This is a genomic window from Achromobacter spanius (genome assembly GCF_002812705.1).
Classification (GTDB): Bacteria; Pseudomonadota; Gammaproteobacteria; order Burkholderiales; family Burkholderiaceae_B; genus Achromobacter; species Achromobacter spanius.
The window spans coordinates 6,385,352-6,425,783 of the sequence record NZ_CP025030.1; the positions used below are offsets into that span (position 1 = coordinate 6,385,352).

At 63.9% G+C, this 40,432-nt stretch carries 36 protein-coding genes, 2 tRNA genes and 1 pseudogene (1 of these 39 only partly in view); 10 read left to right on the plus strand and 29 right to left on the minus strand.

The annotated features are described in order from the left end of the window. Positions 1 to 1,856: the 5' end (the start) of a DUF3320 domain-containing protein gene (locus CVS48_RS28945; RefSeq protein WP_100857427.1), read on the minus strand. It extends 4,234 nt beyond the left edge of the window; the window shows 1,856 of its 6,090 coding nt (coding positions 1–1,856); its start codon is at positions 1,854 to 1,856; the stop codon falls past the left edge of the window. 161 nt (positions 1,857 to 2,017) lie between these two features. After that, complete coding sequence (locus CVS48_RS28950; RefSeq protein ID WP_100857428.1) at positions 2,018 to 2,902, minus strand: lysozyme inhibitor LprI family protein; 885 nt, start codon at positions 2,900 to 2,902, stop codon at positions 2,018 to 2,020. Positions 2,903 to 3,087: 185 nt separating this feature from the next. Here CVS48_RS28950 and CVS48_RS28955 point away from each other — a divergent pair, with 185 nt between their 5' ends. Then, the gene (locus CVS48_RS28955) at positions 3,088 to 4,026 is read left to right on the plus strand and encodes a hypothetical protein (RefSeq protein ID WP_100857429.1); all 939 of its coding nucleotides are present in this window, start codon (positions 3,088 to 3,090) and stop codon (positions 4,024 to 4,026) included. 262 nt (positions 4,027 to 4,288) lie between these two features. Here the strand turns inward: CVS48_RS28955 and CVS48_RS28960 are convergent, their stop codons facing one another. From CVS48_RS28960 to CVS48_RS28980, 6 genes are all read right to left on the minus strand, one after another. After that, positions 4,289 to 5,344, minus strand: a complete 1,056-nt coding sequence (locus CVS48_RS28960) for a sensor domain-containing diguanylate cyclase (protein WP_100857430.1) — start codon at positions 5,342 to 5,344, stop codon at positions 4,289 to 4,291. A 212-nt stretch (positions 5,345 to 5,556) separates the two neighbouring features. Beyond that, positions 5,557 to 6,156, minus strand: coding sequence for a nitroreductase family protein (locus CVS48_RS28965; RefSeq protein WP_100857431.1), 600 nt, complete (start codon positions 6,154 to 6,156; stop codon positions 5,557 to 5,559). Positions 6,157 to 6,312: 156 nt separating this feature from the next. Further along, positions 6,313 to 6,444, minus strand: a complete 132-nt coding sequence (locus tag CVS48_RS29820) for a hypothetical protein (protein ID WP_272868268.1) — start codon at positions 6,442 to 6,444, stop codon at positions 6,313 to 6,315. A gap of 274 nt (positions 6,445 to 6,718) precedes the next feature. Next, a complete protein-coding gene (locus CVS48_RS28970) occupies positions 6,719 to 7,684 on the minus strand; it encodes a Bug family tripartite tricarboxylate transporter substrate binding protein (protein ID WP_100857432.1) in 966 nt (321 codons plus the stop codon). Between the two features lie 50 nt (positions 7,685 to 7,734). Beyond that, the gene (locus CVS48_RS28975; protein WP_100857433.1) at positions 7,735 to 8,220 is read right to left on the minus strand and encodes a DUF3237 domain-containing protein; all 486 of its coding nucleotides are present in this window, start codon (positions 8,218 to 8,220) and stop codon (positions 7,735 to 7,737) included. Then, the gene (locus CVS48_RS28980) at positions 8,217 to 9,482 is read right to left on the minus strand and encodes a flavin-dependent oxidoreductase (protein WP_100857434.1); all 1,266 of its coding nucleotides are present in this window, start codon (positions 9,480 to 9,482) and stop codon (positions 8,217 to 8,219) included. Before CVS48_RS28980 ends, CVS48_RS28975 begins: the two co-directional genes overlap by 4 nt. A 151-nt stretch (positions 9,483 to 9,633) precedes the next feature. Between CVS48_RS28980 and CVS48_RS28985 the strand changes: the two genes are divergently transcribed. The 3 genes from CVS48_RS28985 (at position 9,634) to CVS48_RS29000 (ending at position 11,676) form a co-directional block, all read left to right on the plus strand. Continuing rightward, positions 9,634 to 10,128, plus strand: a complete 495-nt coding sequence (locus CVS48_RS28985) for a MarR family winged helix-turn-helix transcriptional regulator (RefSeq protein ID WP_100857435.1) — start codon at positions 9,634 to 9,636, stop codon at positions 10,126 to 10,128. Between the two features lie 69 nt (positions 10,129 to 10,197). Next, a complete protein-coding gene (locus CVS48_RS28990) occupies positions 10,198 to 10,989 on the plus strand; it encodes a tyrosine-protein phosphatase (protein WP_100857436.1) in 792 nt (263 codons plus the stop codon). Positions 10,990 to 11,370: 381 nt separating this feature from the next. Further along, the gene (locus CVS48_RS29000) at positions 11,371 to 11,676 is read left to right on the plus strand and encodes a hypothetical protein (RefSeq protein WP_100857438.1); all 306 of its coding nucleotides are present in this window, start codon (positions 11,371 to 11,373) and stop codon (positions 11,674 to 11,676) included. A 108-nt stretch (positions 11,677 to 11,784) separates the two neighbouring features. Here the strand turns inward: CVS48_RS29000 and CVS48_RS29005 are convergent. From CVS48_RS29005 to CVS48_RS29035, 7 genes are all read right to left on the minus strand, one after another. Further along, positions 11,785 to 11,869, minus strand: a tRNA-Leu gene (locus CVS48_RS29005). 118 nt (positions 11,870 to 11,987) lie between these two features. Further along, on the minus strand, positions 11,988 to 14,414 hold the full coding sequence (locus CVS48_RS29010; protein WP_100857439.1) for a TonB-dependent siderophore receptor: 2,427 nt from the start codon (positions 14,412 to 14,414) through the stop codon (positions 11,988 to 11,990). 94 nt (positions 14,415 to 14,508) lie between these two features. Beyond that, positions 14,509 to 15,540 (minus strand): FecR family protein, encoded by a 1,032-nt coding sequence (locus CVS48_RS29015; protein WP_100857440.1) that lies wholly within the window; start codon positions 15,538 to 15,540, stop codon positions 14,509 to 14,511. Between the two features lie 12 nt (positions 15,541 to 15,552). Next, complete coding sequence (locus CVS48_RS29020) at positions 15,553 to 16,113, minus strand: sigma-70 family RNA polymerase sigma factor (RefSeq protein ID WP_318269775.1); 561 nt, start codon at positions 16,111 to 16,113, stop codon at positions 15,553 to 15,555. 211 nt (positions 16,114 to 16,324) lie between these two features. Continuing rightward, positions 16,325 to 16,804, minus strand: a complete 480-nt coding sequence (gene secG, locus CVS48_RS29025; RefSeq protein ID WP_100857442.1) for a preprotein translocase subunit SecG — start codon at positions 16,802 to 16,804, stop codon at positions 16,325 to 16,327. A 21-nt stretch (positions 16,805 to 16,825) separates the two neighbouring features. Next, on the minus strand, positions 16,826 to 17,572 hold the full coding sequence (gene tpiA, locus CVS48_RS29030) for a triose-phosphate isomerase (protein ID WP_100857443.1): 747 nt from the start codon (positions 17,570 to 17,572) through the stop codon (positions 16,826 to 16,828). Between the two features lie 130 nt (positions 17,573 to 17,702). Continuing rightward, positions 17,703 to 18,680 carry an NAD(P)H-quinone oxidoreductase gene (locus tag CVS48_RS29035; RefSeq protein ID WP_100857444.1) on the minus strand — a complete coding sequence of 326 codons (978 nt, stop codon included), beginning with the start codon at positions 18,678 to 18,680 and terminating at the stop codon, positions 17,703 to 17,705. Positions 18,681 to 18,822: 142 nt separating this feature from the next. On the opposite strand from CVS48_RS29035, the gene CVS48_RS29040 reads away from it, so the two are divergent. Then, positions 18,823 to 18,910 (plus strand) — tRNA-Ser (locus CVS48_RS29040). A gap of 52 nt (positions 18,911 to 18,962) precedes the next feature. Here the strand turns inward: CVS48_RS29040 and CVS48_RS29045 are convergent. The 4 genes from CVS48_RS29045 to CVS48_RS29060 all read right to left on the minus strand — a co-directional run bounded on the left by CVS48_RS29045 (position 18,963) and on the right by CVS48_RS29060 (position 23,209). Next, a complete protein-coding gene (locus CVS48_RS29045) occupies positions 18,963 to 19,889 on the minus strand; it encodes a hydroxymethylglutaryl-CoA lyase (protein ID WP_100857445.1) in 927 nt (308 codons plus the stop codon). A gap of 49 nt (positions 19,890 to 19,938) precedes the next feature. Next, on the minus strand, positions 19,939 to 20,898 hold the full coding sequence (locus CVS48_RS29050) for a Bug family tripartite tricarboxylate transporter substrate binding protein (RefSeq protein WP_100857446.1): 960 nt from the start codon (positions 20,896 to 20,898) through the stop codon (positions 19,939 to 19,941). A 72-nt stretch (positions 20,899 to 20,970) separates the two neighbouring features. After that, entirely contained in the window at positions 20,971 to 22,152 is a 1,182-nt protein-coding gene (locus CVS48_RS29055) for a CaiB/BaiF CoA transferase family protein (RefSeq protein WP_167401160.1), read from the minus strand. 196 nt (positions 22,153 to 22,348) lie between these two features. Beyond that, on the minus strand, positions 22,349 to 23,209 hold the full coding sequence (locus tag CVS48_RS29060; RefSeq protein WP_242001136.1) for a LysR family transcriptional regulator: 861 nt from the start codon (positions 23,207 to 23,209) through the stop codon (positions 22,349 to 22,351). 392 nt (positions 23,210 to 23,601) lie between these two features. Here CVS48_RS29060 and CVS48_RS29065 point away from each other — a divergent pair, with 392 nt between their 5' ends. The 3 genes from CVS48_RS29065 (at position 23,602) to CVS48_RS29075 (ending at position 27,214) form a co-directional block, all read left to right on the plus strand. Beyond that, on the plus strand, positions 23,602 to 24,537 hold the full coding sequence (locus tag CVS48_RS29065) for an RDD family protein (protein ID WP_242001135.1): 936 nt from the start codon (positions 23,602 to 23,604) through the stop codon (positions 24,535 to 24,537). Between the two features lie 91 nt (positions 24,538 to 24,628). Further along, positions 24,629 to 26,164, plus strand: a complete 1,536-nt coding sequence (locus CVS48_RS29070; protein ID WP_100857449.1) for a tetratricopeptide repeat protein — start codon at positions 24,629 to 24,631, stop codon at positions 26,162 to 26,164. Between the two features lie 489 nt (positions 26,165 to 26,653). Then, entirely contained in the window at positions 26,654 to 27,214 is a 561-nt protein-coding gene (locus CVS48_RS29075) for a PIN domain-containing protein (protein WP_242001423.1), read from the plus strand. Positions 27,215 to 27,298: 84 nt separating this feature from the next. On the opposite strand, the gene CVS48_RS29080 is transcribed toward CVS48_RS29075, so the two are convergent. The 6 genes from CVS48_RS29080 to rpsO form a co-directional block, all read right to left on the minus strand. Continuing rightward, the gene (locus CVS48_RS29080; protein ID WP_100857451.1) at positions 27,299 to 28,804 is read right to left on the minus strand and encodes a tripartite tricarboxylate transporter permease; all 1,506 of its coding nucleotides are present in this window, start codon (positions 28,802 to 28,804) and stop codon (positions 27,299 to 27,301) included. Positions 28,805 to 28,813: 9 nt separating this feature from the next. Continuing rightward, entirely contained in the window at positions 28,814 to 29,236 is a 423-nt protein-coding gene (locus CVS48_RS29085; RefSeq protein WP_100852791.1) for a tripartite tricarboxylate transporter TctB family protein, read from the minus strand. Positions 29,237 to 29,720: 484 nt separating this feature from the next. Continuing rightward, positions 29,721 to 30,938 carry a threonine ammonia-lyase gene (locus CVS48_RS29090; RefSeq protein WP_100852792.1) on the minus strand — a complete coding sequence of 406 codons (1,218 nt, stop codon included), beginning with the start codon at positions 30,936 to 30,938 and terminating at the stop codon, positions 29,721 to 29,723. A 15-nt stretch (positions 30,939 to 30,953) separates the two neighbouring features. Further along, positions 30,954 to 31,679, minus strand: coding sequence for a hypothetical protein (locus CVS48_RS29095; RefSeq protein ID WP_100852793.1), 726 nt, complete (start codon positions 31,677 to 31,679; stop codon positions 30,954 to 30,956). A gap of 115 nt (positions 31,680 to 31,794) precedes the next feature. After that, the gene (pnp, locus tag CVS48_RS29100) at positions 31,795 to 33,957 is read right to left on the minus strand and encodes a polyribonucleotide nucleotidyltransferase (protein ID WP_100852794.1); all 2,163 of its coding nucleotides are present in this window, start codon (positions 33,955 to 33,957) and stop codon (positions 31,795 to 31,797) included. Positions 33,958 to 34,051: 94 nt separating this feature from the next. Then, positions 34,052 to 34,321 (minus strand): 30S ribosomal protein S15, encoded by a 270-nt coding sequence (gene rpsO / locus CVS48_RS29105; protein WP_006223612.1) that lies wholly within the window; start codon positions 34,319 to 34,321, stop codon positions 34,052 to 34,054. Between the two features lie 317 nt (positions 34,322 to 34,638). Here rpsO and CVS48_RS29110 point away from each other — a divergent pair, with 317 nt between their 5' ends. Further along, positions 34,639 to 35,157 (plus strand): hypothetical protein, encoded by a 519-nt coding sequence (locus CVS48_RS29110; protein WP_100852795.1) that lies wholly within the window; start codon positions 34,639 to 34,641, stop codon positions 35,155 to 35,157. An 86-nt stretch (positions 35,158 to 35,243) separates the two neighbouring features. Here CVS48_RS29110 and pssA read toward each other — a convergent pair whose 3' ends face one another. The 4 genes and pseudogenes from pssA to CVS48_RS29130 all read right to left on the minus strand — a co-directional run bounded on the left by pssA (position 35,244) and on the right by CVS48_RS29130 (position 39,441). Next, a complete protein-coding gene (pssA, locus tag CVS48_RS29115) occupies positions 35,244 to 36,017 on the minus strand; it encodes a CDP-diacylglycerol--serine O-phosphatidyltransferase (protein WP_100852796.1) in 774 nt (257 codons plus the stop codon). A 166-nt stretch (positions 36,018 to 36,183) separates the two neighbouring features. Continuing rightward, entirely contained in the window at positions 36,184 to 37,200 is a 1,017-nt protein-coding gene (ilvC, locus tag CVS48_RS29120; protein ID WP_100852797.1) for a ketol-acid reductoisomerase, read from the minus strand. A gap of 75 nt (positions 37,201 to 37,275) precedes the next feature. Beyond that, complete coding sequence (gene ilvN, locus CVS48_RS29125; protein WP_006223608.1) at positions 37,276 to 37,767, minus strand: acetolactate synthase small subunit; 492 nt, start codon at positions 37,765 to 37,767, stop codon at positions 37,276 to 37,278. Between the two features lie 10 nt (positions 37,768 to 37,777). Continuing rightward, positions 37,778 to 39,441 (minus strand): annotated as a pseudogene (locus CVS48_RS29130) (acetolactate synthase 3 catalytic subunit). Between CVS48_RS29130 and CVS48_RS29745 the strand changes: the two are divergent. Continuing rightward, a complete protein-coding gene (locus CVS48_RS29745; protein ID WP_244191398.1) occupies positions 39,361 to 39,528 on the plus strand; it encodes a hypothetical protein in 168 nt (55 codons plus the stop codon). The pseudogene CVS48_RS29130 and the gene CVS48_RS29745 sit on opposite strands and share 81 nt — an antisense overlap. Positions 39,529 to 40,432: the final 904 nt, after the last annotated feature.

Consider the following 40,432-nt stretch of genomic DNA (forward strand, 5'->3'; position numbering starts at 1 on the left):
GCCTGCAACACGCGCGCCACGTCCACGCCCTTGTCATCAGCGGGCAGGACGTCCAGGCCCGGAATGCGCAGCTCGTAGTTGTTGCGCAGCATCTGCAGCAACGTGGGATTGATGATGGTCTCGTCGTCGTGGCGCACCAGCCGGAAACCGCTGCGCACCGACTGCCGTTGCAACGACACCGGCACCAGGATCAGCGGCGCCAAGTGCGCGCTTTCCGCGCCGGGGCTTTCGGTCCAGCGCAACATGCCCATCGCCAGGTACAGCGTGTTGGCGCCGCCCTCTTCCTGCCCGGTGCGCGCCGCGCCGAAGATGGTCAGCAGGTTGGCGTCCAGCGCTTCCTGCGTGACGCGCGCGATCAGTTCCTTGTTGCCCAACGCGTCCAGCGCCATGTCGTCCAGCGGCGCGCGGCCGCCCCGGCCCACATGCACTTCGGCCACGCGCGGATCGCTGCCGTCCATCAACGCGGCGGGCAACGGGCGTATGCGGAATTCGCTGCCATCGACAATGGCGTCTTCCAAGCGGGCCAGGTCCGGCACGACGAGCGGCAAGGTGGACTTGGTCAGCTTGAAGTTCAGTAGACGGTTGCGCAGCGTCAGGTCCAGCAGGCGTGATTTCCACTTGGCCAGCCGGCCTTCCGGCGTGTCGTCGGCGGGCTCCAGGCTGATTACGAATTCCGGGTCCAGCGGCGGCAGGTCGGGCGTGGGTTCGATGGCGGCGGGAATCTCTGCGTCATCGGCATCCGTCGGCGCAACCGACACCCCCCGCGACGGCAGCGGCTTGATCTGCAATTCACGTGCGCGATGCACGTCGATGGCGTAGCGGAAAGTGTTCTCTTCGCGCAGATGCGCCGCGCCCTGCTCCAACGCGCGCCGCAACGACGGCCGGAAGTTGGGATGCTGCGCGATCCCGGTCGTTTCAAAGACCAGGAATTCGCCGCTGTCCACGCGCTTTCTTACGGCCTGCACGTCGTCCGTCAACGGGTCGGCAAAGCAGGCCTGATGCAGCCACACGCCCACCCAGGCGTGCCCGTCCTTCATCAAGATGACCGGGCGCAAGCCGGCTTGCTCCAGGCAGGACGAGAACAGCATCGCCAGGTCCAGACACGTTGCGACCCGTGCGTCCATGATGCGATCCGGCGTGCGAATCTTCTGGCCGTCCACGCCGAAAGACGCGGGCGGCTCAGCGTAATGCAGCGACTCGGCGGCCAGCGTGCTGTAGATGGCGGACACCTGCTTCCACACGACGTCGCGGCTTTTGGACTGGTAGCCGTTCATCTGCAGTTCGGCGTGCTGCGCGCGCAGCAGCTTGGACGCCTTGCCAATCAGCCCATCCACAGCCGGATTATTCGGCATGGAAAACGCGGCCAGCAATTCCGGCAAGGCGCGCGTGCCGGCCCATTGGTCATAGGCCAACACGGTAATCGCTTGCGAAGCCCGGCCGATTTCCTGCGTGCCTGACTGCACCACGACATCGATGCTGGCGCGCACGGCTTCTTGCAAGTCGGCCACGTAGCCGTGGTCGGGCGTCAGGTCCAGCGGGGAAATCCGGCGGATTTCTCCCGGCACCAGCACGTCAAAGCGCAACGTCACCGGTTGGGCAAAAGCGGGGTTGCAGCGGAGGCGGACTTCAATGTCCTCGAAGGTGTGCGCCGAGCGATTCGTCACGCGCAACGTCCGAACGACGGGAACCGCGTTCTGAATCGAGGCGTAGCCCAGCGTGGGATCGGCTTCGATATCGATGGTGATGGCGTCGAGCGTGTTCGGCCCCGTGGCGACCACCACGTCGGCCTGCACCGCGCCGGTCTGCGCCGCGCCCTCCTGGATCGCCGGCGGTTCCAGGTCTTGTCGCTTATCCATCGATATCTCTCGGTTCGGTTCCGCGCGGGCCTATGCCGGCAGCGAAAATCTGCAATGCCGGATTTTAAGACGCGATGACGCCGCCGCCCGCTGGAAATAGAAAGTTTTGCGTATCGGCGTGAATATCGATGGCATGCGCCTGCACGGCCCCCGCCGCTGGGTTATTGCACTGGCGGATAGGCCGGGTCCGTCAGGCAGGCCTGCACCCATTCGGCATCGTCCGACGCGTCGATCTCGCCATCCAGCTTCGGCAGCGGTTTGTCGGCATACACATACTTCGGCGCCTCGGGCTGCCGGTTCCAGTTCGCCTTCGTATCGCCGACGGTGGCGCAGGCCTCGTCGGCACTACTGAACGAGCAGGACGCGATCACACGCGGCTTGCCGTCAACCACGTTGGCGACGTAGCGCTTGGTGTAGACCGCCCCGGACGCCCAGGATTCGTCCGCCGAGCACACGCGGTCGTTGTTCTGGTAGTGGCGAATCGCGAAGCAGGCGTAGTCGACGTAGTCATGCGGCAGCACATCGCAAGACGTCCAATAGCCCGCGAACGCACCGCCCGTGAATTGGGACTGGAACTGTTGCTGCTGAAGCGCCCGGCGAATGATGGTGGGGGTGGTGGACGCTTTGCCGGTTTCCTTGAACTGCGCGCTGCGGTTCTCGATCAGCTCGCGCGCAATCTCGCCCGCGGTCTTGTCATCCGGCACGGCGTCCGGGTCCGTGAGCAGGCGGTCCAGCGCGCGGTCACGCGCTTCAAGCCAGCGCTTTTGGCTGGCGACCAGCATCGCGCGGATGTTGTCGTCCGGCGCCTGCTTCAAGATCGCCTGGTAAGCGCGGTTCAGCCCGGCATCAGCCGCCACCGTCGCCTTGTCGGCGCAGATCAGCTTTTCGACGGCGGTGCCAGCCTTGGCGCAATTGATCGCCATCGCCGGCGCGGACAGCGCGAACACGCCGGCCAGGAACAGGCCCTTTACTGCGAAACCCGCGAAACCTGCGGAACGTGCGGAACGTGCGGAACGTGCGGAACGTGCGGAGCGTGCCAATGTCATTGCGTTCTTCTCTCTTGCAAGGGCTGCCGGTTTGGCGTTGCGGCTAGTGACGCAAGCGCAGCGCGCCATTCTGCATGAAAACCACTTACAAAATAGAAACAGAGTTCAACGCTCTGAAACGCGTACCCGGGCTATTCTGCGCCGGCTTCCCCTACCGCTTTCTATACCAAGACCGCTCCCTACCCATGCGCATCCGACTCGCCTTGCTACTGTTGTCCCCCCTGTTGGCCTGCGGGCTGCACGTGCCCTCGGCATGGGCGGACACCACCGTGCCCTCGCTGGACAAGGCCCGCGGCGCCATCCAGACGGAAGACGCCCGCAGAATGTACGACAGCCAGATGAGCGGCGCGCCGCAACCCGACAGGCTTGGCGTAGCCCTGCCCGACGGCTTCACGCGCGACTTCCTGGTGCAGCAACTGGCCCCTGGGCTAGACCCCAAACGGCTGCTGGTTGCAGGTGTCAAGCCGTGGGGGCAGCGCCCGGGAACGTTTGTCGCGATGGTGTGCCTGGCGTCGACGCCCGAACGCGCGGCGCGACTGATCAAATTCGGCGGCGGCGAATGCGCCGACCTGTCCAGCGACGATGACAAGAACGGCGCCTGGTTCGGCGTGTTCGGCACGACGCCGGGCAAGGCCCCCACGCTGCTGGCCCGCACCGACGGCCCCGTCAAGACGCCCACTGACTGGCGCAATACCAACATCGACTTGCCCCAGGACCTGGCAACGGCAGACGCCAACGCCCCGCTGCTATCGGTGCCCACCGAATGGAAGCATTTCGACCTGGCCGCGTACAGGATCGCCCCCGGCGCCGTGGCCTTCGGCGTGCGCGCCGGCTGGAGCGAAGGCTATTCCGGCGGCGGCGCCAACTTCGAGGCCCTGTACCTGTTCCACATCGACGGCCCCACCCTGCGCGTGGTGTTCGCGCAGCCCATGTCGTTCTTCAAATCCATCGCCGGCGACTGGCACCCCGACGGCACACGCGACCACGACATGTCCGACGCCAGCAACATCCTGGTGGTGCTGCCGGAAAAGACAGACGGCTACTTTGATCTGCAACTGCGCCAGCAAGGCGGCAAGTGGCGCAAGACGCTGAAGTGGTCGGCGGCGGAGCGCGGGTATCGGTGATGGGCACGGCGCTCCACCAATTTGACGGCGTAGGATGGGTGAAGCGCGAAAGACTCATGGCAAAAATTCAAACGCCTCAACGCGCGCAACCCATCAGACAGACCTTGCGTTGTGGCTGAAGGCCAAAAGAACCGCGGCGCTGCGTGATGGGTTGCGCGCGTTGAAGCGGCGGCGTTCTTGTCGCTGGTCTCTCGCGCTTCACCCATCCTACGAATTGGTGGGACGGCGTCCCGCGCGTGCAGGCATGTCGTTGAAGAACCCCTCAATGTATCGTCCGCGCCCGCTTGCGCGCCCGCTTGATCTCATACATGCGAGCATCCGCCAGGCGGACCGCGGCTTCGGCGTCCAGGCCGCGCGGGTCGACGGCCACCACGCCGACGCTGGCGCCTTCATAGGGCACTGCCGCATCGCCCAGTTGATAGCGGCCGATGGTGGCCGCCGTGGCGCGTTCTTCCAGCGCGCGGGCGGCGTCTTCGGCTTCGCCGCGTTGCGCCTCGCCGCCCGGGCCGATATTGCCGTGTTCGATGGCGGGGCCGGGGCCGATCAGCACGAACTCGTCGCCGCCCATGCGGCCCAGCATGTCGGACGTGCGCAGGGTGCTGGCCAGCCGGCGGGAAATCTCTTGCAGGAATACATCGCCCTGTTGGTGGCCGTAGGTATCGTTGATGCCCTTGAAGCCGTCCAGGTCGATCACGCCGACCAGCACGCTGCCGCCTTCGCGCAGCGCCCGCTTTTCCAGCCGCTCCAGCTCTTCGTACACGGCGCGGCGATTGGGCAGGCCGGTCAACGGATCGGTCAGCGCGTAAGACATCAACTGAACATTCGCGGCCTGTAGTTGCTCCATCAGGATTTCGCGTTCCAGGAAATTGGCGATGACGTTGGAGAACAGCTTCAACACGGCCTCGGCCTGCGACGGGATCTGATGCCGTTGCGCGCTGGCCGCGCACAGCGTGCCAAGCAGCGTGCCTTCATCCGTGCGCACGGGCGCGCTCACATAGGTCTGGATGCCCAACTGGCGCGCGGCTGCGGAGTCCGACCAGCAGGTGGCGACGTCGCTTGTGCACATGCGCCCTTCTTCCAGCGCCCGCTTGCATAGCGTGTCCGACCACGGCACCGACAAGCCTTCCGGTATCTGCATGTCGCCTACATTGCGCGCAAAACGCACGTGTTGCAGATCGGCTTTCAGGTCGATGGCGGTCAGGTAGGTGGATTCCAGCCCCGTCACGCTGCCCAGCATGTCCAGCAGCGGGCGGGTCAATTGCTCAACCGTCTTGGCTTGAGGCAATGAATTCGACAGTCCGGCAAGTATCGGATCCATATTGCGTCTCCTCAAAGCGCGCGACGCCTGCCGCGCAGTATGGCGAACCCGGCGCATACGGGCCTGGCCGGGCAAACAAACATTATGCACGCGAGGTCACGCTGACTCGCAAGAACGGCGCATCACGCAAAAACCCGCACTCCCCAGTTGGGGAAGTGCGGGTTTTCGTTAGTGGAGCACTCAGGCGGCTTGCACCGCCCGATTCAGGCTGATCAGCCGGCCACGCGGAAACGCTCGGCGTCGTCCATGAAGGGCTTGTCGCCAAAGCCGTTTTCGTTCGAGCCGAAAGGCATTTGCGCGCGCAGCTTCCACGACGCGGGCACATTCCATTCACGCGCCACCACGCCGTCGATCAGCGGGTTGTAGTGTTGCAGGCTGGCGCCGACGTCGGCGTTGGCCAGGGTCGACCAGACCGACAGTTGGGCCATGCCGCCCGCCTGTTCCGACCACACCGGGAAGTTGTCGGCGTACAGGGCAAACTTCTCTTGCAGGCTGCGCACCACGTCCTGGTCTTCGAAGAACAGCACGGTGCCGACGCCGGCGGCAAAGCTCTTGAGCTTGGCTTCGGTCTTGTCGAACCCTTCAGCCGGCGCCACCTTGCGCACTTCTTCAATGGTCAGGTCCCAGAGCTTCACGCTTTCGGCGCCAAACAGAATGACGGCGCGCGAGCTTTGCGAATTAAACGACGACGGGCTGTGCTTGATGGCGTCCTGGATCAGGGTCGTCAGTGCTTCCTTGGAGGCCGACACGTTGCGGCCCAGCGAATACTGCGTACGGCGCTTTTTCAGTGCGTCGAGATAAGCGTTGCTCATGTGACTTTGACCTTTCGACTGGTAGATAGGGAGTGATATGGGAAGGAATTCTAACGGCAGGACCGTGACGGCTGCACTAGCTCCGCCATCAAAACGGCCGATTTTGGACGGAACAAACTGTTCTATTGATGGAACCAATGCCGCGAATGGTGTCGCCTACAGCGCAATATCCGTCTGCGCCGCCTGCACGATTTCCAGCATCCAATCCCGCAACGCACAGACCCGTGGATCCGCATCGCTGCCTGCCGGGTACACCAGGTGGTAGGCATACTCGGGCGCGACCCGCACGCCGACGTATCACCTCGTAGGATGGGTGGAGCGCGGGAGACTGTCTCTAAAGACGCCATCGCTGAACGCGCGAAACCCATCGGGCAGCGCTTGCATGGTGGCCAGGCTTTTCAAGAATTCGGCGTTGCTTGATGGGTTTCGCGCGTTGGGCAGCCGTGTTCTTGCCCAAGGGCCTCTCGCGCTCCACCCATCCTACGAGCTGCGCCGTGTCATTTGTAAGCAACGCGCGGGGCGACTTGCTGGGGTTACTCCGCCATCTCGGCCCCACGCCCACTCAATCCGCCCGAAAGCCCGTAGCCTTCACCACGTCGGACCAGCGCTTGGATTCGGCGGACAACAAGGTTTGCAACGCCTTCCGGTCGGACCCCACGACGACGAATCCGGCCTCGGTCAGGCTGCGCACCGCAGCGGGCTGACGCAGCGCGGCGGCGCTGTCTTTCTGCAAGCGGTTCAACACCGCGTCCGGCGTACCGGCGGGCGCGAACAAGGCGAACCACGCGCCGAAATTGACGTCCGGCAGTCCGCGTTCGGCAAAGGTGGGCACCGAGGCCAAGGCGGGCGAACGTTGCGCGCCGGTGATGGCCAGCGCGCGCATCTTGCCGCCCTGCACCTGCGGCACGGCCAGCGCCGTGGTCACGAACGCCGCCTGCACCGCGCCGGACACCAGGCCCGACACCGCATCACCCGTTGAACGGTAATGGATGGCTTCGATCTTCATGCCCGCTTCGCGCGCAAAAAGCTCCGCGCCGAAGTGACCCGGCGTGCCCGCGCCGAAGGTGGCGAAGTTGATTCGGTCCGACGCCTTCTTGCCCCCTTCAACGAACGCCGTCAGGTCCTGGTACGGCGAATTGGCCGGCACCACCAGCACGAAGTCGGCTCGCACCACTTCGGAGATCGGCGCGAAATCGCGCGGCGGGTCGTAGTTCAGGTTGCGGTAGGTGGCGGGCGAAATGCTGATGGAGCCTACCTCGCCCAGCAAGATCGTTTGGCCATCGGCGGGGCTGCGCGCCACGGTCTGCGCGGCGATCTGCCCGCCCGCGCCCACCTTGTTTTCCACCACCACGCTTTCGCCCAGCAAGGGGCCCATGTGTTGCGACAGCGTACGGGCCACGATGTCGGGCCCGGTACCTGGCGGAAAGCCCACGTTCAGGCGCACGGGGCCATTGGGAAATTGCGCCATCGCGGCGATGGGCAGGCACAGCACGAAACCGCCCAACAGGCGGCGCAGCGTTGAGGTCATGGTTGTCTCCGAGTCGTTTTTATATTCATGCCACGGCGGATGCCGAGGGTTCAGCAAATGCGGTAGAAGCGCAGCTCAACCCGGTCGGGATAGCGCGCGCCTGTGCCGATGAAAAGGCTTTCGTTCATCCAGCCCAACGCCGGCGCTGCGGTTTCAAAGCGTGGGTAGCTGCGGAAATAAATGCGTGCGGGGTCCACGGGTTCACCGCGCACCAAGCGGGCGATGTCATCCGCGTGGCCCGTGCGTATGCCGGTGTTTTCGACGTAGATGCGTTCGCCGTCGGCGGTTTCGATGACATAGCGCGCATGGATATCGGTGTACGTGGCCGACCGGATGATCTGAAAATCTGCGCCGCCCGGCAGCACTTTGCCGCGCAGGCGCGGGCCGTCCACCGTGCCGCCCGTGATCGGGATGACGCGGCGACGGCCCTGCGGGGTGTCGCCCACTTCTTGCGGCGGGCCGACCTCAACAATGACAGTCGTTATATGTTCCAGGCGTGGCGCCAGGGCGTCCGCCGCTGCCTCGGGATGGCTCATGGTGTTGTCTCTCGGCTCTTCTTCAAAGCGGCGGGGTCAAACCCCGCCAGTTGTTTGTAGCGCAGCGATACCGCCGCCAGCTCTTGTTGCGTGATCACGTCGTTAATATCCGTAAAGCCTTGCGGCGCGCGCTCTTCGGCCATCTGCATGACCTGCTCGGGGCCATTCAGGCGGTTGCGCAATACGATGCCCGCCGTGCGCGGCAGGCGTTCGGCCTCATATTCCAGCAGTGCGATGTCAAGCGTGCGTACGCTGCCGCCGGCCGCTTGCGCCAACCAGTCCGACAAGCAGCGCGCGTCCAGGATGGCCTGGGCCGACCCGTTCGAACCGATGGGGTACATGGGGTGCGCGGCATCGCCCAAGAGCGTAACGCGACCCCGCGTCCAGCGCGGCAAGGGGTTGCGGTCCACCAGCGGAAATTCGTAGATGGCTTCTGCGCCGTCGATGATGGCGGGAATGTCGATCCAGTCCCAGCGCCAATCGGCGAAGCGGTCCGCGAACACGGACTTGTCGACCTGGCGGTTCCAGTCGGTGGCGGGCAGTTCGGCGTCCGGCACCGAGAGTTCCGCAATCCAGTTGATCAGCGAACGCCCCTGGCGGCGCAAGGGTTCCGAAATGGGATAGCAGACAAACTTCTGGTCCTGGTGCCCCGCCATGAACATGCTGCGACCGTCCAGGTACGGCGGGGCCTCGGTCACCGCGCGCCACAACATGCGCCCGGAAAAGCGGGGTTCGTCACCCACCGGATGCAGTTGGCGGCGCAGCGCGGAATGAATGCCATCCGCCCCCACCAGGATGTCGCCGCGCACCCGATGCGTGGTCCCGTCCGCCCGCCGCCGGAACACAGCGGTGGCGCCGTTTGCGTCCTGCTCGGCGGATTCCAGCACCATGCCCGTGACGATGGCGCCCTCGCCCAGGCGTTCGCGCACGGCTTGCGCCAGCATCATCTGGAATTCTCCGCGATGCACGGAAAACTGCGGCAAGGGGTAGCCCGCCTCTAGCCCACGCGGCTCGCGCCAGATCGGCTGTCCAAGCTTGTTGTAGTAGTGCAGTTGCGACGTTTCGATGGCGCGCTCGGCCAGCCCGGGCATCAGCCCTAGCTGTTCCAGTTCACTGACGGCGTGGGGCAGCAGGTTGATGCCGACGCCCAAGGGCCTGAGTTCCTGCGCGCTTTCATACACGCGGCAATCGATGCCGCGCCGATGCAACATCAGCGCAAGCGTCAGGCCGCCGATGCCGGCGCCGGCAATGACGATTTGCATGTCTACTCCTGGTTTTATTTGTTATGCAACATAACAAAAACCAGATACTCTGCGCACCCCGGGGATTTCCCGTAACCCCATGGCGCGGCGCCCCCGACTGCATTAGTGTTGAGGCCCCCGGCATCAAGGCCCCCTGCCCCCACCCCGCCCCATGTCCCGAGCCGCATCCCAACGCCCCCGCCGCCCTGCCGCGCGCGGCGAGCAATTTCAGCCCCACGTTCCCGGCATCCAGTACGGCGCGCTGGACGGCCTGGTCGGCTACGCCATCCGGCGCGCGCAGATCGTCATCTACGAAGACTTCCTGGCCGCGCTCGCGCCGTGGGACATCACGCCGCAACGCTTTTCCGCCCTGACGCTGATCGCGGCCAATGCCAACCTGAAGCTCACCGACCTGGCGCGCATCCTGGGCATCGCCCGCTCAGGCGCCGTGCAGATCGTGAATCACTTGCAAGGCTTGGGATATGTCGAAAGGCTGGACGTCGAGCACGACAAGCGGGCCTATTCGCTGACGATGACGGCGGCTGGCAGCAAGGTGCTGGCCGACATCACGCAGGCGGTCGAGGCACACGATGCCCGGATCAGCCACCAGTTGGACGCGGCGGAAAAGCAGCAATTGATCGGCTTGCTGGGAAAGTTGGGCGGATAGCGCTCCGGGTGATGCGAGTCACGTCGCGGTGATACGATCGTCCGACTTATTCCTGCCCTTCAGGTACCCATGCCCGCCCCCCTGCCGCACACGGAAAGCTTCGTCACCAACCAGGCAGCGCTCCAACGCCGCCTGCCCCTTGAAAAGGTCCACAACGCGCGCGACCTTGGCGGGCTGACCGGCATTGATGGGCGGCGCTTGCGCACGGGCAAACTCTTTCGCAGCGGCAACCCGGGCCGGGCCAGCGCCGCCGATCTGGACCGGCTTGGCGCATTGGGCTTGGAAGCGGTCATCGACTTTCGCGCAGAACCTGAAAAAGCCCAGGACGAAGCGCACTTCGGCAAACGCTTCCACTGGATTGCATCGCCGGTGCTGGACGGCAACATGGCCATGGCCGTATTGTTGCCGCGCCTGCGCGAGGCCACGCAAGCCTTCAGCACCACGATGATGGTGGAGATTTATCGCGAGTTTCCCTCGCGCTACCAGGAGCCGTTCGGCGGCTTCCTGCAAACGGCGATGACCGGCAAGACGCTGCTGTTCCATTGCACCGCCGGCAAGGACCGCACCGGCTTCGCGTCGCTGCTGCTGTTGTCGGCGCTAGGCGTGGCGCACGACGACATCGTGTCGAACTATCTGGAATCGAATCACTGCAACGCCCAGTTCTTCCAGGAGATCCTCGCCAAATCCTCCGAGCGCGGCGTCGCGGAAGACGTGATGATGCCGCTGCTGGAAGTCGCGCCCGCCTACCTGGATGCCTCGGTGCAGGCGATCAAGCAGGAATTTGGCGGCATGGACCGCTACCTGACGGACGTGCTGAAGATAGACGTGGACGTCTTGCGGGACCACTACCTGGAGCGCTGACCGATGCGGCCGATGGCAGAGACCATCGCAGGACCAACCGCCAGATCAATCGCCGGAACTGCGGCGCAAGCGGTCGGCCGATTCTTCGTTCAGGCGCTTCGCTTCCTCTTCCGCGTAGCCCTCTTCGCCCGGGTCGTAAGACCCCTCGTGCATGCAACTGCTGCGGTACCACTGGCACTCGCTACTCCGGGAATCTCCAAGTCCGACTAAAGAACACCCCGACCCCATTGCAAGAAGCGCCACCGCCGCCCCGCAACGGACCAATGATTGAATCGACATTTGCTCGCCTACGTTGAAACCACAATGATCTTTATACCAGCCGTTTGTCCCCATTAAGCGGCGTGCATTACATCCCCTAACTCAAACATCAGGATCGAAACCATGCTGAAAGACCGCGCTTTCCTGGCCTGGCTCGCCGTGTTTGCCGTGGTTGCGGGCACGCTCGTGGCCTTGCTATGGCCCAAGCATTCCGCAAGCCCGTCCGTCGGTGGCGGCGGCTACGATCTTTCGGACTGGGTGTACACCCTGGCGCTGCTGGCCTTCACGGGACTGTGGTCGTTGATTACGCTGGCCATCGGCATGAGCCGCGGCAACGCCGTGGCGGCAAAGCGCGCGTATGGGTTGGCGGCGGCGGGAGGGATAACGTTTGTGGTGGGGGTGCTGGCGTTTGGGGGCAACCTTCATTGAGCCAAACGCTGGGTTAAAAGCCAAAAGCAAAAAGCAAAAAGCAAAAAGCCCGCTGAAAACTTGCGTTTTCAGCGGGCTTGTCCTTAGCGAACTTTTGCGAGGAATTCTTGGTGCCGACGGCGAGACTCGAACTCGCACAGCTTTCGCCACTACCCCCTCAAGATAGCGTGTCTACCAATTTCACCACGTCGGCTTTCACCAGTTTTCTTAAAGCCTTGCCATAGGCAATGCCAGAAAGTCGAGCATTCTAGCACGGAATTAATGAAACCCGGAATCCCGCCCAAAAAGGGCTTACCGTGCCCCTTCAAGGCTTAGAAGGCGTACCTGGCACTGAGCATCACATTACGAGGCGCGCCATAGATGCCGCCATAGGCGCTCAGGCCGCTGTAGTAAGCCTTGTCGAATACATTGTTGACGTTCAGGGTGGTGCTGAACTGCTTGTTGAATTCGTACCGGGCCATCGCGTTGACGACGGTGTAGGCCGATTGCTGGGCTTCTCCAACGTAGCCAGACACACTTTGCCAGTTCAGCCCGCCGCCCACGGTCACCCGGTTCAGCGTGCCCGGCAGGCGATACGTCGTGAACAGCTTGACGCTGTGGCGCGGAATTTGCGCGATGGCGCGCTGGCCCTGGGCATCTTCGCTGAGCGAATAGGTGTAGCCGGCCGCGACATTCCAGCCCGGACGCAACTCCCCGGTCAACTCCAGTTCGGCGCCCTTGGTTTGAATACCCTGAAGCGCCACGTACGACGATGTGGCGGCGTCGTAATTAGCCAGATTGCTTTGCCGAGTCTTGAACAAGGCCAGCCCGGCGTTCAGGCGATCTTCCATGAAGCTGGATTTGATACCCAGCTCGTAGCTGGTCCCGCTTTCGGGATCCAGGACATTGTTGTTGACGTCGCGCGTGGACGCCGACTGGGGACTGAAGATGCGGGTGTAGCTGCCGTAGACGGTCCAGTTTTCGTTCAAGTCGTGCACCAGGCCGGCATACGGAACGATGACACCGGTTTCACGGGTGTTGGCGTTGGTGTGGCCAGGAACGCCGACCACGCTCGTGTCGGCGTTGCGTTCCCAGTTGATGACCCGTGCGCCGGCGATCAGGCTGGTTGGGTCCGCCAATTTGAAACGCGAGGTCACGTAAGCGCTGTATTGCGTTTCCTTCGTATGGGTTTCGCCCGCCTTGACGAAGTCAGGGCGGTTCGACTCCCCGTTCCAGTTCCTGAAGTCAGCGATTGAGCCGTCATAGCCCGTCCACGGCCCAAGCCATCCGCCATAGTCCGGCGTATCAGAACGAAGTTGCGAGAGCGAGATACCTGCCACGATTTCATGCTGGCGCCCCAGCAAATCGAACGGGCCGGTAAGGTGCGCATCCAGCGTGGTCTGCTTATCGTTGCTTTTCCAGCGGACCGGCCACAGCGCGGCGCCCTGCCCGGTGGCTTGGTCGATTGCACCGGTCAGAAAATACAGCGCGCTGTCGTAGCGGTACAGCGTGTGCGTGACTTCGACCTTGCCATTCCAACCTTTGCCGAAGTCGTGCTTGATGGAAGCGAACAGATTGGTCAGCTCGCTGTCGTAAAAGCTCCAGTCGGGGGCAGCGTTTTTCGACCGTTTGAAGTCCGTGGCCACGCCGTTGCTGTAGGTGAACGGCAGGCCGGTGCGCAGCGGCGAATCGTTCTTGTTGGTCTCGTGGCTGAACCCCAGCGTAAGCAGCGTAGCGCTGCCTGCGTCCAGCTCGGCAATGCCATAGATCAAGCGGTTTTTCTTTTGGTACCGATCGATCCAGGAGTGCTGGTCTACATCGTCCACCACCACCCGGCCTCGGAGCTTCCCATTGCCAGACAAGGGGCCGGACAGATCGGCACCCAAGCCATAGCGATCCCAAGTTCCAGCCTCGGCGTTGATGCTGGCCTGCCAATCCGCCGTCGGGCGCTTGCGCACCAGGTTGATGCTGGCGGCAGGCGTACCCATGCCGCTCATCAGGCCTGTCGCGCCGCGTACGACTTCAATGCGGTCATACATGGCGGTGTTGCGCCAATAGCTGGACGAACCCAGCGAACTGGGAATGCCATCGACCAGAAAATTGGATATGGTGAACCCGCGCGACCACAGGCCGCTTAGATCGGTGCCCATGCCTTGGCGAAACGCGGTGACGCCCGTGGTGCTTTCCAGGGCATCGATCACGCTTTCCAGCTTTTGATCGTCCAACCGCTGGCGCGTAATGACCGTAACCGACTGCGGCGTTTCTCTCACGCTAAGCGACAACGGGGTGCCTGTGGCGCTAGGCCCCGTGGCAGTGTATGACCCGGTGTTCTCGGTTACGGCGGGATCCCGATCCGCCGTAATCTGTACGGCATCCAGCGTTACGACGCCTGCTGCCGGTTGCGGCAAGCGGCGCAAGGTCCAACCGCCGCTTCCGGCGCGTAGCAATTGCAGGCCGCTGCCGGCAATGGCGGCTTGCGCTGCTTGCTCCGCGGTGTAGCGCCCACGAACCGCGGGCGCATTCATACCGCGCAGCAGATCCGCGTCAACCGATATGGTTTCGCCGCTTTCGCTGGCGATGCGGGCCAGGCTGCTGCCCAATGCGCCGGGCGCAATATCGTAGGTGCGTAACACGCTGGCGGCGTCGACGGCGGGAGTGGTGCCGTCAGGCACTGGCTGCGCACGGGTACCCGACGCCGAGAACAAGGCGACCAGCGCCGCGGCCAGCAGCGACAGCCGCAGATCGGTAACGGTAGACATGACGAGATTTCCCTCAAGAATGTCGTGAATCGAACTAGCTTCAAGAGGGATGTGGCGCGACCCGGCAAAAGTGACAGTGCAATCCAGGATTTTTTTAGCTGTCCGACGGCATATCGATAATGACGAGCGCGCCGGCGCCATAGCGGCGAACGCGCACAGGCAAGGTTTCGGCCACGATGGCCAACGTGCGGTCGGTGTCATCCAGGGAATAAGCACCGTACACGCGCTGCCTGGCGGCGGCGGGGCTGATACGCACATAGCCGCGACGGTAAGGGCGCAAGGCAAGAATCAGATCGCCAAGCGGTTGATCGTGCAATTGAATCTGGCCCTGCTCCCACGCGGCTGCCGTGTGCGCGGGAATGGAGAGCCGCTGCACGCCCTGATCGGTCATGATCGCGGAGTCGCCTTCGTCCAGCGTCGCCCGCTGACCGGTCTTCGACAGCAACAACGCGCGGTGCCGCAGCATCGCAATATGCGTGCTACCCACCTGCTGGCGCACCGCGATGCGTGTGCCCAAGGCTCGAATCTCGCCTTGAGCGGTCCGGATGGCGAACGGGGGCCGGGTCACCGCGCCCATGATGGTGGGCGCCACGTCGACAATCAATTCGCCTTCGCGCAGGATCAACAAGCGCTGCGCGTCTGAAATCGCCACATCGACAGCGCTGCGCGCGTTCAGTCGAAGCAGGCTGCCATCGGGCAAGGCGACCACACGGCGCTCGGCCGTGCCGGTGACATGATCCGCCAGCAGTTGCGTCAGCGGCATATTTCGCTCGGCCAGCGCCAAGGCGGCCAACGTTCCGACACCCGCCACGCTGCACGCGCCCTTGAGCCATTGGCGACGAGCGCGCCCGGCGGCCTGTGCACGCAGCAAGGTCTGCGCCAGCACATCGGCCTGCGCGCCGAAAGCATGCGGCTGATACGAGCGCACTTGGTGCAAGGGATGATCGACGGCCTCGGTCAGCGCGGCCCAGGCAGCGGCGTGCATCGGATGTGCCCGCAGCCAGGTCGCATGACGCTGGAGGTCTTGCGCCGTGGCTTCGCCGGACCGCAGGGTCACAAGCCAGCCCATCGCGGCGTCATTGATCTGGGAGTCCGACGTGCCGTGGCCGGTCAATGTCGTCTGCATCCCACGGCACGTTTACATGACATCATTCAGGCCCGCCAGGCGGCGAAAAGCCTGCGCCATGTATTGGCGCACCATGCTGGCCGACACACCGAGCCGCGCCGCGATCTCGCCATAGGTAAGGCCGTCCAACTGGCTATAAAGAAATGCTTGCTGCGCCTTGGCCGGCAAGCCGTCCAGCGCCGCCGCCACGGCATCCAGCGCTTCAATGAACTGTTGGCGCTCTTCCGTCGATGGCGCCACGGCCTCGCTTTGCAGGGCAAGCGTTGCCAGATACGCCTGCTCCAGGTCGCGCCTGCGCCACAACTGGAAAATCTGCCGCTTGGCAATCGTGGTCAAGAACGCACGAGGTTCGCGCACCTCGTTCAAGCCCTGGCTGCGAGCCTGGATCGCCACGGCTTGCGAAAACGTTTCGGCCGCGACGTCTTCGGCTTCCGCCTGGTTGCGCAGATGCCGATGCACGCGCTCCAGCAACCAGCCGTGATGCCCCCGAAACCAGCTTTCCAGCACGGCCATCGCGCGAGCCGGCGCGACGGCTGGACGGGCGGCGTGCGTGTTGTCGGTAAGAAAAGGCATGGGAATTGCGCCGGAACGGATAGTGGCCACGGAAGAAGCCGGCGGATTATATCAATCATGAGAACCATTCTCAATATCTTCCTGAGACGTAAAAAAACCCGCAACCGGCAAGCGACGGCGGCGGGTATTCGTACACGCGGTTTCTGGTCCCACACCAAACAAACGCAAAAAGGCCGGCGTCACGCGCCGGCCTTTTTAAGCATGCCTGGACTTACTTGGCGGGCGTTTCCGCCGGCTTTTCCGTCGTGGCGGGAGCGGGTGCGGACGGCACCGAGGCGTCGGGCTTGGCCGGCGCGGCGGGAGCAGCAGGAGCAGCCGGAACCGATGCGGCGCCCGGGACCGAAGCACCACCGGTAGCCGGTGCGGCGGGCGCGGCGCCCGGCACTTGCGGCACGGAGCGGTCGGCCGGGAAGTTCTGCATCACGCCCGAGTCAACGGCGGGGCCGCTGGTGCCCTTGTGGCTGACGTAGGCCAGGCCGGCGGTGGACGCGAAGAAGACCACGGCGGCCCACTTGGTGGCGCGCGACAGGAAGTTGGCGGCGCCGGTGGCACCGAACAGGCTGCCGGACGAGCCGCTACCGAAAGCGGACCCCATGTCGGCGCCCTTGCCCTGCTGCAGCAGGACCAGAACGATGATAGCCAGCGCCGAAATTACTTGGACGGCCAGCAAAAGTTTAAGCATCAAGGGCATTACAGACTCCGGAACGGAAACTTAGATGGCGGCAATACGCAAAAATTCTTCAGCCACTAGCGACGCGCCGCCGACCAGGGCCCCGTCGATATCAGTCATGGCGAACAAACTGGCGGCGTTGGCAGCTTTTACGCTGCCGCCGTACAAAACCTGTACCTGCGCCGCGCCCAGCGCGCGCAAGGCGGCGCGGATGGCGGCATGAACTTCCTGTGCCTGCTCGGGGCTGGCGGTGCGGCCGGTGCCGATGGCCCACACGGGCTCGTAGGCCAGGACCATGCGCGACACGGCGTCAGCGCCCAGCGCCAACACGGGCTTCAACTGGCGTTCGATGACAGCCAACGTGTTGCCGGCTTCGCGGTCAGCCAGCGATTCGCCCACGCAGACCACCGGGGTCAGGCCGGCGGCCAGCGCGGCTTGCGCCTTGGCGGCAACGATCTCGTCGGTTTCACCGTGCAGCACGCGGCGCTCGGAGTGGCCGGCCAATGCCCAGCGGCAACCAAATTCTTTCAGCATGGCGCCGGACACTTCACCCGTGTAGGCGCCCTTTTCGTGCGCACTGACATCTTGCGCGCCCCAGGACACGCTGCTTCCGGTCAGGGCCGAGCCGGCTTGCGCCAGATAGGGAAACGGAACACAGATGCCGATCTCGCAGTGGCTCGCGGCGTCCGCGGCGCGCAGCTCGGTCAGCAACGCGGCGTTCTCGGCCAGGTTGCCGTGCATCTTCCAGTTGCCCAGCACAAGGCGGGCGCGGTTTTCGACTGAAGTCATGGCAAGGTGTCAGAGTGGGTGAGCCCCGGGGGGATGATGCAACCGCGCACGGGACTGCCTGGAAAAAATTCCAGGCGAAACCCGAGATTGTATCCTGTTGCGCGGCGATACGCCGAACGCCGCGCGATTCTTACATCGTCAGGATGATTTTGCCGATGTTTTCACCGCCTTCCATCATGGCGTGGGCCTTGGAGGCCTCGGCCAGCGGGAAGGTGGCGTGCACGATCGGCTTGATGGCCCCTTTTTCCAGCAAGGGCCAGGCCTGTTCGCGCAAGGCGCGGGCAATGGCGCCCTTGAAGGCGACCGGACGGGGGCGCAAGGTGGATCCCGTGATGGTCAGGCGACGGCGCATGACCTGCGAGGTGTCCACATCGGCACGCGAACCGCCCAACTGGGCAATGATGACGATGCGGCCGTCATCGGCCAGGCACTGCATGTCGCGCGCGATGTAGTCGCCGGCCACCATGTCCAGGATGACGTCCACGCCGCGCCCGTCGGTGGCGTCCATGACTTCCTTCACGAAATCCTGGGTTTTGTAGTTGATGCCCTTTTCGGCGCCCAGCGCTTCGACGGCGCGGGCCCGGTCATCGCTGCCGACGGTGGCATAGACTTTATTGCCCATCGCACGCGCCAGTTGGATCGCCGTAGTGCCGATACCGCTTGCGCCGCCGTGCACCAGCAGGATCTCGCCTTCGGACAGGCGGCCGCGATCGAACACGTTGCTCCAGACCGTGAAATAGGTTTCGGGCAAACCGGCCGCTTCAATATCGGACAAGCCTTTGGGGATGGGCAGGCATTGCGCGACGGGGGCAACGCAGTACTCGGCGTAACCGCCGCCCGCAACCAGGGCGCAGACCTTGTCGCCGATGGCAAAGCCGCTGTCGGCCACGTCGCCGCCGACGATTTCGCCAGCCACTTCCAGGCCCGGCAGATCGGACACGCCGCGCGGCGGTGCGTAGTTGCCCTTGCGCTGGAACACGTCGGGGCGGTTGATGCCCGCGGCGCTGACTTTGATCAGGACTTCACCCGCGCCGGGTTCGGGTGTGGGACGTTCTACGGGGACCAGAACTTCAGGGCCGCCGGGGCGGGAGATTTCTACAGCATGCATCGCGTGCCTCCTTTGCAGCAAATAGATTATTATTGCGCCCTTTACGGCATCTCGCGTTTTGGTTTTGGCAGAATGTTTGCCTGACGGCCGAATCGCCCCACAGCCGTAACGCCGCCGCCTGACCCGCGGCACAGCATCACCCGGAAGCGTGGCAGAGTGGTCGATTGCACCGGTCTTGAAAACCGGCAACGGGCAACCGTTCGTGAGTTCGAATCTCACCGCTTCCGCCAGACCCTCGATGGCAGCCGACACGCCCCTGGCGGCGCGGCTGCGTCACCCCCATCACCCCTGCAGACCGGCCCGAAATGTCTTCGGAATGCCCGCCGCCGCCACGCCGCTGCGCAGCGCTTCTTCCGGCAGGGAGTCGGCCAGCAATGCGCGCGCGGCCAATAGACGGGGCAAATCCACGCCCGTGCGGTAGCCCATGCTTTCCAGCATGAACACCAGGTCTTCCGTGACGATGTTGCCGGATGCCCCCGGCGCGAACGGGCAGCCGCCCAGGCCGCCCAGGCAGGAGTCGAACGCACGGATACCTTCGTCCAGCCCCGCCAGCGCATTGGCCAGACCCAGCCCCATCGTGTCGTGCAGGTGCAGCTTGGTCAGCCGAGCACCGACCGCGTCCTGGGTAGCGCGCACGACCTGGCGAACTTGCGCCGGGTGTGCGTAGCCCACCGTGTCGGCCAACGCAATTTCGTCGACGCCCGTGCGCGCCACGGCGGCGGCCACATCGGCCACCCGGTGAACGGGCACGGGGCCCTCCAGCGAGCAGCCAAACGCCGTGGCCACCGCCGCGTCGATCCGCATGGGGCGCGGCTGCGCGCGCACCCAATCCACGATGGACGCCATCATCTCCACCTGCGCGTCCGTGCCCTTGCCCACATTGGCGCGGCTGTGCGTGTCGCTGACCGAAATGGGAAACGCCACGACGTGCGCGCCGGCTTCGTACGCCGCGATGGCGCCTTTCAGGTTGCATGCCAGCGCGCAGACGGTCAGCCCGTCGATTCCTAGCGCCTCTGGCAGCACGCTGCCCGTATCGGCCATCTGCGGCACCAGCCGGGGCGACACGAAGCTGCCCACCTCGATTTCACGCAGGCCCGCCGCCGCCAGTTGACCGATCCACCGCAATTTTTCGGCGGTGGGCATCATGCCCCGCGCCATCTGCAGCCCATCGCGCGGACCCACTTCGCAAATTCTGACTTCCTGGTTCATAGGGTGCTCCGTTGTCGCGGTCGCTGCTGCTGCCGATACTGCTGCCTGATCATTGCTGGACCACAATGCCCGCGCTCTTGATCGTCTGCTTGGCCTTGCCGATGTCCGCCTGGATCAGCGAGGCGAATTGCGCGCTGGAAACGGGATCGGCTTCCAGGCCCTGCGCGGCCAGCGCATCACGCACGTCTTTCTTGGCCAGCAGTTTGTTGAAGTCGGCGTTCAGCCGCTGGACGATGTCTTTGGGCGTCTTGGAGGGAGCCAGCACACCGTAGTAGGTCACCACGCTGAAATCCTTGTAGCCCAGCTCGGCAACCGTGGGCACGTCGGGCAGCGCGGCGTTGCGCTTGGGCGAGGTCACCGCCAGCGCGCGCACCTTGCCCGACTTGATCAACGAGGCCGCCGACGAAATCGACGATCCCGCAAACTGCAAATGCCCGCCCATCAGGTCCGCCAGTGCCGGCGCCGAGCCCTTGTAAGGCACGTGCTGCATCTTGAAGCCGGCTTCGTGTTGCAGCATTTCCATGGCGATGTGCACGCCGCCCCCGGTTCCCGAGGTGCCGTAGGAAATCTGGTTGGGCTCTTTCTTGGCGGCTTCGATCACTTCGGGCAGCGTCTTGTAGGGCGACGCGTCCGACACCAGCAACACCATCGGGGTGGTGGCCACCAACGCCACCGGGGTCAGGTCCTGGACGGGGTCATAGGCCACTTTCATCAGCAGCGGAATCAGCGTGACGTTGTCCGATTGGCCGATCACCAGGTCGTAGCCCTGCGCGGGCGCGCGCGCCGCCTCGGCGAGGCCTAGTGCCGTGCCCGCGCCGGGCTTGTTTTCGGGCACGACCGTCCAGCCGTTCAGTTCGTGCAGCTTGGTGCTCATCAGGCGGCCGATGTAGTCGGTGCCCCCGCCCGGCGTGGACGGGATGATGATGCGGATCGGCTTGCTGGGATAGTCCTGGGCCTGGGCGGTGCAGGCAACGGCCAGTACGGCCAGCGCGGCGAGTTTGCGGATCATGTTGTCTCCTCTTTGATGGATGTCTTGGCGGTCTGACGCCGCCTCGACAGGGTTCCGGGCGCTACGGCCCGGTCATGCAATCACTCCCGCGGCGCGCAGGGCGTCGATGCGCGCGGCATCCAGCCCCAGCCCCTGCAAGATGGCGTGCGTGTGGGCGCCTTGCTCGGGCGGGTCCATGCGCTTGCCGGCCTTGCGGCCGTCGAATTCAAGCGGTAGCGCCGCGGCCGAGATCTCGGCACCGTCGGGCAGCCGCGTCTTCAGCAATGCGCCGCCGGCGGTCAGATGGGCGTCATCCAGCAAGTCGTGGGGCTGGCGGATCGGGCCATAAGACAGGTTGGCCGCCTCCAGCGCGGCGCACAGGTCGGCGGTCTTCCAGGATTTCAGTATCTCGGCCACGCCCGGCACCAGCCAGGAGCGCGCGGCTTCGCGGTCGACCGCCGTGGCCAGGCGCGGGTCGGCGGCCCATTCGGGCGGCAGGAATTTCTGCGCGAAGTTGCGCCATTGTGCGTCTCCCACCACCGCCACGAACACGCGGCCATCGGCGGTTTCAAACACGTCGTACACGCCCCATGGCGGCTTGCGCTCGGCGCCCATGGGCTTGGGCGCGGTGCCGGTCAACTGGAATTGCGCGATGAACTGCGCGACCAGCAGAAGATTGTTTTCGAACAGGCCGGACCGCACGTGGCGGCCGCGCCCCGTGGCGTGGCGGTCGTGCAGTGCGGCCAAGGCGCCCACCACGCCGAACGTGCCGCCCAGGATGTCGTTGACCGACGCGGCCACGCGCTGCGGCGTGTCGGCGCCGCCGTTGATGTAGGCCAGGCCGCCCATCATCTGCACCACTTCGTCCAGCGCCGTCCGGTGCTTGTAAGGCCCCGACAAAAAACCCTTGAGCGACACGTAGATCAGCCTGGGGTTTTCAGCCGACAGCGATTCATAGTCCAACCCGTATTGCGCCAGGCTGCCGTCGCGAAAGTTCTCCACGACCATGTCGGTTTGCAGCGCCAACTGGCGCACCAACTGCTGGCCCTGGGCCGACTTCAGGTCAATGGCCAGGCTTTGTTTATTGCGGTTGAACACCGGAAAGTAGCCGCTGCCCGAACCTTTCAGCCGGCGCGTACGGTCGCCGTCTATCGGTTCGACCTTGATGACGTCGGCGCCCAGGTCGGCCAACGACAGGCCCGCCGCCGGCCCCATGATCATGTGTGACAGTTCCAGCACCTTGATGCCGCGCAACGGCAATTCAGCGCTGTCCATGAAGGGTGAAGGCGGTGCTGCGCTCATCGGGATGTCCTTGTTGGCCGGTGAAGATGCAAGCATGATCGCGGGCGCCGGCGCATCGCGGGTAGCGGTCTTTCATCACCGGGGCATTCTCGTTTGGGAACGTCCGGGTAAGCCCCTAAGCAGGTAAGCCCTCAAACAGGTAAGCCCGTAAGCCCGGGCCTGTTCGCCTTCACGCCGATTGCAGCACGCCCAGATGCGCCAGCAAGGTTCGCGCAGCGGGCGCCAGCGCATCCGGGTCCCGCACGGCGATACACAAGGGCGTGCTGGACCACGGCCCCGTCAACGGGATGAAGCGGAGATCCAGATGGGCCTGGCGCGCCTTCAGATACAGCGGCACCACCGCCACGCCCATGCCGCGTGCGACCAAGGTGCAGATCGTCTCGTGCCCGCTGACACGGGCGCTGATGCGCCGCGCCACGCCCATCGCCTGGGCGGTTTGCTCGAACACGCTGCTGATGCCGTTGTCACGGTTCAGTTCGATCTGCTCGAAAGGCAGCAGTTGCGCATAGTCCAGCGTCTCGCGCTGGGCCAGCACATGCTGGCCAGGCACCACGGCGGCCAGCTCGCAATGCCCGTACGGGAACACCTGCAAGCCGTCATGCCCGAAGTCCGACCCCGCCGCCACATCCGCCTGCCCTTCCAGCACGGCGCGAAAGGCGGCTTGCGTCGTGTCTTCCTGCAGCAGGATGTCGATCTCGGGGTGCGCCCGGCGAAACGATTGAATCCGCGCGGGCAAGTCGCCGGACAACGCCGCCACGCTGACCGCCAGGCGCACGCGCCCCCGCACGCCCGTCGCAAAGCCCGCCATCTCGCGGTGCATGTGTTCCAGGTCCTGCAACAGCCGCCGCACGTGCGTGGCCAGCGCGTTGCCGGCCGGCGTGGCCTGCACGCCCTTGACGCCGCGCTCCAGCAGCGGCACGCCAAACGCTTCCTCCATTTCCGACATCCGCTTGCTGACTGCCGACGGCACGATGTTCTCGCGCGCGGCGGCCCGCGCCAGGCTGCCTTCTTCCAGGGCGGATAGGAACAACCGCAGCGATATGGGATCAATGTCGCGGACGTGGCTTGATGGGCCGGAGGCGCTTGGCGGACTGGATGCGCTTGATGGGGCTTGGGCAGGCTTCATGGCCGAGAGTGTCCCGCGTTGTTCGTGGGCGCGGTGACCCGGGTTTTCCCTAGCGCAAGACTTGAGTATCATCCGCGCTCCGGTCGTGGTTGTACGGCCCCGGCATCACCAGGATTCCCGTTTCCATGCAATGCCCCCGCTGCAATTGGCAAAACCCCGCCTCCAATACGCAATGCTTCAGTTGCCAGGCGCCATTGCCCGTTTCTGCCGCGCCTGCGCCCGGCAAACAAAAAAACAAACCATCAAAAGCCCCCGCGTCCAAGGCCCCTGCCCAGTCCGCGCATCACAATGCGCAGGTGTTTCCCAGCATCTGGGCCCGGCTGGGCGCAAGCGCCATCGACGCCATCGTCATGGCGGTGGGGATGATCGTCTTGATCATGGCCGCCCAACTGACCTACGAAGGCCTGACGGGCAACAAACCGCCCTTCTTGATCGCCTTTGCCGCCGGCTTGATCGGCTGGTTCCTGCCGGCTTTCATGGACGCTTGGGGTAACGGTTCGCCGGGCAAGCGTGTCTTGAAGCAGCGGGTGGTCAATCGCAAGGGCCAGGCCCCGGGCCTGCTTCGCTCGCTATGGCGCCATACCATGAAGTACACGGTGAACATGCTGCTGCCCGGCCTGTTCCACCATTTGCAGCAGATGATCTTCGGCGAACGCGCCATGCACAACGCCTTGGCGGGCACGCACGTGGTCACGCGCGATGCGAACCCGCGCGCCATGCAGGCCGCCGTCGCCCGGGCCCCCTCTGTCACCGGCGCGGGCAAGTTCCTGTTTACGGTGTTCGGCATCCTGGCGCTGGTCGTGGTGGGCATCGTCATTGGCATCAACGCCACCGGCGATAGCAACAGCGACAACCCGCTGCATGCCGACATCAACCGCCTGGACCTGGTCTCCGATCCCGTGCGCCGGCTCGCGGAAAACCACTATCGGCGCACGCAGAAATTTCCGTCCACGCTGGACGAGCTGGGCATCAGCGCGCAGTCGCTGGAAAGCAGCGGCTTTTCCAAGGTGGAGATGAATCCGGTCAACGGCGTCTTGCGCTTCACGATTGCCGGCACGCCCAGCACCGACGGCAGCCCCAGCCTGGCGGGCAAGCATCTGGTCTACGTGCCGGAACTGCGCGCCGAACGCAAAGGCGGCGGCGTGCGGCGGTGGGAATGCGGCAGCGACGACATCCCCGCCAGCGACCGCACCTACTCTTGCCGCCACGACGCCAGCGCCTTCGCGCGCTAAGCCGCCCGGCCTTGGTCACAAGCTGCCCTGTAAAACGACAGAACCCCGCGGCAGAACCCCCGCGACATAACCCCACGACGGAACCCTACGCATGTCCGCCTTGATCGAAGCCATCCAACGCGCCGAAGACGGCAGCGACCTGCCAAAAATGCTGTCGCTATGCGAACAGGCCGTGCGCGAACAGCCTGGTTCAGCCACCGTCTGGGGCTTGCGCGCCCGCTGCCACGCCCAACGCAAGGCCTACGCCCAGCGTGACGCCGACGTGGCCCGCGCCCTGGCGCTGGACCCGCAATGCAGCGACGCCATTGCCGTGCAGGCCGTGGTGCGCTACGACGAAGGCGACGAACAGGAAGCCTGGCGCGCCGTGCGCGACGCCCGCCAACGCGCCCCCTCCCACTACGGCTTGCTGATGGCTGAAGCCTACCTGCTGATCAACGATCGCCGCCTGGATGACGCCATCGCCAGTTGGACGCGAGCCTCTCAGATCCGCTCGGCCGCCGCGGCGCCCCATTGCTATATCGGCTCAAACCTGCACAACGCCGGCCGCTACGCGGACGCCCTGCCCTACCACCAGCGCGCCGTCGCCCTGGCGCCCAACAATGGCGGCTTTCTGTACGACGCCGGCAACAATTACCGCCGCTTGGGCGATTTGAACAACGCCATCGCCATGTTCGACCGCGCCCGCGCCATCCTGGGCGAAGAGAACGCCATCCAGCACAACCGCGCGTCCTGCCTGCAAGCCATGGGCCGCGACGCCGACGCGGTGGAAGAATGGACCAGCCTGCTGCGACGCGAACCCGACTGGGACTGGCCGCTGGAAGGCAAGGCGCGCTCGCTACACCGGCTGGGCCGCGCGGACGAAGCCGTGCCCCTGTGGCGCCATCTGGACGCGCTTTCCGACAACGGCTGGGAAGGCCGCAAGGAACAAGCCCGCGAATACGTGCGCGGCGGCAAACCCGAACTGGCCGAAGAGGCGCTGCTAGGCCTGGATCCGCTTGATAGCGGCGACGCCCAGTTGCTGTTCGTGGCGGGTAACGCCCAGCGCGACCAGCGCAACTGGGAAGCCGCGCTGGCGTACTACCTGAAAGGCTATGAACTTGCGCCCGGCGATGACTTCCTGCCCGGCAACGCCGCCGACATGCTGAACTACCTGGAACGCCACGACGAAGCGCTACCGCTGGCGGAAGTGGCGATTTCACTGGACCCCGACTGGCTGAAATGGCGCCGCGTGCGCATTGAAGCGCTGACGCACCTGGACCGCGCCGACGAGGCCGTGGCCTATGCCGACACCACCCTGGAACGCTGGTCAGACAGCGGCCCCCTGCATGCCGAACGCATCAACGCACTGATCGCCGCCAAGCGCCATGACGAAGGGCTGGCGGCCTGCGACCGCCTGCTTGCGCTGGACCCGGACTATCGCAGTTGGGCGCTGTTTGCGCGTGGCAGGATCTTCGGCCAGATGAAGCGCCACGCCGAATCGGCCGTGGCCTACCGCCAGGCTTCCGCGTCTTACCAGCAAAACGGCAAACCCTATTTTCAAGAGCTGTCGATGAAGAACGCGCTGGAAGCGGAAGCGGCCGCCTCCAAACCCGCCGGATTTCTTGGCCGGCTGTTCGGCCGCAAGTAGCCGGGGGGCGCGCAGCGGGATGTTATAGTCACGCCCGCTGCCGACCCTTGCAAAGGGCCGCGCATCGCCCGAGTGGTGAAATTGGTAGACACAAGGGACTTAAAAAATTTGAGCCCTTTGGGGGAAACTCCAAAGGTGTAGCCCGTCAAACTCGGCGAACGCCCTGGACCTGTTCCGAGCCAACGCCGAGCCAAGCCCCGATTGAAAAGCCGGGGAAGGTGTAGAGAGCAGACGGCGGGCACCTACGGCCGCAAGGCTATGGTGAAGGCGTGCTCCAGACCACGAACAGCGCACCCGCGCTGGCGGCGAAAGCCGAAGTGGTAAGAAAATCCCTCGGCCGCAAGGCCGTACCGGTTCGATTCCGGTCTCGGGCACCACCTGCTGCGTCCGCAGCTTGCACAGGCCAGGCGATTGCGCTTGGCCGGACGACCACACTTGAACGCTCCTTCCGCCCCTGCCCCCTTCATCGTCCTGGACGCCTGCGTCCTGATGTCCGGCATTCTGCGCCGGCTGCTGTTGCGCCTGGCCGAGGCCGATGTGTTCATACCCGTCTGGACCGAACGCATCGGCGAGGAATGGCGGCGCAACGCGGCGCGAATCTGGGATATTCCGCCCGAGGTATTGGCCGATTTCTGGGCCGAGATGAACGCGAGCTTTCCCCAGGCCAACGAGGTCGACACGCAGGTGTACGAAGCGTCGTTGCGCTATAGCGACCCGAAGGACTTCCACGTGATTGCGGCCGGGTTGGCGCGGCGTGCGCGCTGTGGCTTGCAGCAGCCGCCCGTGGTGCAGGTGCTGACCTGGAACCTGAAGGATTTCAACCGTTCGGAATTGCGCCGCCAGGGCCTGGACGTCTACAACCCGGACCGCATGCTGGTGCAATGGTGGCAGGCCGACCCGGCGCGCATGCGCGAGGCCGTGGCCCAGATTCCCGCCGACTACATCGCCTTGGACCGCGAGCCGCTGCCGCTGTCCACGATCTTGCATCGTGAGCGCCTGTATGGTTTGAAAAGCCTGGTGGCGCGCGAGATGGTTGAAAAAGCGGGCTGAACCACGGCCTGAAACGCGGGCAAAAAAAGCGGGCCTGGGCAGCTTGCGCCGCACCAGGCCCGGAGCCAATCTTGTTCCCCGAGGTCAGTCGACCTCGACGAACGTTTCCTCGCGCTTCTTGCGCAGTGCCGGCAGCATCACCAGCACCAGCAGGATGGCAGCCAGGGCAAGCAGCGTCGCCGACAGCGGGCGCGTGACGAACGTGCTGAATTCACCGCGCGACAGCAATAGCGCCCGACGGAAGTTCTCTTCCATCATCGGACCCAGCACCAGGCCCAGCAACAGCGGCGCGCCCTCGCAACCCAACTTGCTCCAGACATACCCGATGACGCCAAAGATGGCGAACATGAAGATGTCGAACACGTTGTAGTTCAGCGAATACACCCCGATCGTGCAGAACACGAGAATGGCCGGGAACAGCATGCGGTAGGGTACGCGCAGCAATTTGACCCAGATGCCGATCAGGGGCAGGTTCAGGATCACCAGCATCAGGTTGCCGATCCACATGGAGGCGATCAGGCCCCAGAAAAGTTCGGGATGGCTGGTCATCACTTGCGGGCCGGGCTGGATGTTGTGGATGGTCATTGCCCCCACCATCAGCGCCATCACCGCGTTGCCGGGAATACCCAGCGTCAACAAGGGAATGAACGAGGTTTGTGCGCCAGCGTTGTTGGCCGACTCCGGCCCCGCCAGACCGGCGGGGTGGCCCTTGCCGAAACGTTCGGGCTCTTTCGACAGCTTTTTCTCAAGCGTGTACGAGGCAAACGCCGACAACACCGAACCGCCGCCCGGCAAGATACCCAGCGCCGAACCCAGGGCGGTGCCCCGCACGATGGCGGGCGCCGCTTCGCGGAATTCCTGGCGGCTGGGGTACAGCGAGCCCACCTTGTCGGTGATTTCGACGCGGTTCTCTTTCTGCTCCAGGTTGGCCATGATTTCCGACAGGCCGAAAACGCCCATCGCCACAATCGCGAAATCGATACCGTCCTGCAATTCCGGAATGCTGAAGTCGTAACGGGCGACGCCGGAATTGACGTCGGTGCCCACCATGCCCAGCAGCAAGCCCAGCAAGATCATGCAGATGGCCTTGGGCAGCGAGCCCGACGCGAGCACGACCGCGCCGATCAGCCCCAGCGCCATCAGAGAAAAGTACTCCGCCGGGCCGAACGCGAACGCCACTTCCGCCAGAGGCGGCGCAAACGCCGCGATCAGGACGGTGGCAACGCTACCCGCGAAGAATGATCCGATGGCGGCAAGGGACAGCGCGGCGCCCGCCCTGCCGTTACGCGCCATCTGGTGGCCGTCCAGCACCGTCACCACCGCGGACGTCTCACCCGGCAAATTCACCAGAATGGCCGTGGTCGAACCGCCGTACTGGGTGCCGTAGTAGATGCCGGCCAGCATGATCAGGCCGGCCGTGGGCGGCAACACATACGTGATGGGAAGCAGCATGGCAATGGTGGGAACAGGCCCCAAGCCCGGCAAGACGCCGACCAGCGTGCCCAGCAGGCAACCCAGGAATGCATAGCTGAGGTTTTCCGGCGTGAACGCCACGGAGAAACCCAGCATCAGGTTTTGTAGAAGTTCCATTGTTGTCTCCTAGTTGCCGAATGCGCTGGGCCACAGCGGGAAGATCAAGCCCAGGCCGCGTATGAACGCCAGGTAGGAGAACGCCACGAGGAACAGGCCGTTGGCAACGGCGACTTTCCAATTGAATTCATGACTGGCAAGGCTGCTGATGAGAACCAGCAGGAATACCGAGATGTAGAGCCCCAGGTACCGCAGCGCGAAACCGTAGAACACCACGGATCCGACCACCAGGAAGAGGATGCGGAAATCGTAGCGGCTGATCGTGGTGGTATCGGCCTTCTTGGCCAGTGCGCTGATCAGCACGACCGCGCCCATCAGCGCCAGCACGATGCCCAGCCAGAACGGGAAATATCCCGGTCCCATGCGGGCCGCGCTTCCCATGGAATATTCGGTGGCCTGTACGGAAAAGGCCCCCCCTAAAGCAATAAACATGGCTCCGGACCAAAAGTCCTGTCTGTTTCTTATCAAGCTGCAGTCTCCCTAGTCTGACGCGCCGGAACATCGCTGGAAAAAGTGGCGCGTCCTTATCTCTACGCCCCCCACCGCTGGCAAGCCGTTGGCGAAAAAGCGAAGTTGCAGATACTAAATCGCATGACGACATATCGAATATCCGTATGAACCATGACTTTTTTGGGGATATCCCTAGTCCAAATATTGGACAGATTTTTCTCAACTCGCTTCAATTACGGCTTCCGAAATGCCTTCAATTCGCTTTCAAGCCGCTTGCCGTGGGGATGTCAGCCATCTTAAAAAAGTTCAACGGGTGGCAAAAAAAATCTGAAGCCTGATCCGCGCCGAGCAACTTTTTTTTCAACCATTCCCCTCCGAACCGCGCAGACGCACGTAAAAACGCCCGCAAAGTGCGGGCGTTTGAGGTCGATGCGGTCGGGAACGATGCGGCCTTGAGCCGCCGCGGTCAGTGATCGTGGTTGCTGGCCGCGAAGCCCGCGGCGTTCAGCACATCGATCACTTCAAGAATGTGTTCCGGCCCGCGCGTTTGCAGCACGAAGTCCACTTCAACGTTGCGCACCGGCAGCGACGTGAAGGCGCGCTGGTGATGCACTTCGGTGATGTTGGCCTGGGCGTCGGCGATGAGCTTGGTGGCATGCGCCAGGGCGCCGGGCAGGTCGCGCAGGTCCACGCGGATGCGGGCCAGGCGGCCGGCGCGCACCATGCCGCGTTCGATCAGTTCGCCCAGCATCAGCGGGTCGATATTGCCGCCGGTCAGCACCAGGCCGATACGCTTGCCCTTGAAGCGGTCGCTGCCAGCTTCCTGCGCGCGCAGCAGCGCGGCCAACCCGGCGGCGCCCGCGCCTTCGACCACGGTCTTCTCAATTTCCAGCAGCACGACGATGGCGTGCTCGATGTCGCTTTCGCTGACCAGTTCAATGTGGTCGACCAGCTTGGCAACGATCGGCTGCGTCAGCGCGCCGGGCGACTTCACCGCAATGCCTTCCGCGATGGTGTATTGCCCCTGCGGCATGGCCACGCCCTTGACGGCCGCGTACATGGACGGAAAGCGTTCCGTCTGCACGCCCACGATCTCGATGCCAGGCTTCAAGGCCTTGGCCGCGGTGGCCATCCCGGAAATCAAGCCGCCCCCGCCAATCGCGATCACCAACATGTCCAACTGCGGCTGGTCTTCCAGCATTTCCAGCGCCACGGTGCCCTGCCCCGAAATGACGGCTTCGTCATCGTAGGGATGGATCATGATCAGGCCGCGTGCCTGGGCAAGTTCGTAGCCGTGCGCCTTGGCGTCGTCAAAGGTATCACCGGCCAGCACCACTTCGGCGCCGAAGCGGCGGGTGTTGGCCACCTTGACCGTGGGTGTGAAGCGCGGCATCACGATCACGGCGGGCACGCCCATGCGCTGGGCATGGTAGGCCACGCCCTGCGCGTGATTGCCGGCAGACACCGCGATCACGCCCTTGGCCCGCTCGTCGGCCGTCAGGGTCAACATGCGGTTCAGGGCGCCGCGTTCCTTGAAGGACGCCGTGAATTGCAGGTTCTCGAACTTCAGCCAGATCTCGGCGCCGAAGATGTCGGACAGCGTGCGCGACAGGGTAAAGGGGGTCTTCAGCACCTGGCCGCGCAGGTTGTCGCGGGCGGTCTGGATGGAAGCGATATCGATCACGATGGGAAGATCCTGTTAACGCACAGGCAGAAAATTGAACAGCAGGAGGCCCTGCGCATAGTTGATGCCGATGCGGCGCGAATTTTCGCCAAGCAGGTTGGCGATCAGGTCCAGCCGGCCGATGATGGCGCCGAACTCGCGCTCGAAGCTCAGGTTCGTGGCGGTGGGAGACATTTCATTGGCCAGCAAAAGCAGTTCACCCTGATTGTTGCGGCGCGACGCCAGCAGCCAGGCGGCTGCCTCGACATTCCGTGCGGCATTGTAGACCCGCTGACCATCCAGCGCGTCGGTGGCGTACAGGCGGGTCTTGCCGTTGTGCGCCGCGATGATGGTGTCGGCCATGCCATAGATAAAGGCGCCGACGCGGTCGCCGGTGTAGTTCGGGTCCAGCGACACGGCCAGGATCTGGATGTCTCGCAGGCCGGCCAGATCGCTGGGCGGCACGCGGACTTCGATGGCGTGCTTGACGCGGTTAACGGCCGCCTTGTGATCCGCCGCGCCCGTCTTGCGCCATTCACGGGGGTTGCGGCGGTAGAGCTTGTCCAGCAGCGAATACAGGCTGTCCAGGTTGTCGCGCACTTCAAGCGTGACCGTGCGGTTGAAATCGGTCTGGCCGAACTGGTCGGCGGACATGGCTTCGCCTTTGGGGCCGCGTTGGCCCGGCCCGGGGCTGCTCATGCAGCCGGTCAGCAGCGCGGCAAGCAGCGCTGCGGCGGTAGCGCCCGCCGCCCAGCCCGTCATGCTTGGATCATCCGTTTTTCCCTCCGTCTGGCGCAAGACTTTACAGGAAAGGCGGCCTGGCCCCAAAAAAAACGGCGCCTTGCGGCGCCGTTCTTCGGTCAATCAGGCAGCAAGCTTATTCAGCTTGCGGTTCCGATTGGGGGGCAGCGTCGGGAGCGGCAGCGGGTTGCTGCGCTTCGATGCCACCGATTGCCTTGATGGACAGGCGCAGGCGGCCCTTGTCGTCGGCCTCGATGACCTTGACGCGGACTTGCTGGCCGACCTTCAGCACATCGTTGATGTTCGCGATGCGGTAGTTGGCGATTTCCGAGATGTGCAGCAGGCCGTCGCGGCCCGGCAGCACTTGCACGATGGCGCCGAAGTCCAGCAGACGCAGGACCGAACCTTCGTACATCTGGCCCACTTCGACATCGGCCGTCAGTTCGACGATGCGGCGCTGGGCTTCTTTGGCCTGCGCTTCGTCGACGCTGGCGATCACGATCGTGCCGTCGTCGGAGATGTCGATCTGCGTGCCGGTTTCTTCGGTCAGCGCGCGGATGGTGGCGCCGCCCTTGCCGATCACGTCGCGGATCTTCTCGGGGTTGATCTTGATGGTCAGCATGCGCGGGGCGAAAGCCGAGAGCTCGCCACGCGAACCGTCCAGCGCTTCCTTCATCTTGGTCAGGATGTGCAGGCGACCTTCGCGGGCTTGCGCCAGCGCCACTTGCATGATTTCCTTGGTGATGCCCTGGATCTTGATGTCCATCTGCAGTGCGGTGACGCCGTTTTCGGTGCCCGCGACCTTGAAGTCCATGTCGCCCAGGTGATCTTCGTCACCCAGAATGTCGGTCAGCACGGCGAACTTGCCGCCGTCCAGGATCAGGCCCATGGCCACACCGGCCACGTGATCCTTGACCGGCACGCCGGCGTCCATCATGGCCAGCGAGCCGCCGCAGACCGAAGCCATCGACGACGAGCCGTTGGACTCGGTGATTTCCGACACGATACGGATCGTGTACTGGAAGTCTTCCGGCGCCGGCAGCAGCGGGATCAGCGAGCGCTTGGCCAGACGGCCGTGGCCGATTTCGCGGCGCTTGGGCACACCGATGCGGCCCGTTTCGCCGGTGGCGAACGGAGGCATGTTGTAGTGCATCATGAAGCGGTCGCGGTATTCACCCATGAGCGCGTCAATGATCTGCTCGTCTTGCTTGGTGCCCAGCGTGGCAACGACCAGCGCTTGCGTTTCACCACGGGTGAACAGCGCGCTGCCGTGTGCGCGGGGCAGCACGCCCAGACGCACGCTGATGGGGCGAACGGTGCGGGTGTCGCGACCGTCGATACGCGGTTCGCCGTTCAGGATCTGACCGCGAACGATGGCCGATTCCAGCGAGAACATGATGTTGTCGACGGTCACGGCATCAGGCAGCGCCTCGCCCTTTTCAGCGGCGGCGGCAGCCAGCTTGGCCGACACGTCGGCCGACACTTCGCGCAGCTTGGCGGTGCGGGCCTGCTTGTCGCGGATCTGGTAGGCGGCGTTCAGGCCTTCCTGGGCAGCCGCGGTCACGGCGGCGATCAGGGCTTCGTCCTTGGCCGGAGCTTGCCAGTCCCATTCGGGCTTGCCAGCGTCCTTGACCAATTCGTGAATGGTGTTGATGACGGCCTGCATCTGCTCGTGGCCGTAAACCACACCGCCCAGCATGATTTCTTCGGAAAGCTGTTGGGCTTCCGATTCCACCATCAGCACGGCGTTTTCCGTACCGGCAACCACCAGGTCCAGCTTGGACGACTTCAGTTGCGAGGCGGTCGGGTTCAGGACGTATTGACCGTCGATGTAGCCCACGCGCGCGGCGCCGATCGGGCCGTTGAACGGGATGCCCGAAATGGCCAGCGCGGCCGAGGCGCCGATCATGGCGGCCATGTCGGGATCAATCTCGGGATTGACCGACAGCGTGTGGATGACGACCTGGACTTCGTTGTAGAAGTCTTCCGGGAACAGCGGACGCAGCGGACGATCGATCAGGCGCGAGGTCAGCGTTTCCTTTTCGGAGGGCTTGCCTTCACGCTTGAAGAACCCACCCGGGATACGGCCGGCGGCGTAGGTCTTCTCGATGTAGTCGACGGTCAGCGGGAAAAACGTCTGACCCGGCTTGGCCTTCTTGGAAGCCACAACGGTGGCCAGGACAACGGTGTCCTCGATCGACACCACAACGGCGCCGGAGGCCTGGCGAGCGATCTCGCCAGTTTCCAGGACGACCGTGTGCTGGCCGTACTGGAACGATTTTGTCACTTTGTTGAACATGACGATTATTCCTTACAAATGAAAAACCGTGGCCGCTGCGACAATACGTCGCACCGACCACGGTTATTGCGTCATGGGGAGCCAGCCCCGTCGATCACTTGCGCAGACCGAGTTTTTCGATCAGAGCGCGGTACGAATCGGGATTGCGGCCCTTGAGATAGTCGAGCAGCTTGCGGCGACGGCTGACCATACGCAGCAGACCGCGGCGCGAGTGATGGTCCTTCATGTGTTCTTTGAAGTGACCGGTCAGTTCGTTGATACGGGCGGTGAGCAGAGCCACCTGAACTTCGGGGGAGCCGGTATCGCCTTGAGCGCGTTGGAATTGCGCAACGATATCGGATTTCTTGATGTCAGCTACAGACATTGATGACCTCTTCGGACATGCGACAGGGCCGAGGTGCCCTGACGTGGTTTGGAAAAAATTTGCGTGAATTCCGGCGATAAGCGTTTTTGCTTTCTCACTGCTGCTTCAATAGCTGCCAGAATGGCCCACCACACACGGATTGCTCTGGGTTGGGGGTCACTCTGCAGCCGGACTGCCGGCGCAAAGCATCTTGCAAAATCAATACACTTGATAAAGCTCGGCGATTATAGCTGATTCGCTAGAATTACCCCACAGGTGGTTTTGGGGGGCCGGTACCGGCCTGCAGCGCCCGAGCGGCGCCCTTGAGGAGCAAACACATGTCTAAATATTTCAGACCCGCGCGTACGGTCCTGGCTTCCCTGGCGATCGCCAGCCTGGCGGCTTGCGCCAACATGACTCAGATCCCGCCCGGCACTTCCTACGGCGACGTGCTTACCCAATTCGGCCAGCCCAACTTCGAATGCCCCCAAGCCGGCGGGGGGCGCCGCGTCATCTGGACGCAACAGCCCATGGGCCAATACGCCTGGGGCACCAACGTCGGCACCGACGGCCGCGTGGGCCAGGTGCTGCCCCTGCTGACGGACGCGCACTTCAAAGTGCTGGAAACCGGCGACTGGGGACCGGACCGCGTGCGCTGCGAATTCGGGCCGCCCGCCCAAATCGATGTCACGGGCCTGGGCGAAAAGCGCGAAGTCGTGTGGTCGTACCGGTACAAGGAAAATGGCGTGTGGAATTCACTAATGTACGTCTACATGAGCCGCGACGGCAGCAAGGTGACGCACTTCCACCCTGGCCCCGACCCCATGTACGACGACGACAGATTCATGTGGCGCTGAACCCGCCATCAACAAAAAACCCGCCAATAATCGCTTGGCGGGTTTTTTTATGGGCTGCGCTTTGAAAAAAAGCAGCGATCAGCGGATCAGGACGAGTGGCCGCGGCGCTCTTGCGTCAGGCGGCGCGCCTTGTTCCAGCGCCAGCCCCACATGACCCAACCCGACAAGCCATACAGCACGAACAGCCCGAACAGCACGACCGGGGGGTCGCTGGACACGAACACGAATACGGCCACCACCAGCAAGATGCCCCAGAACGGCACGCTACGGCCCAGCGCAAAGCTCTTGCCGCTGAAGAACGGGGCGTTGGACACCATGGTGATGCCCGCGTACATGGTCAGCGTGAACGCCACCCAAGCCATCAAGCTGTCATGGATGGGAAGCTTATTGTCCACCGCCAGCCAGACAAAACCCGCCACCAGCGCGGCGGCGGCCGGGCTGGGCAGGCCTTGGAAATAACGTTTGTCGACGACGGCGATATTGGTATTGAACCGCGCCAGCCGCAACGCGGCACCTGCCACATAGACGAAGGCGGCCAGCCAACCCCAGCGGCCCAAATCGTTCAAGATCCATTCGTACATGACCAGCGCGGGCGCCACGCCGAACGACGTCATGTCGGACAAAGAGTCATATTGCTCGCCGAATGCCGACTGCGTGTTGGTCAGGCGAGCCACCCGGCCATCCATGCCATCCAGCACCATGGCCACGAAAATGGCGATGGCGGCAACTTCGAAGCGATCATTCATTGCCTGCACCACGGCATAGAACCCCGCGAACAGCGCAGCGGTGGTGAATGCGTTGGGCAGCAAGTAAATGCTTCGGTGGCGGTTCTCGGAATCGCGCATGGAAAAATTGGGCATAGTCTCAATAACTTACAACGGACTGTGAAAGGTTAACTCATATGGCCCCGCTTGCGGGACAGAGCAAGTGCCATGCCTGAGGAAAAGGCAATAAAAAACGGCATGCCCTTTGGAGGCATGCCGTCTTGTCGGACGGGGCGCGGGGCCAGCCCGCGCCGGGCGTCGATCAGTTCTTGGACTTGTCCACCAGCTTGTTGGCGGCGATCCAGGGCATCATGGCGCGCAGCTTGCCACCCACCTGCTCGATCTGCGATTCCGCATTGATGCGGCGGCGCGAAGTCAGCGTCGGGGCGCCAGCGGTGTTTTCCAGGATGAACTTCTTGGCGTATTCGCCAGTCTGGATGTCCGTCAGGCACTGGCGCATGGCCTTGCGGGTTTCGTCGGTGACGATCTTCGGGCCCGTTTCGTACTCGCCGAATTCGGCGTTGTTCGAAATCGAGTAGTTCATGTTGGCGATGCCGCCTTCATAGATCAGGTCAACGATCAGCTTCAGTTCGTGCAGGCATTCGAAGTACGCCATTTCGGGCGCGTAGCCGGCTTCCACCAGCGTGTCGAAACCAGCCTTGATCAGTTCGACGGTACCGCCGCACAGCACGGCTTGTTCGCCAAACAGGTCGGTTTCGGTTTCTTCGCGGAAGTTGGTTTCGATGATGCCGGCACGGCCGCCGCCGTTGGCGCTGGCGTACGACAGGGCCACGTCACGCGCGGCGCCCGACTTGTCCTGGTACACGGCCACCAGGTGGGGCACGCCGCCACCTTGCTTGTACGTGTTGCGCACCGTGTGGCCGGGGGCCTTCGGGGCGATCATGATGACGTCGATGTCTTCACGCGGCACGACCTGGCCGTAGTGAACGTTGAAGCCGTGAGCGAAAGCCAGGGCGGCGCCGGCCTTGATGTTGCCGTGCACTTCCTTGTTGTAGACCGAGGCGATGTTCTCGTCGGGCAGCAACATCATGACGATGTCGGCGGACTTGACGGCATCAGCCACTTCCTTGACTTCCAGGCCGGCGTTGGCGGCCTTGTTCCACGAAGCGCCGTCCTTGCGCAGGCCGACGATGACCTTCACGCCCGATTCATGCAGGTTCTGCGCGTGCGCGTGGCCTTGCGAGCCGTAGCCGATGATGGCAACCGTCTTGCCTTTGATGAGGGACAGATCGCAGTCTTTGTCGTAGAAAACTTTCATGGTTGTGCTCCAGATTCCAGTATTTGGATATTCGATTAATTCAGATGTAGGGTGTGGCTTGGCCTGGAAGGCCGGTCAAATCTTCAAAATCCGTTCACCGCGTCCGATGCCGGACACGCCGGTGCGTACGGTTTCAAGGATGGCACTGCGGTCCAGGGCCTCCAGGAAGGCCTGTACTTTTTCCTGCACCCCGGTCAATTCGATGGTGTAGGACTTGTCGGTCACGTCGATGATGCGGCCACGGAAAATATCCGCCATGCGCTTCATCTCTTCGCGTTCCTTGCCCACGGCGCGCACCTTCACGAGCATCAGCTCGCGCTCGATGTGGGCGCCTTCGGTCAGGTCGACCACTTTAACGACATCCACCAGGCGGTTCAGGTGCTTGGTGATCTGTTCGATGACTTCATCGGAACCCGTCGTCACGATGGTCATGCGCGACAGCGTGGAATCCTCGGTGGGCGCCACGGTCAGGGTTTCAATGTTGTAGCCCCGCGCGGAAAACAGACCCACCACGCGCGACAGCGCGCCGGGTTCGTTTTCGAGGAGGACGGAAATCACGTGCTTCATGGTGGCCTCCTTACAGGTCTTCAGAGCCAAGCAGCATTTCGGTCAGCCCACGGCCAGCCTTGACCATCGGCCACACGTTTTCGGTGCGGTCGGTGATGAAGTCCAGAAAGACCAGGCGTTCCTTGTGCTTGCCGAAGGCTTCGCGCAGCGCGGGTTCGACATCCGCCGGACGCTCGATACGCAGGCCCACGTGGCCATAGGCCTCGGCCACCTTGACGAAGTCGGGCAGCGAATCCATGTAGGACTCGGAATAGCGCGAGCCGTAATCGATCTGCTGCCATTGCCGGACCATGCCCAGGAAACGGTTGTTCAGGCAGACGATCTTGGGCGTCAGGCGGTATTGATGGCAGGTCGACAGTTCCTGGATGTTCATCTGGATCGACGCTTCGCCGGTGATAACGGCGACGTCGTGCCCAGGGTTGGCCATCTGCACGCCCATCGCGTACGGCAGCCCAACACCCATGGTGCCCAGGCCGCCGGAATTGATCCAGCGGCGCGGCTTGTCGAACTTGTAGTACTGGGCCGCCCACATCTGGTGCTGGCCCACGTCGGACGTCACGAAGGCGTCGCCGCCCGTCACTTCCCAGAGCTTTTCCACCACATACTGCGGCTTGATGACTTCGTCCGAGTTGGCGAACTTCAGGCATTCCTTGCCGCGCCAGGTCTCGACCTGCTCCCACCACTTGGTGATGGACGCGGGCTTGTGCTCGGCGGCCGCCACTTCGTACTGGGCGGACAGGTCGGCCAGCACATCCTTGACGTTGCCGACGATCGGGACGTCAACGCGCACGCGCTTGGAGATCGACGACGGATCGATATCAATATGGATGATCTTGCGGGCGTTCTGCGCGAAGTGCTTGGGGTTGCCGATCACGCGGTCATCGAAACGAGCGCCGATGGCCAGCAGCACGTCACAGTGCTGCATCGCCATATTGGCTTCGTAGGTGCCGTGCATGCCGGGCATGCCCACGAACTGGCCGCTGCTGGCCGGGTAGCCGCCCAGACCCATCAGGGTGCTGGTGCACGGCGCGCCCAGTTGCGACACCAGCTTGTTGAGCTCGGGCGCGGCGTTCGACAGGATGACCCCGCCGCCGGTGTAGATCATTGGTCGCTCGGCGGCCAGCAGCATCTGCACGGCTTTCTTGATTTGCCCCTGGTGGCCCTTGTTGACGGGCGCGTAGGAACGCATCGAGATCTCGCCCTTGGGCGGCGTGTACTTGCACTGCGCGACGGTGATGTCCTTGGGGATATCGACCAGCACCGGGCCGGGGCGGCCCGTGCGCGCGATGTAGAACGCGCGGCGCATGGTTTCAGCCAGGTCCTTGACGTCACGCACCAGGAAGTTGTGCTTGACGCAGGGGCGCGTGATGCCGACGGTGTCGCATTCCTGGAACGCATCTTCGCCGATGGCCGCAGTGGGCACTTGCCCGCTGATGATGACCATGGGATGGAATCCATATAGGCGGTGGCGATGCCGGTGACGGCATTGGTCACGCCCGGGCCACTGGTCACGAGGCAGACGCCAACCTTTTGCGACGAGCGCGAATAGGCATCGGCGGCGTGCACGGCGGCTTGCTCGTGACGAACCAGGATATGCTGAAATTTGTCTTGCTTGAAGATCGCGTCGTAGATGTAAAGCACTGCGCCGCCGGGGTAGCCGAAAACGTGTTCCACGCCCTCATCGGCCAGGCAGCGCACGACGATATCGGCGCCATTCATTTCCATGTTTATTTCCTTTCAGTACCGGCCCTGCAACCCTGACTGCTGCTCGCCCGGATACGGCGGCAACGGAACCCATACCGGCTACGACACATGATCCGGCGCTTAGCGGCTCACGGAGCCACGCCACCCGGACACCCTGCCGACCCGGCACACGCTCGACAGAACGCAGTGCAAACGCCCTTGGGGACGCTGGAGGTCGAAATGGAAGCTTTGGCAACACACGCTTGTGGCGCGGCCAACAGCAAGTATCACTGCGGCAGGATGGCTGGGGAGGTGACCCGTACCATCCGCCTCAACGCGCCGGTATCGGATAGGCAGACCGCGCAAGAGGTGGAATTTACCGCGTTGCGTCAAAGGTAGCAAATCGACGTGAAACGACCGTTGCGCGCGCGATGCAGCCGGTCTGACAGGGAAAGTCCTGTAACCATCTGACCCCAGAATGTAATGCCCCCACGCTTCGCGCCCTCCGGGCGCTCTCTGCCCCGAGGGGGCGCTTTCCCCTTGGGGCGGCCCGGCGGGGAAAGGGAGCCCCCACGCTTCGCACCCTCCGGGCGCTCACTGCCCCCCGAGGGGGCGCTTTCCCCTTGGGGCGGCCCGGCGGGGAAAGGAGCCCCCACGCTTCGCACCCTCCGGGCGCTCACTGCCCCCGAGGGGGCGCTTTCCCCTTGGGGCGGCCCGGCGGGGAAAGGGAGCCCCCACGCTTCGCGCCCTCCGGGCGCTCTCTGCCCCCCGAGGGGCGCTTTCCCCTTGGGGCGGCCCGGCGGGGAAAGGAGCCCCCACGCTTCGCGCCCTCCGGGCGCTCTCTGCCCCCCGAGGGGGCGCTTTCCCCTTGGGGCGGCCCGGCGGGGAAAGGGCCCTAAGCCTGGAGGGCATCTATATACTTGCCGCATCGCAAGATTAGGCCTCGTCCCATGGATTTGCGCATTGCCAGCATTCGCCGTTT

Coding starts and splice junctions, on each gene's coding strand:
- CVS48_RS28950 (WP_100857428.1), bottom strand. CDS start 2,902: ATGACATTGGCACGCTCCGCACGTTCCGCACGTTCCGCACGTTCCGCA.
- CVS48_RS28955 (WP_100857429.1), top strand. CDS start 3,088: ATGCGCATCCGACTCGCCTTGCTACTGTTGTCCCCCCTGTTGGCCTGC.
- CVS48_RS28960 (WP_100857430.1), bottom strand. CDS start 5,344: ATGGATCCGATACTTGCCGGACTGTCGAATTCATTGCCTCAAGCCAAG.
- CVS48_RS28965 (WP_100857431.1), bottom strand. CDS start 6,156: ATGAGCAACGCTTATCTCGACGCACTGAAAAAGCGCCGTACGCAGTAT.
- CVS48_RS28970 (WP_100857432.1), bottom strand. CDS start 7,684: ATGACCTCAACGCTGCGCCGCCTGTTGGGCGGTTTCGTGCTGTGCCTG.
- CVS48_RS28975 (WP_100857433.1), bottom strand. CDS start 8,220: ATGAGCCATCCCGAGGCAGCGGCGGACGCCCTGGCGCCACGCCTGGAA.
- CVS48_RS28980 (WP_100857434.1), bottom strand. CDS start 9,482: ATGCAAATCGTCATTGCCGGCGCCGGCATCGGCGGCCTGACGCTTGCG.
- CVS48_RS28985 (WP_100857435.1), top strand. CDS start 9,634: ATGTCCCGAGCCGCATCCCAACGCCCCCGCCGCCCTGCCGCGCGCGGC.
- CVS48_RS28990 (WP_100857436.1), top strand. CDS start 10,198: ATGCCCGCCCCCCTGCCGCACACGGAAAGCTTCGTCACCAACCAGGCA.
- CVS48_RS29000 (WP_100857438.1), top strand. CDS start 11,371: ATGCTGAAAGACCGCGCTTTCCTGGCCTGGCTCGCCGTGTTTGCCGTG.
- CVS48_RS29010 (WP_100857439.1), bottom strand. CDS start 14,414: ATGTCTACCGTTACCGATCTGCGGCTGTCGCTGCTGGCCGCGGCGCTG.
- CVS48_RS29015 (WP_100857440.1), bottom strand. CDS start 15,540: ATGCAGACGACATTGACCGGCCACGGCACGTCGGACTCCCAGATCAAT.
- CVS48_RS29020 (WP_318269775.1), bottom strand. CDS start 16,113: ATGCCTTTTCTTACCGACAACACGCACGCCGCCCGTCCAGCCGTCGCG.
- secG (WP_100857442.1), bottom strand. CDS start 16,804: ATGCCCTTGATGCTTAAACTTTTGCTGGCCGTCCAAGTAATTTCGGCG.
- tpiA (WP_100857443.1), bottom strand. CDS start 17,572: ATGACTTCAGTCGAAAACCGCGCCCGCCTTGTGCTGGGCAACTGGAAG.
- CVS48_RS29035 (WP_100857444.1), bottom strand. CDS start 18,680: ATGCATGCTGTAGAAATCTCCCGCCCCGGCGGCCCTGAAGTTCTGGTC.
- CVS48_RS29045 (WP_100857445.1), bottom strand. CDS start 19,889: ATGAACCAGGAAGTCAGAATTTGCGAAGTGGGTCCGCGCGATGGGCTG.
- CVS48_RS29050 (WP_100857446.1), bottom strand. CDS start 20,898: ATGATCCGCAAACTCGCCGCGCTGGCCGTACTGGCCGTTGCCTGCACC.
- CVS48_RS29055 (WP_167401160.1), bottom strand. CDS start 22,152: ATGGACAGCGCTGAATTGCCGTTGCGCGGCATCAAGGTGCTGGAACTG.
- CVS48_RS29070 (WP_100857449.1), top strand. CDS start 24,629: ATGTCCGCCTTGATCGAAGCCATCCAACGCGCCGAAGACGGCAGCGAC.
- CVS48_RS29075 (WP_242001423.1), top strand. CDS start 26,654: ATGTCCGGCATTCTGCGCCGGCTGCTGTTGCGCCTGGCCGAGGCCGAT.
- CVS48_RS29080 (WP_100857451.1), bottom strand. CDS start 28,804: ATGGAACTTCTACAAAACCTGATGCTGGGTTTCTCCGTGGCGTTCACG.
- CVS48_RS29085 (WP_100852791.1), bottom strand. CDS start 29,236: ATGTTTATTGCTTTAGGGGGGGCCTTTTCCGTACAGGCCACCGAATAT.
- CVS48_RS29095 (WP_100852793.1), bottom strand. CDS start 31,679: ATGACGGGCTGGGCGGCGGGCGCTACCGCCGCAGCGCTGCTTGCCGCG.
- pnp (WP_100852794.1), bottom strand. CDS start 33,957: ATGTTCAACAAAGTGACAAAATCGTTCCAGTACGGCCAGCACACGGTC.
- rpsO (WP_006223612.1), bottom strand. CDS start 34,321: ATGTCTGTAGCTGACATCAAGAAATCCGATATCGTTGCGCAATTCCAA.
- CVS48_RS29110 (WP_100852795.1), top strand. CDS start 34,639: ATGTCTAAATATTTCAGACCCGCGCGTACGGTCCTGGCTTCCCTGGCG.
- pssA (WP_100852796.1), bottom strand. CDS start 36,017: ATGCCCAATTTTTCCATGCGCGATTCCGAGAACCGCCACCGAAGCATT.
- ilvC (WP_100852797.1), bottom strand. CDS start 37,200: ATGAAAGTTTTCTACGACAAAGACTGCGATCTGTCCCTCATCAAAGGC.
- ilvN (WP_006223608.1), bottom strand. CDS start 37,767: ATGAAGCACGTGATTTCCGTCCTCCTCGAAAACGAACCCGGCGCGCTG.
- CVS48_RS29745 (WP_244191398.1), top strand. CDS start 39,361: ATGCTGAAATTTGTCTTGCTTGAAGATCGCGTCGTAGATGTAAAGCAC.